This window comes from Olleya sp. 1-3, from assembly GCF_002836085.1.
Classification (GTDB): domain Bacteria; phylum Bacteroidota; class Bacteroidia; order Flavobacteriales; family Flavobacteriaceae; genus Olleya; species Olleya namhaensis.
This window is the reverse complement of sequence record NZ_PJBW01000008.1, coordinates 57,672-115,342: the sequence shown is the minus strand read 5'-3', so window position 1 is coordinate 115,342 and position 57,671 is coordinate 57,672. Positions and strand designations below refer to the sequence as shown.

Genomic DNA, 57,671 nt, shown 5'->3' with positions numbered 1-57,671 from the left:
AGCAATCCTTTTTATTCATTTGTAGTACCTCTTATTAAATGGTATGGATACGTACTTTTCTCTTTTTTAAACGCGAGTTATTGGTTTTGTCAATAATACTTTCAGCTTTAGCTTTAGGAACCGCAACAAAAGCGCAATCCTGTTTTAACTCTATAATACCAATTTCTGATTTTTCAAGATTACATTGTTTAAACAACATACCTGCAACATCTCCTTTAGAGATTTTATCTTTTCGACCACCAGAAATAAATAGCGTTACCCACTCTGTTCCTAACGTCTTAACGGTTCCTTTTGGAGTCACAGTGTCATCAAACTTAATAAAGTCCGGTAGACGCTCTCCTTCCCATTGTATAACGTAAGAAGTCCCTTCTGCATTCATACGCGCAGTACGACCATTACGGTGTGTAAACTCTTCTGCCTTTAACGGAAGTTGGTAATGGATAATGTAATTTAACTCCGGAATATCTAAACCACGCGCAGCTAAATCTGTCGCGATAATAATTTGATGCGTTCCGTTTCTAAACTTTATTAAAGCACGCTCTCTATCTATTTGCTCCATGCCTCCTTGGAAACACCCATGCGGAATGTCGTTTTTATCTAAAAAGTCGCTAACAAACTGAATCGTGTCTTTATAATTACAAAAGATAATCCCTGGTTTGTTACCAATATCATGTAATAAATCGACTAAGGTCTGTAGTTTGTTTTTATCTGGAGATATTACTTGCTTGATTTCTAGATTAGAAACTTCCGTATCTGAATAGTCAATAATTAACTCGTTTTCTAAACCTACAAAACGCGGAATCTCCATGTCTTGCGTTGCTGAGGTCAAAATACGTTTTTTAATGTGTGGTAGATTATTAATAATCTCGCTCATTTCCTTTTCAAAACCAACTTCTAGAGATTTATCAAATTCGTCTAAAACTAAGGTCTTAATATCATCTACTAAAAACGTTTCGCGTCTTAAGTGATCTGCCACACGACCTGGTGTCCCTACTAGGATGGCTGGCGTATGTGCTAACTCTATTTTATCTTTACTAAAATGGCGTCCACCATATACCGCATTGGCTTTAAAACCAGTACCCATAGTACGGATGACTTGTTCTATTTGTATAGCCAACTCTCGAGATGGTACTAAAATTAGTAATTGTACATTTTTGCAATTGGTGTCTAATGCTGCAATAGTTGGTAATAAAAAGGCCAACGTCTTTCCTGTTCCCGTTGGAGACAATAATACCGTGTTTTCTGCATTGGTAATAGACAACAACGCTTCCTCCTGCATTGGATTAAGCGTTTTGATATTTAGTTTGTCTAAAATATCCTGCTGTACTTTTATATAACTACTCATTATTTATTTCTTCTTTTTTTTCTTTACAACCTCTTGCTTCTCAATAATAGTATTGTTTTCGGCAATGTAATTGGATAAGATTTTATCTACTAATTCTTCTTTTGTTAAATGATGAAAAATTGTTTTTACTTTCGCTTTAAAATCTTCTGGAATCGCTTTGTTTGGCTTTGTTTTAAAAATCTTTCTTGCCCAAAGTAATCCGTTGTTTTCCTCAATACTTTTAGCATCTGCTTTTTGGTATTGTTTAAACGTAATCCCTAATTCATCTTCAAATTCTGGAATTTCTTGTACTTCGTCCTCCTGAATTACACTTAATGCTAATCCATTGGCTCCTGCTCTAGCCGTACGTCCACTTCTATGCACATACGCATCATACGTATCTGGTAAATGGTAGTTAACTACAAACGCTAAGTCTTTAACATCAATACCACGAGCAGCTAAATCTGTAGCCACTAATATATTAATATGACCCTCTCTAAACTGTCCCATAATACGATCACGAATCCCTTGAGATAAGCTACCGTGAATGGCACCGGAAGAAAATTTGTTTATCGCTAAGTTTTTTGCCAACTTATTAACTGCTGCTTTAGTCTTACAAAAGATAATACCACGTTGCCCTTCATGCGTGTTTAAAAAATGCATTAATACATTTAATTTCTCGATAGGCTCCACTACGACATATTGGTGATCAATCCCTTGGTGACCAATTGTTTCCATATCAGCTTCAATAGTCACGACTTTTTTAGCCAAACTATTTTGTACCAATTGCTTGATTGTACCAGGCATGGTTGCTGTAAACAATAATGTTCTTCTTGTTTTTGGTAATGCTTTTATAATAGCATCTACACCTTCTTTGTGTGCACTAACCATCTCATCCGCTTCATCTAAGACAAAATACGTGATATCCTTAACGTTTATCGCGTTACGCTCTATCAAATCTGCTAAACGTCCTGGTGTAGCTACAACTATATGTGTGGTGTTTTTTAATGTTTCAATTTGAGGTTTTATTGGAATACCTCCAAATACACCTGCAATAGTTACCCCTAAACTGGCCGCATTAAATGCTTCTAGGTTTTTAAATATTTGTTGCCCTAACTCTCTTGTTGGCGCTAATATAACCGCTTGGATATTGCTTTTAGTAACGTCTATTAATTGTATTAAAGGCAATCCAAAAGCAGCTGTTTTTCCGGTTCCCGTTTTTGCGATAGCAACAACATCGTCCGTATTATTAAGTATTACAGGGATGGCTTTAGATTGTATATCTGTTGGCGTTGTGATTTGTAAATCTGCCAAAGCACTCTGCAATGCTGTATTAATACCTAAACTAGAAAACTGTTGTGACATAAATTATAATTTTATGCAAAGATAGTAGAGTTTTATTGGTTTAACAGATTTATAGATGAAGTATTACTGCATAAAAAAAAGCCTATTAAAATAATTAATAGGCTTTTATAAAACTTTGTGTCTTGTTTTACTTAATACGTTTTACGTTTACTGCATTTAATCCTTTATCACCTGCTTGTAAATCAAAAGAAACTTTATTACCCTCGCGAATCTTGTCAACTAAACCAGTAACATGAACAAAGTGCTCCTTATCTGTATCATTTTCTGCTATAAAACCAAACCCTTTAGAGTTATTAAAAAACTTTACAGTTCCTTGTTTTCCAGTCTCGCTTTTTTTTGAACCAAATAATTTACTTATTAATTGTTTTAACATTGTTTGTGTACTTTAAATTTGTGTTTTTGTTATAATAACAGACGTAACTTCGAGTTTATGATTATTAAAACGAAGCATTTTAGCTTGATTACCAATACCATGCACTAAAAATTTCTTTACATGATATAACAACCTATACGCTGTTGTATTTTTTTTCAGTTACAATATTAGTCATTTTTTTGTAATGTACACGACTAACTACGGGAAGAACATGCTGTAAATATTGAGAATTCACCTAATAAGCTACCCTAATTATCATTTTACTCCCTAATAAAGAATAAACAGCGTTATTACCATTTTATGAAGAAAAACAAAAAACCCATTAAGATTTACTCTTAATGGGTTTTAATCTATATGATATTGTTAGATTATATTTTCTTCACTTTTACAGCGTTCATACCTTTCATCCCTCTTTCAAGTTCAAAAGATACTTTGTCGTTTTCTGCAATTTGGTCTATTAAACCACTTACGTGACAGAAGTATTTCTCGTTGTTTTCTGTATCAATAATAAATCCGAAACCTTTAGAAGTATCAAAAAATGATACTTTTCCGTTTCTTACTGGATCTTCTTCTTCTCCTTCAACTTTTTTAGGTACTCCTAAAACAATCTCCTCTGCATCAATCTTCTCTTTCAACTCTGGATCTGGCGGAGTATCCACCAAGTTACCGTTGTAGTCTACATATGCAAACTGTATACCATCAGAACCTCCGTTAGCTTCTTTATCAAGCTTACGAGCTTCCATCTTCTTACGCTTATCTTCTCTTTTCTTTAAGCGTTTTTTTTCTTTTTCACTTTTATTAAATGTTTGTTGCGACTTAGCCATTAGCGTTATTAAATGTGTGTTTTAAATGAATTCATTTAAAAGAAAGTAATTAAAAGCTATCTTCTGCTTAACGATTCAAAACTACTTAAAAGTTAGATTAAGGAAAGGTTTACTTGCTAAAATGAGCTACAAAGATAGTGAATTTTTAAATAATTGTATATAAGGTCTTTATCCTAATTATAATTAATTTTTGATTTTTTGCACTTTATTGCGTTTAAACCTAGAAAAAACAACAATTTTTTTCTTAGAATTTATAAAATAAACTCCCATTAATAGCACAAAAGCAGCAACTAAAGACTGCGTACTTATCTGCTCGTCCAGAACATACCATCCCAAAAACATCGCTATAACTGGATTTACATAGGCTGAGGTTGATACTTTTTCTGTACTAACTTCTTTTAATAAGTAGTTAAACGCTGTAAAAGCAACAATCCCACCAAATACAATTAATAATAACATGGACCATTGTGCTTTGCTACTCCATGTTGTTGGTAGCTTCCAAGTTTCGCCAAAAAACAAACTTAAAGAGACTAAAAACAAGCTAGCAAATAACATTTGATAGCCGGTAGCGACAAAAAAACTTGTTGGCAAATCTGCTTTAGACACAAAAATACTACCGTAACTCCAACTTAAAACACAGGTAAAAATCATAGCAATACCTATAATACTTTCACTATTTAACTCTAAACTATCCTGACTAACTAATAAGTACATTCCAATAATCCCTAAAACGACACCTATAATAGATTTCGATTTTATCTTTGATCCTTGTAAGATTCGCATTAAAAAAATAACAAACAATGGTTGTGTGGCTGCAATTAATGCCGCAAATCCGCTATCTACATACTTTAAAGCCCATACAAAGACACCATTACCGTAAACTAAAAACAGAAATCCTGCTAAAGCTGAGTTGCGTAATTGTTTTGGTGTTGCTTTTAAAGATAGTTTTAAACCTTTAGCAATAATAAAAATTAATAATCCAGCACAAAAAAAACGGATTGAAGCTAAATAAAAAGGGGCCACTTCTGACACAACAATCTTATTTAATAAATAGGTTGATCCCCAAATGCAGTATATAGAAAAAAAAGAAAGGACAATTAGTATAGATTTTCTAGTGCTATCCATGAAATAAATTTTAAACGAAATTAAGGATTAATCAATTATAAATCATAATTAAAAAAACAATATTTATCTTTGTAAAAAAGTTATTTATTATGCTGAAAACTTTCCGAATTGTTGCTTTGTTAGAAGGGGTTTCTTACCTATTATTAATGGGCGCTTCTGTCTATAAAAGACTCCCAGGAGGTGATGATTTTTTTGTCAAACTTTTAGGATATCCTCATGGCTTACTGTTTGTTGGCTATATCATCTTAGCATTTTTAATTAAACCAGATCAAAAGTGGTCTTTAAAAGTATTTGGAATTGTATTATTGGCGTCTATTTTACCGTTTGGAACCTTCTATGTGGATAAAAAGTATTTAAAGTCTTAACATTTACACATAAATATGTTAATATTGAATTATTAATACATTTAATATGAACATTTTTTATAAGTCCTCACTGCTTTTAGCAACCCTTTTATTGGTTGCTTGTAATACGTCTGATAATAAAAAAGGAGATGGATTATCAAATACAAATGATGGTAATGTTAAAGAAATTGCAGCCTTAACAGATCAAGAATTTTTGATTAATGGACACAGTTTTAGTGACGATTTAAAAACCGTGTATTTACATAAGCTTGATAACAAAGTACCCGTTATAATTGACTCTGTTACTGTTAGTAATAAACAGTTTAAGTTTAAGGGTACTATTGCAAACCCTGATTATTATAGTTTATCTAGTAACTTAAGCAATAAACGCTTTAAACTACTAGTAGACGCATCTGTTATAGATGTGTTTTTAAATGAAACTATAGAAAATTCTTCAAGCTACTCTTCCACTCCAATTCAAAAGGAATATGCTACTTACGCAAAAAAAATGTATGGTTTTAGAAATAAAGGCGTGGATTTATATTACAATTTAAAAGGTGATTTTTCTTCAGCAAATATTTCAAAATTAAAAAAAGACCGTTCTAAGTTATTTACGGAAAGTGGGCAATATACAGCGGAGCATATTACCGCTAATCCACAAACATATTTTTCAGCATTATTAATTAGAGATAATATTGAAACTTATGACAAGACCAAAATGCGCGGGTTTTATAATAACCTAACGCCTGAACTAAAAAACTTAGCATTTGTAAAGGCTATTGATGCTGTTTTAATTGAAAAAGAAACCGTTATTAGCAAACCTACACCTGTAAAAGCAACCACAACGGTAGTTGCCAAAACAGCACCAAGTGGAGAGTACAGACCAAAAGCATATAGTGTAAAAGGCAAGAATCAATATGGCGAAACCATGTCTTTAAACTCTATTCCTCGCGGAAAAGTAGTTTTATTAGATTTCTGGGCTAGCTGGTGTGGACCATGTCGTGCGACTAATCCTGACTTAGTTCAACTTTATAATAAATATAATGAAGACGGCTTAGAAATAATGAGCGTTAGTATGGACAAAGGAATTCCGGAATGGATGAATGCCATAAACACTGATAATTTAACATGGCAATACCACGTTTTAGACAAAAATAAAACCATAGCTTTTAGGTATGGTGTGGAAAGTATCCCTTATAAAATATTAATTGACAAAAAAGGAAATATAGCTAGCGACAAAATATCTGGTCGCAAGTTAGAAGCACGCATTAAGCAGTTGTTAGCAGAATAATTATTCTGCTAACCTGTCTTTAATAAATTCTGTTTTAATCTTACCATGTGCTTTAGGTAGCCCGTTATCGTCTAAGTTTACCATAATAATATTTTCTACGGTAATAATAGTTTCTCTAGTACGCATGTTTCTAACTTCGCAATTTAAAGTAATAGAACTACGTCCAAATTTTTGAACTTCCATACCTATTTCAACAATATCACCTTCTACAGCTTTGGCCATAAAGTTAATTTCGCTCATGTATTTTGTAACTACTCTATTGTTTTCTAACTGAATAATAGTATATAATGCAGCTTCTTCATCAATCCATGCTAATAGCTGTCCTCCAAATAGTGTTCCGTTTGGATTTAAATCTTCGGGTTTAACCCATTTTCTTGTGTGAAATCTCATAGTTTTTCTTTACTTCAAAGATAAATAATCTTGATTGTTAATAACACCGTTAAAAAGTATATTTTACTATACTACTATTGGCGTTATTTATCAATATTTTTAATAAAACTTAATAATTATGACTACTAGAGAAGAACAATTATTGGCTATTAGACCTGTTATATCAAGTATAAAAATCAGTGACGATATGAGCCCTGAAGAGCGCTTTCAAAATATAACGCTACGCCCTATAATTAAATTTCAGAATGATTTATTTATTACCGTTTTTAGACATTATATAGCAAAACATAAAAACGTATTCTATGAGCTAACTGTTGAAAAACGACTGCATTATATAGAAAATGCGATACAGAAGGATATCAAGTTTAGAAATAACTTAAAAGGACTAATAATTGGTCAATTTAGTGTGTCAGAATATGAAAATTATATGCTACATTCGTCCGCTTTAAACAAACGTATGATGACCATTGTCAAACAGCGTTTACAAAGCAATATTCAATTATTTGAAAACCCTAAAATACTAAAGGCTGTATAGGCTAAAAAATGACAATAAAACAACAACTTTTGCAAGTTTGTAATCAACATGTTGCGCAACGCATAACAGATTACACCAATGAAATTGATCTTATAAAAGAATCAATTGAAAGTAATGACAAAGGAAGTTCTGAAGGCGATGACTCAGGAAATGGTAAACTTTTAAATGATCTTGAGAAAAACATGGACTTTCTTTACGAAGCCCGTAAAACCCAAGACTATTTAAAACAAGTAAAAGCAAATCTATTAACCACCACTGCTGCCTTAGGAAGCTTGGTAAAAACAGATAGTTTACACTTTTTTATATCCATTAGTGTGGGTAAAATAGTTTTAGAAAACACAGACTATTACGCCATATCCTTACAATCACCAATTGGATTGTTGTTAAAACAAAAAACTATAGGAGATACCTTTGAGTTTAATGGCACAAAGTATACAATTACAGATGTGGTTTAGTCTTTAATTAAAGACACTCCATTTAAATCTGTAGTTAATACATCACTCATATAATCAAAAAACGGTCGGATGGTTTTAAAATCATCACTTACTTTTTGAGCAAATCCTTCTGCAATAACCTCTGCATCCGTAAACTGTTTGCTAAAAATAAATTGTTTCTTTTTAATTAGGTCTATTGCAGGATGTGTTTTGTCAAAGTCACGAGGCGCTGTTTTAAGTTCTTCGCCTTGCAATTCTCCCCAAACAGATTGTAATTTTGGATTACTTATAATATCTCTAACCTCTTGGTCGTCCATTTCAAACTCTTTCCTAATCCTAAATAAATCTTCTTTTTCAGGACTCCAAAACCCTGTAGCTATAAAACTATTACCTGGTTGTATTTGTAAATAATAACCTCCTCTAAGTCTAGGCTTAACCCTATGAAAAGCTGCTCCAAAATTTGTTTTATAAGGTTGTTTGTTTTTAGAAAATCTAACATCTCTGTATATTCTAAACACCTTCATTTTTTCAAATTCGTCATGCACTTGCATACCACTGTATACTTTATTATATAAGCCCTTAACCTCTTTTAAAGCTTTTTCATATTCTGGTTTATTATCGGCAAACCATTCACGATTATTATTCTTTTCTAACTTTTTTAGAAAATTTAAAGCGACTGTAATGTTCATATATTATTGTTATGCTATAAAAATACAAAAGTCCTAAATTTAATTAGGACTTTTGCTGCTATTAATCTTCTATATCCTTAAAATATATAAAATTAAATTTTCTTATTATAGCTATTTTTTTCTTCAGTTAATCTACTGCATCTTCTACATCATCTGCAACATTCTCTACAGCATCTTCAACTTTTTCTCCTGTAGACTTTTCTTCTCTACAACCTGTTAACATCAGAGATAGTGAGAATAATACAATACATGTTTTTGCTACTTTTTTCATGGTTTTTAAATTTTAATTTTTGTTGATTCGTTTTAATTTTAAGAGTTACACTACTTACCAATCACTTATTTTTGCTTAATAAAATGAATTGTAAAATTGGTAAGTCGTGCATTCTTAATTTATGATTTTACTCCTTTTTTTAATAGAGATAGTACAAACAGTACTATAAATACAAAGAATAAAATTTTAGCAATTCCAGCAGAAGCTCCTGCTATTCCGCCAAATCCTAAGACTCCAGCGATTAATGCGATTATAATAAATGTGATTGTCCAACGTAACATAATTTTTGGTTTTTAATGATTAATATGATAAACTAAAAGCACTTTACTTTTAATTATTTGAGAATTGCTTCTCTACTCCCTTTGGAGAATCAACAGATAATTTATTATCAAATTGAAGCGTCCTGATTGGGAATGGTATATTTATATTTTCTTTATCGTAAGCTTTCTTAATCTCAATGATTGCTTTACTTTTTGATCTCATTTTCTCTAAGGCATTGTCTGCATCAATCCAAAATCTACATAGATAATTAATCGAGCTTCCGCCATACTCAGTATAATAAAACTCCACATCCTCAGGTTTTTCTATCTGATCAAACGTATTACAAATGGTTTCCTTAGTTAATTGTTGTACATGATCTAAATCTGACTCATATCCTACTCCACATTCTAAAAAGACTCTCATCTTAGTGGTTAATGTGTAATTTTTCATAGGATTATCTAAAATCATTTTATTAGGGATAATCACCATATTGTTATCGGCTTCCTTAATAGTAAAGTCTTTCAAATTTATGTCAATTACCTCTCCAGAATACCCGTTAGTTTCTACCCAATGTCCAATTTGTATTTTCTTTCTAAATGACAATACGATACCAGCAAACGTATTTGATAACGTGCCTTGTAAAGCTAACCCAATAGCTAAACCAGCAACACCGGCACCTGCTAATAAAGAGGTTAATGTTTTACTTAAATTTAGAATACCTAAAGCAAGAAATAGTCCTGCTAGAACAACAACTACAGAGGATAACGTTCCTATCATGTTTGTAATTGAGTTTTGTTGTACTTTTTTTGCCACAAATTTTGTGACATACTTTTTAACATATTTAGCTATAAAATATGCTGCAATTAATACAACAATTGCTAAAATTAAGTTGGGTATGTTTGATACAATGGCGTTAAACCAAGCTTCTAATTTTGTAACAAGCAAATTATAGGCTTCTGATAATTGTGATTTCATAATGGATGTGTTTTAAATTAATCTGATTTTTTTAGTTGTTTACTAAAAATGGGATTAACTTTCGCTAGCTACTTTTAATAAATGGTCTGAAGTACTTTTAGACCAAGCATTAAGCATCCAACTAGATTTTTCTAACTCTCTGATATAAGCACCAATTAAATCTATAGTACCTTCATCTCCTGCATCTTCAGCTTTGCTTAAAACCTGTCTCATTTGAGATAACATAGTTTTATGGTCATTTAACAACTCGTCTATCATTTCATCATCAGTAGTCATAACTGATCCTTCAGATAATGATGAGATTTTTAAATAGTCGCTAAATTTACTTACTGGATGATGTCTTAATGTTAAGATGCGTTCTGCTATTTCGTCAACTTTTAGCTTAGCTTCATTATACATATTTTCAAACTTTTCGTGTAAATCAAAAAAGTTTTTTCCTAAAATATTCCAATGAAATGTTCTTAGTTTTTGATAGTATAAATTATAATCTGATAATAGTGTGTTTAACTCTACAACTACAGGTAGTACTTTTTCGTCTTGCATATTCAAATAATTCATGTCTTCTGTTTTTTAGTGTTAATAAATATCTTCGATACAAAGATGCAACACTAATCAAGCTGTCATGTTATATGATTTTTTAAGAATGTTATAGAATTTCAATAAACACCTTAAAAAACGGTCTTTTCTTATTAAAATGCTGTTAAAACGATAAAAAAGAGTCAAAAATAAAGAAAAACGAACAAAGTCTATTCGAATTCAATAGCCTTTAAAATCAATCCTGAAGCTGGCGCAACGTAATAAACCTCTCCTGTAAAATCTGGTTTTAGACTTGCTTCAATATCTTCTAAAGTACGTTTTCCTTGTCCTAAATGGATTAAGGCACCCATCATTAATCTGATTTGATTACGCATAAAACCTTTTCCTTTTACACGCAAGATGTAACTTTTCTCAGGAAAAAAACTGGCAGTATAAATCGTATTTTCTACTATTTCGCATTTTAAAATAGTACGATTGTAAATTCCGTTGTCTGTAGGTTTATAGCAATACTTTTTTAAATAATGCTCGCCTTCAAACAATTTAGCACCTTTTTTCATCAACTCGACATCTAAAGGATCTAGAATAGTTGTTAGAATTGGCGCACAAAACGGATGAAATTTATCTCCAAAAGCAAAAACATATAGATATTCTTTAACTTTTGAATGTTGTATAATATTAAACTTATTATCTACCTCCCTAATAGTTAATGCTCTAAGGTCTTGAGGTAAATTAGTATTAAACAAAGCCATAAATGCATCAAAATCGTCAATAGGTTCTTCTAAAAACAACTCGAAAGCAGCACTCTCCGCACTTACCATAGCATCTGTACGACCAGAGGTCAATGTTTTAAATTTCTTTTTTTCTAAGATGAAATTTAAAGTTCTGTCAATCATTAAATGCAAGGTTTTTAAGTTAGGTTGCTTTTGCCAACCATGAAACCTATAGCCTAAATATTGAATTGTTATGACGTAGAAATACTTTTTTTGCATGATAAATTATGAATGCCGAAAATACTGCTTTAGTTACCGTCTCGCAAAATTTTTATACATTGAAACTCTTTAACTAACTAAAATAAAATTTCATGACAAATGTAACTACCCAAAAACCGCCAATGTGGTTTTTAGTGATTAGCATTATTGCCTTAGTTTGGAATGCTTTAGGCGTTTTTGCTTATTTAGGACAATCTTTAATGACAGACGAGATGTTAGCACAATTACCGGAAGCGGATCAACAAATGTATGCCAACCTACCTTCATGGTATATTGGTGCATTTGCAGTCGCTGTTTTTGCTGGTACCATTGGTAGCCTAGGCTTAGTTATTAAAAAAAAGTGGGCTTTTTATGTGTTAATTATATCTTTAGTAGCAGCTATTGTACAAATGTACTACTTAGCTTTTGTCCTAAAAATGGCAAATACAATGACACCTTTAATTATTATAGTAGGTATGGCTTTAGCTTGGCTAGCAGATTATGCAACAAAAAAAGGATGGTTGTCTTAAACCATCCCTTTGTCACAATACAATTAAAAACCATCAGCTTGAAGCTTATGGTTTTTTTTTATTTCTTCTCTCTTCCTTTTAAAACATCCACAACATCATTAAGCTTAAACCCTTTTGCTTGCAATAACATTAAATAATGAAACAGTAAATCTGCACTTTCACTTAAAAATAAATCGTCTTTGTTATCCATTGCTTCAATAACAACTTCTACCGCTTCTTCACCAACTTTTTGTGCTACTTTATTAATTCCTGAAGCAAATAACGACGCCACATAAGATTTCTCTGTGTTACCCGCTGCTACTCTACTTTCAATCGTATTTTCTAATTTTGAAATAAAACCGAAATTTTCAGAATTAGACTCATCCCAACACGTATCAGATCCTTTATGACATGTTGGTCCGTTTGTATTAACTTGTATTAATAAGGTGTCGTTGTCACAATCTAGCTTTATATCAACTAAGTTTAATACGTTACCACTTTCTTCTCCTTTAGTCCACAAACGGTTTTTTGTGCGACTAAAAAAAGTAACTAATTTAGTGTCGTTAGTTTTATTGAATGCTTCCTCGTTCATGTAACCCAACATCAATACGTTTTTTGTTGTGGCATCTTGAATTATTGCTGGTACTAAACCGTCATTGTTTTTGTTGAAATCTATAGTCATCTTGTTATATATTGGCATTGCTAAATACATTGTGTTTTTTTTAGCAATATTTTCTTAATTATGCGATACTGAAACAAGTTCAGTATGACGTTGCGATTATTTCTGCGTCGTCAGTTCGAGTGAAATTGCTTGTTCTGCAATTTTGTATCGAGAACTTATTTTATTGTGCTTCTCGATACAATTTGCTCATGCTTTACAAATCACTCGAAGTGACGTTATGTTTTGTTTGCTCTGTTTAATTTAGCGCAAACTACTCTTTTATGCTTTACTTTATGTGATACTGAAACAAGTTCAGTATGACGTTGTATTATTTCTATGTCGTCAGTTCGAGTGACATTGCTTTTTTTGCTATTTTGTATCGAAAACTTATTTTGTTGTGCTTCTCGATACAATTTGCTCATGCTTCACAAATCACTCGAAGTGACGTTATGTTTTGTTTGCTCTGTTTAATTTAGCGTAAACTACTCTTTTATGCTTTACTTTATGTGATACTGAAACATGTTCAGTATGACGTTGCGATTATTATTGCGTCGTCAGTTCGAGTGAAATTGCTTGTTCTGCAATTTTGTATCGAGAACTTATTTTATTGTGCTTCTCGATACAATTTGCTCATGCTTTACAAATCACTCGAAGTGACGTTATGTTTTCTTTGCTCTGTTTAATTTAGCGCAAACTACTCTTTTATGCTTTACTTTATGCGATACTGAAATAAGTTCAGTATGACGTTGCGTTTATTATCGTGTCGTCAGTTCGAGTGTAATTGCTTTTTCTGCAATTTTGTATCGAAAACTTATTTTGTTGTGCTTCTCGATACAATTTGCTCATGCTTCACAAATCACTCGAAGTGACGTTATGTTTTCTTTACTCTGTTTAATTTAGCGCAAACTACTCTTTTATGCTTTACTTTATGTGATACTGAAACAAGTTCAGTATGACGTTGCGATTATTTCTATGTCCGTCAGTTCGAGTGTAATTGCTTTTTCTGCAATTTTGTTTCGAGAACTTATTTTGTTGTGCTTCTCGATACAATTTTCTTATGCTTCACAAATCACTCGAAGTGACGTTATGTTTTCTTTGCTCTGTTTAATTTAGCGCAAACTACTCTTTTATGCTTTACTTTATGTGATACTGAAACAAGTTCAGTATGACGTTGCTATAATTAGTGTGCCGTCAGTTCGAGTGAATTAATATGACGTGTTACAATCTAACTTCTATATTATTTTCTCGTAATGCTTCTTTTAAATCTTGTATTGCTATTTCACCAAAATGAAATACACTTGCAGCCAAAGCTGCGTCAGACTTACCATCTTTAAAAGTATCTACAAAATGTTGCACTGTTCCAGCACCTCCTGAAGCTATTATCGGAATATTTAATGTTTCCGATAACTTTGCTAATGCTTCATTTGCAAAACCAGCTTTTGTTCCATCGTTATTCATAGATGTAAACAAAATCTCTCCTGCACCTCTACTTTCAACTTCTTTTGCCCAATCAAATAAATTTAATTCTGTTGGAATACTTCCGCCAGCCAAATGTACAATCCATTCGTCATCAATTTGTTTAGCATCAATAGCAACCACAACACATTGACTACCAAACTTATTAGCCAATTCGTTAACTAATTCTGGTCTTTTTACTGCTGAAGAATTGATAGATACTTTATCAGCACCAGATTTTAATAACACATCAACATCTGCGATTGAAGAAATACCACCTCCAACCGTAAACGGAATATTTACATGTTCAGCCACTTTTAAAACCATATCAATCATGGTTTTTCTGCCTTCTAGTGTCGCTGAAATATCCAAAAACACTAATTCGTCTGCACCTTTTAATGCGTATTGCTTCGCTAATTCCACAGGATCTCCTGCATCACGTAGGTTTACAAAATTGACACCTTTAACGGTTCTTCCGTCTTTTATGTCTAAGCATGGTATGATTCGTTTTGTAAGCATATTTAGGTCCTCGAAATCAAGGTTTATTATTAATTATTATACTACTATATTTCATTTTAGAGACACTTCGACTGTGCTCAGTGTGACGTTAAAATTGCAATTTTAAATGCTACAATAGCACTCTAATCACTTTTATAAAAAGCGTTCCAATTCTTTTAAAGTAATTCTGTTTTCATACAATGCTTTTCCTATAATTACACCTTCACATCCAATCTCTGCAAGCTTTTCTAAGTCTGCTATAGTTGTTACTCCTCCTGAAGCAATTAATTTAACTGACTGACCAGAGCTGTCATTACTGCATTGTTCAATAATATTTTTATACAATTCTATAGAAGGTCCTTCCAACATGCCATCTTTAGAAATATCCGTACAAACCACATATTGTATGCCTTGTTTTTGGTAATCTTTTATAAACGGAATAACTTCCAAGCTACTCTCTTCTAACCAACCACTAATTGCTATTTTCTCATTATTACAATCTGCACCAAGAATTATTTTTTGAGAACCATACTTACGTATCCAACCTTCAAATGCATCTCTGTTTTTAACAGCTATACTTCCTCCTGTAATTTGTTTTGCTCCAGAGTTAAATGCTGTAATAATATCGTTATCAGACTTTAAACCACCTCCAAAATCGATTTTAAGATTGGTTTTAGATGCGACTTGCTCTAAGACTTTATAATTAACTACGTGTGCAGCTTTTGCACCTTCTAAGTCAACCATGTGCAAGTACTCAATTCCTGCATCTTCAAATTGCTTAGCGATTTCTAATGGGTTTTCACTATAGATTTTAGTTGTACTATAATCTCCTTTTGTCAAACGTACACACTTCCCTTCTATAATGTCTATTGCTGGTATTATTCTCATATCTCTAGCCCACAAAGTGGGAATTTATTTTTTGATTACTATTAGTTTAAATTGAATCCTTTTGACTGCGTTCAAGGTGACACCATTGTGGTTTACAATTCAATAAAATTCTTTAATATCTGTTCTCCTTCAGTACTACTCTTTTCAGGGTGAAATTGTACACCATAAAAATTATTGTGTTGCAAAGCTGAAGCAAAGTCTATACTATAAGTAGTAGTTGCGATACTTTCTTTACAGTTTTCGGCATAAAAACTATGTACAGAATACATAAACGCTTCATTTTTGACATCCTTAAATAAATCAGACTTTAGATTTACAATAGTATTCCATCCCATTTGCGGTACTTTAACTGAGTTGTCAAAACGCTTAACAGCCACATCAAAAATACCTAAACCTTCTGTATTTCCTTCTTCAGAAGATTTACACATTAATTGCATACCTAAGCAAATTCCTAAAACAGGTTGTTTTAATGTTGGAATTAAAGTGTCTAAACCACTTGCTTTAAGCATTTTCATTGCAGAACTTGCCTCTCCAACACCAGGAAAAATTACTTTATCTGCTGCTTTGATTTCTTCTGGATTATTAGATAATATAGCATCATACCCTAAGCGTTTAAATGCAAATTGAATACTTTTTATATTACCTGCTCCGTAGTCTATAATTACTAGTTTCATATTTAGGTTTTTCGTTTTTCGCTATCAGCAAATGGCTAACAGCTAATAGCTGATTTACAACATCCCTTTTGTTGATGGTAAAAACATTTTGTTGGAATCACGTTTTACTGCCATTTTCATAGCTTTAGCAAATGCTTTAAAGATCCCTTCTATTTTATGATGCTCATTAATACCTTCTGCTTTTATATTTAAATTACATTTTGCACCATCTGTAAACGATTTAAATAAGTGGAAAAACATTTCAGTTGGCATATCACCAATTTTTTCACGCTTAAAATCAGCTTCCCATTCTAACCAGTTTCTACCACCAAAATCAACTGCTACTTGCGCTAAACAATCATCCATTGGTAAACAAAAACCATAACGCTCGATGCCTAATTTATTACCTAGAGCTTTATTAAAGAGTTCCCCTAAAGCAATCATCGTGTCTTCTATCGTGTGGTGCTCGTCTACTTCTAAATCGCCTTCTACTTTAATAGTTAAATCCATTGCGCCATGACGACCAATTTGGTCTAACATGTGGTCAAAAAAGGATAAACCAGTATCAATATCATTTTTTCCAGAACCGTCTAAATTTAATTTGATATAAATCTTAGTCTCGTTAGTGTTTCTAGTAATTTCTTGAACACGATCTTCTAATTTCAAAAACTCATAGATCGCTTCCCAATCCGTACTAGTCAATGCTATACAATCTAAAATAGCTTGTTTAGACGTTTCAATTTCGTTAGCTCCTAATTCTGGATCTTCAGACAAAAAGATACCTTTAGCGCCTAAATTCTTAGCCAATTCCATGTCCGTAATGCGGTCTCCTAAAACAAAACTATTTGCTAAATCATACTTTTCTTGATCAAAATACTTGGTCAATAAGCCTGTTCTAGGCTTACGTGTCTCTGCATTTTCATGCGGAAATGTTTTATCAATAAAAACATCACTAAAAACAACGCCTTCCTTTTCAAAAGCAGTCATCACTTTATTTTGTGCAGGCCAAAAGGTATCTTCAGGAAATGAATCTGTTCCTAAACCATCCTGATTAGTAACCATTACCAGTTCATAATCCAATTCTGAAGCTATTTTAGCCATATATTGAAACACTTTTGGGTAATACTCTAACTTCTCTAAACTATCCAATTGATAATCTACAGGTGGCTCTAATACCAATGTTCCGTCTCTGTCTATGAATAATACTTTTTTCATGTGCTATTTTTTGTAGTGAGATTCTGAAACCAGTTCAGAATGACACGTTATACTAATTTTAATGATTCGATTAATGTATTGTTTTCTTCCGGAGTCCCAACAGTTATTCGAATGCAATTTTTAACTTGTGTATTTCTATTTCTAATAATGACCTTCTGCTCAATTAAATATTGATACGTTTTATTGGCATCTTCCACTTCTGCTAATAAAAAATTAGCATCTGTAGGATATATTTTTTTTACTATCGCTAATTTACTTAAAGCCTCTTTTAACTTCGTTCTTTCTTCAAGAATAGTCTCAATGTTTTGAGTCACTTCTTCCAAATTATTCAAACTTTTCAAAACCGCTTCTTGGTTTAAAGTGCTAACATTATAAGGTGGTTTTACACGGTTATAAAGTGTAATTATAGCCTGACTAGCATAAGCAACTCCTACTCTAACACCTGCCAAACCCCACGCTTTACTAAAAGTTTGACTAACAATTAAATTATCGTATTTATCAATGTTTTTAATAAATGACGCTTGTGCGCTAAAATCAATATAAGCTTCGTCCACAATCACGATACCATTAAAATTCTCCAAAATATATTCAATATCATCTGGATTTAAACTGTTTCCTGTTGGATTATTAGGCGAACATATAAATATGATTTTAACATCTTCAAAATCTAAATACGGTTGTAATTGATTTAAATTAATTTGAAAATCATTAATTAACGGTTGTTCTATAACTTCAATATTATTGATGTTTGCAGACACATTATACATTCCGTAAGTTGGCGTAAAGGTTAAGACCTTATCTTTTCCTGGCTCGCAAAAAATACGAAACGCTAGATCAATAACTTCGTCACTACCATTTCCAATAAAAATTTGGTCTGTTGCAACCTTTTTAATGGCAGATAATTTATCCTTAATCTCTTTTTGCTGTGGATCAGGATATCTGTTTAAATCTCCAAATGGATTCTCATTTGCATCTAGAAAAACATCTGCAGTCCCTTTAAATTCATCTCTTGCAGAAGAATACGGTTTTAACGCTTTTATGTTAGCTCTAACCAGATTGTTTATGTTTATTTTTTGGTTCATTTTCTCTTATTACTAAATGTATTGGCAGTATTCTGTTGTATTATTCTTGTGTGATACTGAAACCAGTTCAGCATGACGTTGCGATAGTGTTTAAACCTTAAATTATGATTCATAATTCATGATTCTTGTTTCTTAACTCTTATTTCTTAACTCTTTTTTCAAACATCACGTCACACTGAATTTATTTCAGTGTCCCATTATTTATACTTGTGTGATACTGAAACGAGTTCAGTATGACGTTGCGTTATTTTAAATCCTTTAAACGAATAGTTACAGCGTTTTTGTGTGCTTGTAATCCTTCGGCTTCAGCCATTAACTCAATAGTGTTTCCAATATTTAGCAACCCTTGTTTTGTAATATTCTGAAAGGTAATCGCTTTTGTAAAACTATCTAAATTCACGCCCGAATAGGCTTTACTAAATCCATTAGTTGGTAAAGTGTGATTAGTTCCAGATGCATAATCTCCAGCACTTTCTGGTGTGTAATTACCTATAAATACCGATCCTGCATTCTCGATACCGTCCACATAAAAATCGTTATTATTTGTACAAACAATAAAGTGTTCTGGTCCGTATTGATTAATTAAATCTAATGCTATGGCATCAGTTTCAACTAAAATAGATTTAGAATTATCTATAGCTTGTTGTGCAATGTCTTGTCTTGGAAGTGCTTTTAGCTGAAGCTGAATCTCTTCCGCGACAGCGTCAATTAGCTTTTGAGAGGTTGACACCAAAATGACTTGGCTATCTGCACCATGTTCTGCTTGACTTAATAAATCCGAAGCCACATAACTAGCATTTGCAGTATCATCTGCCACGACTAATAACTCACTGGGACCTGCAGGCATGTCAATAGCAACACCATACTTAGTTGATAATTGCTTAGCAACAGTTACAAATTGATTTCCTGGTCCAAATATTTTATAAACCTGAGGAATACTTGCTGTACCAAACGTTAAACCAGCAATAGCTTGGATTCCGCCAACTTTTATAATTTTAGTCACTCCGCAAAGTTGTGCTGCATATAAAATTTCGTTAGCAATTTTACCTTCTTTATTTGGTGGCGAACATAATACAATCTCTTTACAGCCTGCAATTTGCGCAGGCACTGCTAGCATTAAAACTGTAGAAAACAAAGGCGCTGTACCAGAAGGTATGTAAATTCCTACTTTCTGAATCGCTCTTTTTTCTTGCCAACAGTTAACACCTTCTGTTGTTTGTACGCTAACTTTTTCGGTTTTTTGCGCGGTATGAAACGCTTCAATATTGCTTTTTGCTTGCTGAATGGCTTCTTTTAAGGGCTTTGAAACTTTGGCTCTTGCTGTTTCAATTTCTTCAACTGTAACGATATTTGTTTTTAATTCTGCACCATCAAATAATTGCGTGTACTTAGCGACTGCTTGATCACCGTTACGTTGTACGTCTTCAAATATTTGAGTTACCGTAGCTTCTATATCATTAACGGTTTGTGTTGGACGTTGCAAAATGTCTGACCACGTTACTTTTTCTGGGTTGTTTAAAGTTTTCATTATAATACCATGTTATCGATTGGACAAACTAGGATACCTTCTGCTCCGTTTAGTTTTAGTTCGTCAATAATTTCCCAAAAATCGTTTTTATTAATTACAGAGTGGATTGAGCTCCAACCCTCTTGCGCCAATGGTAAAACCGTTGGACTTTTCATTCCTGGTAAAATATTTATAATATCCTCCACCTTGTTATTTGGTGCATTTAATAATACATAACGTGATTGTCTAGCTTTTAAAACAGATTGTAATCTGAATTGTAATTTATCAAGTATAGCTTGATTATCATCAGAAATCTGAGGAGAAACCGCTAGTATAGCTTCTGACTTTAAAATAACCTCTGCTTCTTTTAAACCGTTTTTGAATAAAGTACTTCCGCTAGAGACAATATCTACAATAGCATCTGCTAATCCAATATTTGGAGCAATCTCTACAGAACCATTAATAATGTGTAAGTTGGCTGTTACTCCGTTTTTCTCTAAAAACTGATTAACAGTATTTGGGTAAGACGTTGCAATACGTTTTCCTTCTAAGTCTTTTACTGAATTGTACTTTACTCCTTTTGGTACTGCCACAGAAACTTTACAAGTAGAAAATCCAAGTTTTTCAGAAATTGTAATCCCATTCCCTTTTTCTATTAATACGTTTTCTCCAATAATAGCAACATCTACCACACCATCTTTAAGGTATTGTGGAATATCCCCATTACGTAGATAAAAAATTTCTAGTGGAAAGTTTTTTGCAGACGCTTTTAATTGGTCTTTACCATTATCTATGGAAATACCAACCTCTTTTAGAATTCGCATAGAATCCTCGTTTAATCTTCCTGATTTTTGAACTGCAATTTTTAATTTACTCATTTTCTTTTCTTTTTAATTTTTTAGATTCTTTTGAAAATTTGAGTAAATCTTTCGGAAAGTATATAAATACAAAAAACCGCTTGATTTACTCAAACGGTTTTAAAATATATTTTGATTTTATTCAATACATTTCTAACTGGCTTGAGTGCTAGTATGGAAATGATGATGATGTAATTGAATAAAGTTCATGTCTTATTTTCTTCTTTACAAATATTGTTAAATTTTATTTTAAAAACCAAACCAAAATGTAATTAGTTTTAATTTTTATGAAAATATTAATATTTGTACAATAAATTATTGATTTCCTAAGATAATTGGCATACCACTATCTCCAGATCCAATAACAATAATTTTACTATTAGGTGATTCAGACAACTTTACTGTAGCCTCAATACCTTTATCTTGTAAAATTTTATCTGTTAATGATGCACTTAAAATACGGTTAGATTCTGCTTTACCTTTTGCATCAATAATAACTTTCTCAGCTTCTTTTCTTGCACTTTCAAGTCTAAACTCATATTCTAATGATGCTTGCTCTTGCTTTAATTTACGTTCAATAGCTTCTTTAATTGTTGGAGGCAACGTTACATCTCTAACTAACACCTCATTTAATTGAACATATTGTTTATCAAGTATTTTCTTAGTTTCTTGAAAAATTTCAACTTGAATAGCATCACGTTTAGTAGAATACAAATCGTCTGGTGTATAACGACCAATAACACTTCTTGCAGCACTACGAATAGCAGGTTGTATTACACGTTGCAAATAATCTTGACCTAAAGATTGGTGAAGATTTCCTAATTGATCATACACTGGCTCATACCAAGCTGAAGCATCAATTTGAATTTCTAAACCGTTTGAAGATAACACCTTCATTTTTTCAAAAAGTTCTTGCTGACGTACTTCGTAAACATATACTTTATTCCAAGGTGCTACAATATGAAACCCCTCTCCCATTGGTGGCTCATCAATAACAACTCCTTCACCAAAAGTCTCAAAAAGGACACCTGCCTCTCCTGAATCTATTGTAACCGCTGATTTAGCAATTAAAACTATTACTATTACAGCCGCAATTAAAAACGGAAATGCAATTTTTGGTAATTTTTCCATAACTTCTTTTTATATTTTTAAATTAATCCTTTATATTTTCTTAAAAACCACTCTATAGCCAAACTTAAGGCTATAATAAATAGCAAATAATACCAATCTATCAAAGGTACGACACTTTTATTACTTTTTTGAATGGCTTGATAACGTTTATCGTTTAATAAATTATCTGCTAATGCTTTATAATTACTAACAAAATAAGCTTCTCCTTGACTATTAGTAGCCAGTTGCTGTAGTTTTGTTACATCTGCATTTAAAAATTGTTGCTCGACGTTGTATTCTATTATTTTAAAATGACCACCAACCGAAATATTATCAGGTGATGCTTTAACCGTAAAGTCATAATCCTCAGAAGCTAATCCATTTAAATTGACTTGATAATTATTCCCTTTTAAAACCAAAGGTCTTGTTATAGTCTCACCTGTTTTTTTATTTTTTAATGTGATGAGTAATGAGGCATTAGCTTCAAACTCGTAATTTTTATTAAAAAACTGAGCGCTAATAATCATATCATCACTTCCGTTATAAAACGAATTATAATCGACTTCTAATCGGTTTTTACGTTTACTAGAAGCTAAGTATTGTACTAATTTGCCAATAAAATTGTCAAATTCTATAAAACTAGAAGCATTTAAATAACTCTGTGCACGCCATTTCCATAAATCCTCTCCAAATAAAACAGCCTCCCTTCTTCCGCTAATCTCTAAAGTTGCTAATAATGGTTGTTCGGTTTTTATACCAGATACTGTTTTAAATAAAATGGTCTCAAAAGGCTGATTAAATTCTGCATCTCCAAACGTAGCGTTTAAAGGCGGAAAGCTTTCAAAGTTTAAATCATCAACAATAAAAGGTGTGTAATTAGTATTTAAATTTGGTTGATAATCTTCGGTCTGAGACGTGACCTCAAAACTATAATCTGATATAGCATTATTTAAAAACAACCAATCCGTTTTAGGACCTGAAATAATCCATTTGTTTTTATTCTGTTTTTCTAATGCCTTAATTAATTCCTTAAATAGATTGTTTGGCTGATACAATATAACTAATTGAAAATCATTTAATTGTTTTACTATCTCTTTTGGAGAAACAAATTCAACGACACGTTGTTCGTTACTTTCAATACTCTTTTTTAAAGCCCCTAAATCAGGATGTAGAACACTGCTAACAATAGCAATTTTCGATTTTTGATCAATAACTTCTACTGCAAAATTCTTGTAATTATTAACCTTATTTTTCTCTGTTTCTAACGGAATTATTTGCGCTTTATAACTTTGTACACCAACACTATTTGCTGGCAACGTAACGTTTAAAATTTGACTATTATTAGTCTGATCTAATCGTACAACTTTAGAAAACACAGTAGTATTACCTTTTGTTACTATAAACTTACTAGTAATAGCTTGCTTACCGCTGTACACAACTATAGCTTCTAATGGAAACTTATTTTTTAAATAAGCATATTTGTTGACATTTAGCTTACTTATCTGTAAATCTGAATATACTATTGTATCTCCCAATATAATTGGATAGATGGGTTGGTTATATTTTTTAGCAGAAAACTGATAATCACTACCAATGGTTTGATTACCATCAGTGACTAGTATGGTAGGCGAAATTGTGTTTTTATAAACTTGAGTTAGTTGTCTAAAAACCTTATCTAAATTTGTTTGACTTTCTGAAAATGATAAGCTATCACTACTATTTAATGTATTTCCGAAAGAAAGCACTTCAATATTAAATTTGTCTTTTAATGCTGAATTATTAGTAATTGTATTTAAAGCTATTTTTGCATTATCATCTTGTTTTAAATGCTTTAAAGATGAAGAATTATCAACTGCAACAACTAAGTTGGGTTTTTCCGTATAATACTTTACTTGATCAAATTTTGGATTGATTAGCAATAACAATACTGAAAACAAGGTAATAAAACGCAAAAAAGCAAAAAGCGCATTAGATTTAGCTGCGCCTTTTGCTTTATAATTATACTGGAATAACGCTAATAATAGTGCGACTACTCCTGCTAATATGATATATAATAGTGTTTCTGTTGACATTAATTAGATTATGTTAACATTCCTCCATCAACATTTAACGTCTGACCTGTTACATAAGCAGACATGTCTGATGCTAAAAACACACAAACATTTGCGATATCTTCTGGAGTACCACCACGTTTTAATGGAATTGCATTACGCCATCCTTTTACTGTCTCTTCGTCTAGTTTTGCTGTCATTTCTGTTTCAATAAAACCAGGAGCAATCACATTACTTCTAATATTTCTTGATCCTAACTCTAACGCTACTGATTTAGAAAAACCAATAATACCAGCTTTTGAAGCTGCATAGTTAGTTTGTCCTGCATTACCTTTAACTCCTACTACAGAACTCATGTTAATAATAGACCCTTTACGTTGCTTAAGCATTGTGCGTTGCACTGCTTTAGTCATATTAAAAACAGACTTAAGGTTAACTTCAATGACTTTATCAAAATCGTCCTCACCCATTCTCATTAATAAATTGTCCTTAGTAATTCCTGCATTATTAATTAATACGTCAATACTTCCAAACTCTGCAAGTACGTCCTCACCTAATTGTTGAGCTTCCTCAAAACTAGCTGCGTTACTTTTATATCCTTTTGCTTTAACACCTAAAGCTATTAATTCTTTTTCTAACTCGTTAGCAGCTTCTACAGACGAACTGTATGTAAATGCAACATTTGCACCATGCTGAGCAAATACTTGAGCAATACCTTTACCAATACCTCTTGAAGCACCTGTTATGATTGCTGTTTTTCCTTCTAAAAGTTTCATTAAAATTATATTTAATTTGTTTTCGTTATAACGAAAACCTGTTGTTAGTTTTCTATTTCAAATATAGTAATTACAAATTGTTATGTATAAAAAAACCTCATAATTTATACTAATTATGAGGTTTTAATAGGTCTTTAAGATGCCGTTTGACTACTTATGTCATACTACATTTTAACATCTTCAGATTTTTCGTAATTAAATATATGGTCAATATCCATCTCTTGAACTTTACCTAATTTATTTAATGCTGTTAAATCTACATCTTTCTTATTTCCGATTACCATAACGTTGTAATCTTCGCCTTTTATGTTACTATTGAAAAACTCGCGTAAATCTGCTAAAGTCATATCCTTAATAGCATTGTACATGGCCTCTCTGTTATCTTCAGACATTCCTAATTTTTGAAGTCTCTCATAACTCCAAAAGATACTTGACTTATTAATACGTTGTGCCGCTATCTTCTTTAATGTAGACTCTTTAGCAGCATTAAATTGCGCTTCAGATTCTGGCATATCATTCATTAACTCCATCATAGCATCTACAGCCTGAGGCATTTTGTTTGCTTGTGTCCCAATATAAGCCATAACATAGTTAGACTCATCTTTCTCTCTTGCAGTACTGTAATTAGACCAAGCAGAATACGCTAATGACTTAGATTCTCTTATTTCTTGAAAAACGATAGATGATAATCCACCACCAAAATACGTATTAAATAATGTTGATGCCGCCATGTTTTCTGCTTTAAAAGGCTCTCCTTTAGCTAAAAACATCATTTCTGACTGTACCATATCAAAATCTACGAAAAACACATTTCCACCTGTCTCCTTTTCTTCAAAAGTCATCGCTTCTGGATAGTCTTTTAAATCTGCACTTACTTTATGAGATGTATTTAAAGCAGAAACTGCATTGTCTACATCTTTACCATAGTAAAACATACGTTGCTTGTAGTTTTTTAAATCCTTAGTTAAATCTACCAATTCTTGTGGATTAACTTTTTCTAGATCACTAACTGAGATAATATTACGTAAACTAGAATTTTCTCCATATTTAGCATAATTTAACAATCCACGTCTTAAGATACTTCCTTTATTGGTTTTGTTATTTTGTCTTCCTTTAGCGATAGATTGCACATATTTGTTATACGCTTCTTGATTAGGCACTGCATTATCAAGTAACTCTTCTAACAATTCTAATCCTTTAGGTAAGTTTTCTTTTAAACCACTTAAACCAATATAAGTTTTCTCGTTACCAGTGTTTACATAATAATCGACACCTAACTTATAAAACTCTTTTTTCAAATCTTCGTTTGAATATTTTTCAGTACCTAAGTATTCTAAGTAACCAACAGCTAAATCTAATTTTTTATCATTATCACTACCCATGTCAAAAATGATGTTCATATCAAACAAATCATTCGTTTCATTTTCTATGTATGATACTTTGATTCCGCTTTCCGTTTTAGTTTCTTTAATGGCTGAAGCATAATCTACATACACAGGTTTTAAAGCCTCAGATTCCATTTTATTAAATTCTTCGATATACTTAGAATTTGTACCCCTGTTTAAGTTAACTGGTGTTATTCCTGGGTTTGATACTTTAACAATTTTATCGTCTGCACCTTTACGTTTATACGTAACAACGTAATTGTCCTTATAAAATGAATTGGCAAAATCTACTAATTCTTGTTTTGTAATTTTCTTTAAGTCATCTATAAACTTAACTTTATCTTCCCATTTTTCGTCATGAATAAAAGCATTCACATATGCATCAGCAACAGCTGTACTGTTTTCGTATTGACTTAATTGAGATTTTTTTAAGTCGTTAACCACTGCATCAATCATCCAGTCTTCAAACTCACCTTTTTTAAGCTTTTCAATTTGCTCTAAGATTAAACCTTTTAAGGATTCTAAAGACTGACCTTCTTTTGGCGAACCACTAAAAGAATGATAACCATAGTCATTTAAAAATGTAGTCGAACATCCTGCGTATTGCACTAATTGTTTTTGATTTAAGTTTAAATCTAATAAACCAGCACTACCATTAGCTAAAATCATATCTGCTAATGTTACAAATTTTTCTTGTTCTGTATTTACGCCACTTGTTCTAAATGCAATAGAAAGACTTTCTGCTGTTGGTCCAAAGACTTCATTTTCTACAATTGTAGTTAATGGTGCTTCTGTAGGTAATACTGGATGAGCTACTTCTTTTCTTTCAAATTTCCCGAACGTTGTATTTACCTTTTTAATAGTTGCTTCAAAATCAAAATCTCCAACTAACACTACAGCCATATTGTTTGGTACATAATATTTATCAAAATAATTATGAATATCAATCATAGAAGGGTTTTTTAAATGTTCCGCAGTACCAATAGTAGTCTGTTGCCCATAAGGATGCTTTGGGAATAAACCTTCTAACATTGCAGCATAACGCTTACGTCCATCACTATCCTGACCTCTATTAAATTCTTCAAAAACTGCTTCTAATTCTGTATGAAACAAACGCAAAACCACTTGACTAAAACGCTCACTTTCTAAAGCTAAAAACTTATCCAGCTCATTAGCAGGAATCTTATTTGTATATACTGTTTGCTCAAACCAAGTGTAAGCATTTGTACCTGTAGCCCCTAAAGAACTTGACATTTTATCATATTCATTAGCTACGGAATAGTTTGAAGCCTCTAAAGATACTCTATCAATTTCTTTATAAATTTCTAATTTCTCTCCACCATCTCTGGTAGCTCTATGCTTTTCGTACAAATTAGAAATAGTATCTAAGTACTTTTTTTCAGTTTCCCAATCTACAGTACCTACTTTATCAGTTCCTTTAAAAACCATGTGCTCTAAGTAGTGCGCTAATCCTGTAGACTCTTTAGGATCATAATTTGACCCAGCTCTTACAGCAATATAAGTTTGGATTTTAGGCTCTTCTGTGTTTTTACTTAAATACACTTGTAGACCATTGTCTAAAGTATATAAGCGTAGACCCGTTGGATCGTTAGTTACACTCTCGTAACTAAAACCATTGGCATCTTTTTGTGTTTCTGTCTTAACAGCTAATTGATCCGAATTACTTTTTTTGCAACTGGCAACAAAAGTAATCATAGCTAAAGCCAAGACTAATTTTAAGTGTTTCATGTTTTTTGGTTGGTTATATTAATAAAAAAAAAGTTCGTTAGCTAAATTAAGCCAACGAACTTTAAACGTTTATTTATTTGGAATATTTTAACACATTAGCGTTAAATTGATTATGCCATAACTTCGGCAACCTTTTTTCCAATTTCTGCTGGAGAATCTACAACGTGAATTCCACATTCTCTCATAATTGCTTTTTTAGCTTGAGCTGTATCATCAGATCCACCTACAATTGCTCCTGCATGACCCATTGTACGTCCTGCTGGTGCAGTTTCTCCTGCGATAAAACCAACGATAGGTTTTTTACTACCTGAAGCTTTGTACCAGTTAGCAGCATCTGCTTCTAATTGACCTCCAATTTCACCAATCATTACAACACATTCAGTCTCTGGATCGTTAATTAATAACTCAACAGCTTCTTTAGTAGTTGTTCCGATAATTGGATCTCCACCAATACCAATAGCAGTAGTGATTCCTAATCCTTGTTTTACAACTTGATCAGCAGCCTCATAAGTTAAAGTACCAGATTTAGACACGATACCTACTTTTCCTTTTTTGAAAACAAAACCTGGCATAATACCAACTTTAGCTTCTCCTGGAGTAATAACTCCTGGACAGTTAGGGCCAATTAATCTACAGTCTCTATCTTTGATATATGCTGCAGCTTTAATCATATCTGCTACAGGAATACCTTCTGTAATACAAATGATTACTTTTATTCCTGCATTAGCAGCTTCCATAATTGCGTCTGCTGCAAAAGCTGGTGGTACAAAAATAATAGTTGTGTCTGCTCCTGCTTTATCTACAGCTTCTTGAACTGTGTTAAAAACTGGTCTGTCTAAATGTGTTTGACCACCTTTACCTGGTGTTACACCACCTACTACATTTGTTCCGTATTCAATCATTTGTCCGGCGTGAAAAGTACCTTCACTACCTGTAAATCCTTGAACTATTATTTTTGAATCTTTGTTTACTAAAACGCTCATGTTTTGTATTGATTAAGAAGTTTTGTATTGAATTGTTATTTGCAATGCAAAAGTAAGATTTTGATTGCTATTACTAAAAGTATTTTAAATTTTTATTTTTAAGAATATGAAGATAAGCTAGATGGATTTTCGTCAAACAATTGACTTATTTCATGTCCTTTGTATAAAAGTCCGTCCTTGACTTCCCAAATAGAAATAAAATGCGCTATTGGCTCTACTTTATCCGGTCTTTCAATAGTTGCCGCATACGCCGTATATCTTGCAGTTATTGTATCATTTTCTTTTAACAAATGACTTAATTTATAAGTAAACGTTACAAAAGACTGTCTTACTTCTGCTAATTTTTTACTTATGCCATCATAATCTAAAGCTGTGTAACCATTGCTACTATTCCAATGTAACTGACAATCTTTGTCAAACATTTTAATAGCATCTTCTGCTTTTGCTAAATCTAAATTATAAAAGGCTTTTACAACTGCTCTGGCTGACATCTACTTATTTTTTAATTGTTTAATTATTTCAGGAATTCGCTTAATATAAGCTAGCTCTTTTAATTTTACTCTTGACTCTTCTATTGGTGTTCCAAAATACGACTTTCCTCCTGCAATTGATTTTGTAACACCTGTTTGTCCTAAAACATTTGCTTTTTTACCAATAGTAATACCGCTAGTTGTACCTACTTGTCCCCAAAGTGTTACTTCGTCTTCAATAATACAACATCCCGCAATACCCGTTTGAGAAGCTATTAAACATTTTTTACCAATCACGGTATCATGTCCAACTTGTATTTGATTGTCCAATTTAGAACCTTCACCAATAATAGTATCTCCTGTTACACCTTTATCTATAGTACAAAGTGCTCCAATATCTACATTATCTTTTATAACGACTCTACCTCCAGATTTTAACTGATCAAATCCTTCTGGTCTGTTTTTATAATAAAAAGCGCTAGCACCTAAAATGGTTCCTGCATGGATGGTAACGTTATTACCAATAACAGCATCATCATAAATACTAACGTTAGAATGGATCACACAATTATCTCCTATCACAACATTGTTTCCAATAAAGCAATTAGGCTGTATTACTGTGTTTTTTCCAATTTTGGCTGAAGCCGAAATAGCAGAGTTTGAACTAGTAAAAGGCTTAAAATGTGACGTTAATTTATTAAAATCTCTAAACGGATCATCACTAATCAACAATGCTTTACCCTCAGGACAATCTACCTCTTTATTAATTAAAACAATGGTAGCTGCACTAAGTAATGCCTTATCGTAATATTTAGGATGATCTACAAAGACAATATCTCCGGGTTGTACAACATGAATCTCATTCATGCCTAACACCTCAAAATTTGCATCTCCAATAAATTTACAATCTATTAGATTAGCAATAGTCTCTAAAGTATATGGTTTAGGGAATCTCATTGTGCTACTTGACTATTCTTTAACACGTTCTTTATACGTCCCTTTATCTGTTTCTACTTTAATCTTGTCTCCTTCATTAATAAATAAAGGCACGTTTACAGTAGCTCCAGTTTCAACAGTTGCAGGCTTAGTTGCGTTAGTTGCAGTATTTCCTTTAACTCCAGGCTCCGTAGCTGTTACTTCCAATATAACCGTTGCAGGCATATCTACAGAAAGTGGCATGTTGTCTTCTGAGTTAATTTGAATAGTAACTACCTCACCTTCTTTCATTAAACCTGGCGTATCTAAAGCAGATTCTAATAATCTAATTTGAGAGTAATCTGCTTCATTCATAAAATGATAAAATTCACCATCATTATATAAATATTGAAACTTGTGTGTCTCTACTCTAACATCTTCCAATTTATGACCTGCAGAAAATGTATTATCCAACACTTTTCCGTTAGTAACACTTTTCATTTTTGTTCTAACAAACGCTGGTCCTTTTCCTGGTTTTACATGTAAAAACTCGATTATTTTATATATGTCATTATTATATTTAATACAAAGTCCGTTTCTAATATCTGAAGTAGTTGCCATTTTTATTTTTTAATTTTTAATTTCTTAATTTGATTTAAAATACCCTTTCATGATTCCACGATGAGAATTCTTTATAAACTGAAGAATTTCGTCTCGTTCTGTAGTCGCTTCCATTTCTGCTTCAATGATTCCTGCAGCTTGGGTATTATTATAATTTTTTTGATATAAAATTCTGAATATATCCTGAATTTCTCTTATTTTCTCTGTAGTATAGCCTCTTCTACGTAAACCAACAGAATTAATACCAACGTAAGATAATGGCTCACGCCCCGCTTTTACAAACGGTGGTACATCCTTACGTACTAAAGACCCTCCTGTTACAAATGCGTGACTACCTACTGAACAAAACTGATGTACAGCCGTCATCCCAGCCAATACAACATAGTCCCCTATATTAATATGTCCTGCTAATGTAGAATTATTAGAAAAAATACAGTTATTACCAACAATACAATCATGTGCAATGTGGCAATAGGCCATAATCAGACAATTGTCACCAATTACGGTTTTCATTCTATCTGTAGTTCCTCTATTTATAGTAACACATTCTCTAATAGTAACATTATCTCCTATTATAGTTAATGTGTCTTCGTCGTTATATTTTAAATCTTGTGGTACAGCCGAAATTACAGAACCTGGAAAAATATTACAATTTTTCCCTATTCTCGCGCCCTCCATTATAGTTACATTACTACCTATCCAAGTACCTTCTCCTATTGTTACATTATTGTATATAGTCGTAAATGGTTCAATAACAACATTTTTGGCAATTTTTGCTCCTGGATGTACGTATGCTAAGGGTTGGTTCATCTTTATTGTTTTGTTCTAATAAATTTGTAAAAACATTTTAGTAATTAAATTACAATAACGTTTTTGTATTATTTTACTTTTGAAATTTGTGCCATCAATTCTGCTTCAGCACATAATTTACCGTTAGCATAGGCGTAACCTTGCATATGACAGATACCACGTCTAATTGGTGTTATTAACGAACACTTAAAAATTAACGTATCTCCTGGTACTACTTTTTGTTTAAATTTAACTTTATCCATTTTCATGAAAAAGGTTAAATAATTCTCCGGATCCGGTACAGTACTTAATACTAGTATACCTCCTGTTTGCGCCATAGCTTCAATAATTAAAACCCCTGGCATTACTGGAGCTCCTGGAAAATGACCTTTGAAGAACTCTTCGTTCATGGTCACATTTTTAAGTCCTATAACATGGCTATCTGATAATTCAAAAACCTTATCTAGTAATAAAAATGGTTGTCTATGTGGTAACATATCCATGATTTGCATCACATCCATAACTGGTGTTTGACTCAAATCTATTTTTGGTACGTTATTACGTCTTTCGTTTTTAATTAATTTAGACATCTTTTTTGCAAACTGAGTGTTTACAAAATGTCCTGGTTTATTAGCTATTATTTTACCTCTAATACGTGTTCCGATTAAAGCTAAATCTCCAATAACATCTAATAACTTATGTCTTGCTGCTTCATTTGGGTAATGCAATGTTAAATTGTCTAATATCCCGTTTGGTTTAACCGCAATAGAGTCTTTATTAAATGCTTTTTTTAGTTTTTCCATTGTAGATTCTGATAACTCTTTATCTACATAAACAATAGCATTATTTAAGTCTCCTCCTTTTATTAATCCGTGTTCTAAAAGCGCTTCTAATTCATGTAAAAAACTAAAAGTCCTTGAGTCTGAAATATCTTTTTTAAAGTCTGCTAACTTTGTTAAAGTTGCATTTTGAGTCCCTAATACTTTAGTTCCAAAATCTACCATAGTTGTTACTTGATAGTTTTTAGCTGGCATTACTAAAATCTCGCTTCCAGTTTCTTCGTCCATATAAGATATAACGTCAGAAACCTCATACTCTTCGCGAAAAGCATCTTGCTCCTCTATCCCTGCAGCTTCAATTGCTTCGACAAAAAACTTAGAAGACCCATCCATAATTGGTGGTTCAGAATTATCCATTTCTAAAATGGCATTATCAATATCCAAACCTACTAAAGCTGCTAAAACATGCTCGCAAGTCTGAATAGTAACTCCGTTTTTTTCTAAACAAGTACCACGCTGCGTGTTTGTAACATAGTTGGCATCTGCCTCAATCACGGGGCTTCCTTCTAAATCAATTCTTTTAAAAGCAAATCCAGCATTTACTGGAGCAGGTTTAAAAGTTAATGTTACCTCTTTTCCTGTATGTAAGCCTACACCTTTAAGGGATATTTCCTTTTGGATGGTTTTTTGCTTTATGTCAGTACTAATTATTCCCATTGCCTTTTTTTTCTAATTCGTTTATAGTTTTTACCAGTTTTGGAAGATTTTTAAAGTAAACATACGATTTATTCCAATCTCCATAACCAAATGCTGGAGATCCTTGTAAAATTTCGTTATCCTTTATGTTTTTTCCAATACCGGATTGGGCTTGTATCTTTACGTTATTACCAATAGTTAAATGCCCAGCAAAACCTACTTGACCTCCTATTTGGCAATTTTCGCCAATTTTGGTAGAACCCGCAATACCCGTTTGGGCTGCAATTACAGTGTTTTTACCAATCTCAACATTATGTGCAATCTGTATTTGATTGTCTAACTTAACACCTCGCCTGATTATAGTCGACCCTAAGGTTGCTCTATCAATTGTAGTTGCTGCTCCAACATCCACAAAATCTTCTAAAATAACATTACCAATTTGTGGTACTTTTGTGTATTCTCCTGCCTCATTAGGTGCAAAACCAAAGCCATCAGCTCCAATTATTACTCCAGAATTAATAACACAGTTTTTTCCAATAACACATTCAGAATATATTTTAGCTCCAGAAAACAACACTGTATTATCATCAATACTAACATTATCTCCTACATAGCAATTAGGAAAAATCTTTACATTGTCTCCAATGGTAACATTCTCTCCTATTACAGAAAACGCACCAATATAAATATCCTTACCAATTTTAGAGGTTTCAGAGATTGATGTTGGTTGTTCTATTCCAAACTTATTAAGTTTAACTTGATTATAATATTCTAATAATTTTGAAAACGATTTATAAGCATCTTCTACTTTTATTAATGTACACGCTATATCATGCTCCGGTACAAAGTCATTACCAACAATAGCAATGGTTGCTTTTGTTGTGTATATATAAGGAGTGTATTTAGGGTTTGCCAAAAAGGTCAAAGCGCCTTCCACTCCTTCTTCAATTTTGGATAGTTTAGAGACCTCTGCTTGAGGATTCCCCTCTACAGTACCATCTAAAATACCAGCTATTTGTTCTGCAGTAAATTTCATTGTCAACAAAAATAGAAAAAATGTGCTAAAGTTGGGCTTTTGGATAACATATATAATATTTAGTCACAGGTTTTGAGAGCGCTTTAAGACTTATTTGGTCTGAAGCCTTAACTATATCCTCTACTTTACCACTTTTGTGCAAAATATTTATGTTTTGTTTTTTTTGTGAATACGCCTGATTACTAATCTGACCTGTAAACACAAAATAACTCGCTTCATGCTCCGATATATCACATCTACCTAATAAGGATGTCATATGATCTGCTAAAACTTGTTTTTTGATTGGTTTCTTTTTGATTTTAATTTTTAACAAATGTCTGTTAATAATCATGTCGCAAAGGTTTTTCAAAACAAAATCATCATGGTATTGCCAATTTTTCATTGAAGCAACAATATCGTAATCATCTAACTTTGCAAATGTCTCCAAACATGTCGAGTCAAATTCCTTTAAAGTAATTTCATTCTCTAAAAAGAATTTTAATGGTTTACTAGCTTCTAGACTTACACCATTTTTAACTAACTCTTTAGCGCGTTTTAAAACTCTTATTAATAACTGTTCTGCTACCAAACTTGTTTTATGTAAATATACTTGCCAATACATTAAACGCCGTGCTACTAAAAACTTTTCGACACTATAAATACCTTTATCCTCTACAACCAGCTCATCTTTTTTAACGTTAAGCATGGTGATTAAACGCTCACTATTAATATTACCTTCTGACACACCTGTGTAAAAACTATCACGTTTTAAATAATCTGCGCGGTCCATATCTATTTGACTAGAAATTAGCTGCAACATAAACTTACGGTGATACTCACCTTTAAAAATCTGAATAGCAAGTGTTAAATCGTCGTTAAATTCTTTATTCAATTCTTGCATGAATAAGGACGAAATCTCTTCATGAGATATCCCACTTACAATACTATGTTCCATAGCATGACTAAAAGGACCATGACCAATATCATGTAATAAAATAGCTACATATAACGCTTTTTCTTCGTCTTCAGAAATGGCAACACCCTTAAAACGTAGCACTTGAACTGCTTTTTGCATTAAATGCATGCAGCCAATAGCATGATGAAATCTAGTGTGATGTGCTCCTGGATATACTAAGTAAGACAAACCCATTTGCGAGATACGTCGCAAACGCTGAAAGTATTTATGTTCTATCAAATCAAAAATTATCGAATTTGGAATAGTAATAAATCCGTAAATTGGGTCGTTTAGTATTTTAAGTTTGTTACTTGCTTTCAAGCTTAAGCCTTTATTTAATTAATATACACAAATATACATGAACAATATAAATATTCTTTGGGTTGATGACGAAATAGATTTATTAAAGCCTCACATCTTGTTTTTAGAGAAAAAAAACTACAATGTAACCACTTGTAATTCTGGAACAGAAGCTTTAGAAATCTTAGACGAACAGAAGTTTGATATTGTTTTTTTAGATGAAAACATGCCTGGTTTAACAGGTTTAGAGACTTTAAACGAAATTAAAGAAAAGCAAGACACCCTTCCCGTAGTAATGATTACTAAAAGTGAAGAAGAATATATCATGGAAGAAGCTATTGGTAATAAAATTGCCGATTACTTAATAAAACCTGTTAATCCCAATCAAATATTACTAAGCTTAAAGAAAAACTTAGACCACTCTAGATTGGTGTCGGAAAAAACAACTTCTAACTACCAGCAAGAATTTAGAAAGATAGCTATGGATATGGCTATGGTTAATAGTTATGAAGAATGGGTGGATTTATACAAAAAGCTTATCTATTGGGAAATTCAGTTAGAAGATATCGAAGATCCGAGTATGTTTGAGATTTTAGAATCTCAAAAAAACGAGGCCAACACACAATTTGGTAAATTTATAGATAAAAATTACCCATCTTGGTTTGAGCCAAATACGGATGCACCTATATTATCACATACGTTGTTTAGAGAACGTATTGCGCCTGAACTTAGCAAAGAACAACCAACACTGTTGGTTGTAGTAGATAATTTACGTTATGACCAATGGAAAGCGTTTGAACCTTTTGTTAATAATCATTACAAAAAACAAAAAGAAGAAGCATTTTATAGCATCTTACCTACAGCAACGCAATATGCCAGAAATGCTATATTCTCAGGGTTAATGCCTAGTGACATGGAAAAACTACACCCTGAGTATTGGAAAAATGATACAGATGAAGGTGGTAAAAATTTACATGAAGACGATTTTCTAAAAGCACAAATGAAACGCTTAGGTCTAAGCAACCTAAAACACGAATATTACAAAATCACGAATTTAGCTTCAGGAAAAAAATTAGCAAGCAATTTTAGAGGACTAAAAGATAACGACTTAACTGTTGTTGTTTATAATTTTGTAGACATGCTATCACACTCTAAAACGGAAATGGATGTAGTAAAAGAACTAGCCTCTAATGACAAAGCTTACCGTAGTTTAACGCAGAGTTGGTTTAAAAACTCACCGCTACTAGAAATGATACAGCAAGCACAACAAATGGGCTTTAAGCTAATTATTACTACAGATCACGGAACCATAAATGTAAAAAACCCATCTAAAGTTATTGGAGATAGAGATACTAGTTTAAACTTACGTTATAAAACAGGACGTAGTTTAAGCTACGAAAACAAAGATGTCCTTGCTGCTAAAGATCCAAAAACAATACACTTACCTTCTATTAATATGAATAGCTCATTTATATTCGCTAAAAGCGATTTATTCTTTGCTTACCCAAATAACTACAACCATTATGTTAGTTATTATCGTAATACATACCAACATGGAGGTGTCTCTTTAGAAGAAATGATTATTCCGTTTGTAGTTTTAAGTCCTAAATAATTTATTTTTGCTTAAAAAAACAGATACAGTGGTAATACATTATACATTAAATGACGTGGAAGCAGTCGCTAAAACACTTCTTGAGACTGTAGATTCTAAAATTATATTATTTGAAGGCGAAATGGGTGTTGGTAAAACAACGCTCATTAAGACTTTAATTAAACTTTTAGGGAGTAATGATGTTGTAAGCAGTCCGACCTTCTCCATAGTTAACGAATACTTAGCAAAAAACCAATCTATCTATCACTTTGATTTGTATCGTATAGAAGATGAAGACGAGCTATATGACTTTGGTATAGATACTTACATTTATAATCACAATTTTGTTTTTGTAGAATGGCCAGAACTATTGAAACCATTGATACAAGACAAATATTCTGTTGTAAAAATAACTTTGTCAGAAAACACATCAAGAACTATATCGATTGAAAATATCAAGTAAAATTTCGCTTTTTTCTTTCAATAAAAAGTGTATTTTTGACCAAGTGCGGTTTTAACCACATCAAAAAAATAAAAAAAAACGTTTTTTAACATAAATTTAACATTTAGTCGGTTTTTGTAAGGATAATTTATATAGTTTAGACGTATAATTAATTAAATCCCTAACAAATGAAAACTAAAAAGTATGTAATAGCTATGGCTATTTTCGGAGGTGTATTATTTACAGCTCAAGCAACAAATCTTATTGATTTAAATGGACAACAAACTACACAAGTACAAAAATCAAAAATTAAAAAACCAAGCAACGAATAACCAATCTTATGTATTCGGAATAGGTGTTGCAATATTCATTGCTGTAACACCTTACTTATACTCGTTGTATGAAAGTGTGCCCGAAACAAAAGTTTGGCACACTTTTTTATTTATTTACAATAGCGCACATTATGAAGATGCAAATCTAGCTATGTGGGTGTTAACAGGGAAGTTATTACCTCTCATTTTAATTTTGTTATGGTTTTTTACATGCAGGCACTGGTGGTATCACGCCTTATTAGTTCCAATAGTTATGTACTCTTACCAAATTATTGTCTTTTTTAATGATGAATACACGTATATAGATGAGTTTCAATTGTTTTATCTAGTTCCATTTATGGCTGTAATAATACCTTCCATATACCTAGTTAGAGCTAGAATATTTAATAGACTAAATACGGTAGACAAAACCATACAAGATTTAGAAGACGAATTAACCTTTAGACCTAAAACATTTTGGGGAAAAGTCAAGCAATACTTCTAAACTAACGTACTTCCAGTAACTAGTTTTCAAACAAAAAGACTATCATTACTTTAGACTAAAATAAGACTACATTTTTAATGCTTTTAATTATAATAATTTTGTAATTTGTTTCAGTTTTAAAAATCACTCTAATTATGTCTAAACCGCTCTCTCCTTTTTCCAAAGAACAATTACTTCCTCAAGAGGAAACTTTAGAAATCTACAAACATAAAAGCGAGCTTTTTATTGGAATACCTAAGGAAACAGCTTTTCAAGAAAAGCGTGTTTGCCTAACTCCCGATGCTGTTTCTGCAATTGTAAGTAATGGACATCGCGTTCTAATAGAATCAGAAGCAGGAGAAGGTGCTAATTTTAGTGACAAAGATTATAGCGAAGCTGGAGCGGAAGTCACAAAAGATACCGCAAAAGTATATTCTTGTCCAATGATTTTAAAGGTAGAACCTCCTACTCTAGACGAATTAGAATTAATAAACCCGCAGACTACATTAATATCTGCGCTTCAAATAAAAACACAAACCAAAAAATATTTTGAAAAACTTGCTGCTAAACGCATTACCGCTTTGGCTTTTGAGTTTATTCGTGACGAAGATGGGGCTTTTCCTGCTGTTAGAGCATTAAGTGAAATTGCGGGTACTGCTTCCGTTTTGATTGCATCAGAATTATTAAGCAACTCTAGCAACGGTAACGGTTTAATGTTTGGTAATATTAGCGGTGTACCACCTGTAGAAGTTGTTATTTTAGGCGCTGGTACAGTGGGCGAATTTGCAGCAAGAAGCGCTATTGGTCTTGGAGCAAACGTAAAAGTGTTTGATAACTCTATTACTAAACTACGCTGCTTACAAGCTAATTTAGGTCGTACAATATACACATCAACTATTCAACCAAAATACTTAAGCAAAGCCTTAAAACGTTGTGACGTTGTTATTGGTGCGGTAAGAGGAAAAGACAGGTCTCCAATTTTAGTATCCGAAACCATGGTTGAAAACATGAAAAAAGGCTCTGTAATTATTGATGTTAGTATTGATATGGGAGGTTGTTTTGAAACTAGCGAAATCACAACACATGATAACCCTACTTATCGTAAAAACGGCGTTATTCATTATTGCGTACCAAATATTCCAGCACGTTATTCTAGAACAGCTTCGGCCTCTATAAGCAACATATTTACGCCTTATCTGCTTAAAATTGCGGATGATGGTGGATTAGAACACGCTATTCGTTTTGATAAAGGACTTAAAAATGGGCTGTATTTTTATCATGGTATTTTAACTAGTCGTGCAGTTGGAGAATGGTTTGACCTAAAACATAGTGATATTAACCTATTAATATTCTAAATTTGCAATTCAAAACTTTAGAATGAAAATATTACACAGATTTGGTTATTACTTTGGTGGATTTGCAATTGGACTTGTAATTTTAGCTTTTTTCTTAAACGGAAGAGGTGTGTCTTGCGAGTATAGTTATGGCCCAGAAGCTAGAGTCCTTAAAAACATTAGAACAAAAACACTACATTTTTCTTCAGAAAGCGAAGCATTAATAGCATCAAAAACTATCGATACAGCTTCAATAAGCTATATTCTTAAAGAAGGAGATATTGATTTCTCTAAAAGTGAAGCTAGAAAAAAACCTTGTGGCGTCTATTATATATACGGCGAAACTAAAGACAATAAAAATTTAGAGTTTTATATAGAGAACTGCGACAGTATTGCAACTTTAAAAAACATAACGTTTTTAGACTAAAGACTATTCTATTTTAAATACAAAAAAGAGCGATTTGTTATAACAAATCGCTCTTTTTTTATTTTACCACATAACAACTAACGTGTTATTTTTGTTTTCTTCTCTTACGCTCTGCTTTTAATAATGTTAATTCGCGACCTGTTTGCCCTGCAACCGAAGTGTTTTCTTCTGCACGTCTAATTAAATAAGGCATCACATCTTTAACAGGTCCAAATGGCAAATACTTTGCAACATTATAACCTTGAGCTGCTAAATTAAAACTAATATGATCACTCATACCATATAATTGACCAAACCAAACGCGGTTATCTTTTTTATCAACACCTAATTTTTCCATCAATTGTAATGCTAAATAAGAACTCTCTTCATTATGCGTTCCAATAAAGATGGAAATAGTCTCTAAATTATCTAATATATACAACAGACAATCATTAAAGTTTTTATCTGTAGTGATTTTGTCTTTACAAATTGGAGATGCATACCCTTTATCTTTAGCGCGTTCACGCTCTTTTTCCATGTATGCGCCACGAACTATCTTATAACCTAAAGTATAGCCTCCAGATTTAGCACGCGCATGAGAAGCCTTTAAAAACGCTAGGCGATCATGTCTATAAGTTTGTAACGTATTATACACAATGGGCTTATCCGTGTTATAAATTTTCATCATATCCTCCGCCAATTGATCTGCAGCATCTTGCATCCAACTCTCTTCTCCATCAATCAAAACTTCAACATCACGGGCTTTAGCCAATTTACAAATAGAATGATATCTATCTACAATTCTATTCCACTCCTGCTCTTCTTCCTGAGTAAATACTTTGCCTTCTCCTTTTTTCTGAAACAAGAAAATACGCCCTAAACCTGTTGGTTTAAACACAACAATAGGCATAGCTTCTTTCTCATCACTAAACTCAACCAACTTCATTATTTTTTCTTTAGCAGAATCAAACTGGTTTTCAATAGCTTTTCCTTCTACCGAGTAATCTAAAACAGAACACACACCAGCAGTATACATCTTATCAATAACAGACAAACAGTCGTCCTCATTAACACCACCACAAAAATGATCAAACACGGTAGCACGTATTAAACCTTCTACCGGTAGATGTGCTTTTAAAGCAAAATTAGTAGCTGCCGTACCTATCCTAACCAACGGTTGGTTAGATATCATTTTAAATAAAAAATAAGCGCGTTCTAATTCAGAATCGCTTTTAAGCTTAAATGCAACTTCTGTGTTTTCAAAAAAAGTAACCTTTGCCATATTATAATTTCGTTTTAGTCAAAACAAATATACCATCTATTACCATTATTTTTTAAAAAAACTATTAATTTTACGTTCTAACGTTTTAAAGTATTTATGACTCCTATTCAAACTCAAGATTACAGCATACAATTCAATGATGATTGTTACACAGCGCTTAATAAATACATTAACCAGCATTCGTTTTCAAACATCTTTATTTTAGTGGATAGCAACACTTCAGAGCACTGCTTACCAATCTTTTTAAGACAATTAGAAACTGATTTAACTATTGAAATAATAGAAATTGAAGCAGGAGAACAAAATAAAACTATAGAAACTTGTTCCGGCGTATGGCAAACTTTATCTGAGTTAAGAGCAGACAGAAAAACACTAATGCTAAATTTAGGCGGTGGAGTTGTGACTGATCTAGGTGGTTTTGTTGCATGCACCTACCAAAGAGGAATTAAATTTATAAATATCCCGACGACACTTTTATCTATGGTAGATGCTTCTATTGGTGGTAAAAATGGTGTGGATTTAGGAAACATAAAAAACCAGGTAGGAATTATAAAAACACCTAACATGGTTTTAATTGATACTAACTATTTAGAAACGTTATCTAGTCGAGAAATGCGTTCTGGCTTGGCCGAAATGCTAAAGCACGGATTAATACGTGACGAATTGTATTACAACAAGTTATCCGCTTTATCTAATCTAACACTTGAAGACTTAGATCAGCTTATATACGACTCTGTCTTAATTAAAAAAGATATTGTAGAACAAGATCCAACGGAGCAAAATTTAAGAAAATCGCTTAATTTTGGTCATACTTTAGGACATGCAATTGAGTCTTATTATCTAAATCATGAGACCAAATCTTTACTACATGGAGAGGCTATTGCAATAGGAATGATTTTAGAAACCTACTTATCTAGTCAATTACTAAATTTTCCAACTGAGAAAACAAAATCAATCAAAGAGAATACGCTAAAAGTGTATGGAAAAATAGACATTCCGGAAAAAGACTACGCACCTATTATTGAATTGATGAAGTTTGATAAAAAGAACGAAAAAGGCACCATTAACTTTGTATTACTAAACACTATTGGTAATCCTGAAATTAATTGCGTCATCCCTAACGACTTATTAATCAAATCTTTAAATTTTTATAACGAATAATTTCATTGTATTAAAAAATTGCTTAATTTTAAGTAATTGCAGCAATGCAAGACTATCCTAACCAGTTAATTTAAAACATATTGGTATGCGAAAAGTTATTGTAGATTATAAAAAGTTAACACCAGAAGTACTAACACTGTTAACTCAAAAGTTTCCCGATGGTTATGGAGACAAGGATATTATTACCTTTGACAACCACCACAACCAAACCATTGAAGCTATTGAGGTTACAAGCCAAGACACCATCTTTTTAGTAAAGGTTAGCAGCAAGCTACATTACACCATGACCAATGTTGATACTATTGATGATGCTACAGTAAACAGTGACGGTCATATAGTAATTGATTTTAAAGACAACCCAGAAAACAGGCCAAAAGATAGCAACTACATTATTTCTAACGAAGAAGAATAACTACTTCAAGTAACGCTCCTTAATCACATTTACGTGATGCTTCTCATGTCCGATAACTAAAAACCCTAAAGCCCTAACAGAAACTGCTCCACTACCAGCTACACCTTTACTCTTAAGCGCGTTATCAGAAAAGCTTTTAAACAAAGCTACTGTTGCTTTCCTAACTAAAGTGTACTCCTCTAACAAATCTGCAATAGAACGCTCTGAAGCACCAGAAGCTAATACGTACTCATTCTCATCAAATCCTGAAAGTGCGGTTTTATCCTGCCTAGCAAAGCACAAAGCTCTGTAACAAAATATGCGCTCAGTATCTATCAAATGACTAATAATCTCTTTTATGGTCCACTTACCCTCATCATATCTATACTCTAATTTTGCAGGAGCAATTGTAAGATAGAAGTCATATATCGTTTTAAAGCTAGACTCTAAGCCCGATAATAACGTTACACCCTCTGCTTGATCGATATAACCTTTAAAATAAGGTAAATACTCGTCTTGTTGTAAATCTGAAATAGTCATTAAAATATTTTTTAATAAAATTAAACAAAAAACGCCTCATAAAAATGAAGCGCTTTATAATTGTGTACTGCAAAAATCTATAAATCGTTAAAAATGCTATGCATTAAACGTTTTTTATCATTTATACTCTCCTCTAAAGATATCATAGTTTCTGTTCTATAAACACTTTCAATGTCATCTAACATAAAAATAACATCCTTTGCATGCTCTGTATTTCGAGCTCTAATTTTACAGAAAATATTGAATTTACCTGTAGTAACATGTGCAACCGTAACATAAGGAATCTCAGCAATACGCTCTAACACGAATGATGTTTTTGAAGTGTTTTGAAGAAAAACACCAACGTAAGCTATAAATGAATACCCTAATTTTTTGTAATCTAATGTTAAAGAAGACCCTTTAATAATCCCTGCATCTTCCATTTTCTTCACCCTAACATGAACAGTACCAGCAGAAATTAATAATTTTTTTGCTATATCTGTAAAAGGAACTCTTGTGTTTTCGATTAACATATCAAGAATCTGGTGATCAATTTCGTCTAGTTTAAACTTTGCCATTTTGTAATTTTATTAAATAAAACACAAAAATAAAACATTTTTCATAAATTATCTACATCAAAATTGAAGAAAATTAAAGATTTAATGATAATTTCACATTATCTATATTTACGAAATCGTTTTCGTAACCTTCAAACACTACCTGATTACTTGCAGTAAAAATCCTACTATTATTCGCATTCAGCACTTTATGTCCGTAAAAATCGGATAAATCACCAATAAAAACAATTTGCGGCACAAACATTAGTTCCTTAACCACCAATCTTTCTTGATAATTAACACCTACATCTTTAATACCATCATCAAATTGAGCATTTTTAATAATTATATCATAAAATAACTTCCCGTTTTCTGGAATAGAAAAATAATCTACATAATCATCACCACTAACAACCGTGTTTGCAATACAATCTAAACCCACCAATAAAGACTTATAAATAAAACGCCTCACCTCTTCTCTATTGTAATCATCCTTATAATGTCCAGCCTCAAAAAGCACCGTAGGCGTTTCTAAAAACTGAAAAGCATCACCAACACAGTTAATATTAAAACCGTCATCATAACGCCCTATTTGATCAGGTAAGTCCGATTGCAACGTTGTATTTATAGCATTAATAATAGACATCGCCTTTTTTCTAGCTGCAGTTAAGCTTCTATCACTATCTGCTGAGGGGGATAAAAACGACAAGGTTGCCACATTATTAGTTTCGCCAGCACTAAATAATGTACGTTGCCCATGCAAATTAAAGCAGAAATCAGGTTTAAAAGCATTATAACAATCTAAAAGCACACGACTTTCTGGCTGTGTCAACTCTTGAGCATCTCTATTTAAATCCACTTGATTAGCATTTAATCTAGTATAGACTTCTGATCCGTCTGGATTAAGCATTGGTATCAATTTAATGGTACAAGTTTCTAAAATAGAACTTAAATCATCTTCAATAAAGCTGTTTAACATATCAAAAGCAGCCTTCGTTGTCGTGGATTCGTTGCCATGCATTTGCGACCAAAGCAATACTTTTTTTGGTCCTGTACCAAATGTAATAGTATAGATATCTTTTCCTAGAACTGACTGTCCAATGATTTCTGATTTAAACCTAGAGGGCAATTTAGTTATTAAGGGAGTAAGATTATCTAGGGTAATATATCGCCCATAAAGTGATGACTCTTTATAGGTCTTAAATAAGTTGTTTAATAATGTATGATTCATGCGTGCTTGTTTCGTTTACAAATGTAACCAAATACTTATTTACAAATGTAAACACTATAATTTACATTTGTAATTTACGGTTGTAAACAAAAGTGATTAGAAAGCGTGCAAATTTAACTTACTAAAGTTCTGAATATTACTAAATAACCATTTACAAGTACAACTAATTTGTTTTCAGCTACTTATATTAATCTATTTAAAGTTATTATTTAATGTATTAACACTTACTTACCTCTAAAAAATCATAATACTTAGTTAAGTTTTACATTTGTAACACTGTTTGTATCATGTAAATGTTTACATTTGTACCACCATGTTAAACAACGCAGATTTTTCAAAAAGACTACAAAAAGTCATCGAATACTATAGTGAAAGCGCCTCTTCTTTTGCCGAAAAAATAGGCGTTCAACGCTCTAGCATATCGCACATTTTATCAGGTAGAAACAAGCCAAGTTTGGAGTTTGTTTTAAAAGTACTCTCCTCTTTTCCGGAAGTAGAATTATATTGGTTGATGAATGGAAAGGGTGAATTTCCAAAAATTGAATCTCAAAATAGACAAGAACCAATTGCACCAGTTTCAAAAAAAGATGACCAAAATTTATTCACGGATTCAAAAAATGAAAATCCAGTAGAACCAAAAAATTCTGATTTATTAAAAAATTTAAATCATAAATCTTCCAATGGAAAAATTATTGAACGCATCGTAATTTTTTATTCGGATGGAAGTTTTTCAAATTTTGAAAATTAGTAATTCTACCTCCACTATTTTATTTTTCAAATTGAAAATATTTTTTTCAAGAAATTTTCTATTTGGTGAAAATTTAAAAAATTGACATAATTTGGAAATTCAACAAAAAACTATAAAATTTTAGAATTATTGATTTTACTCCCTTTTTTCTTTAATTTTCAAATTTCACGAATTTGTAGTTAGGTACATAAAATTTTCAAATACGTGATTTATAGAAAGGTTGGATTTTTGATATTATAATCAAACATTTCATTAATTTTGTTTAAACTCTTTTTAGATGAAATTAAAATTTTTATACCTAATAGTATTGACCTCTTTTTTGAGCTGCTATAATGTGGAACGTAATTGTACCGATTTTAAAACTGGTCAATTTTATAGCGAAGTCAAAGTTGCTGACAAAATATATAAATCTACATTTACTAGAACTGAAAATTTACAAATAGAATCCTACGATGGTAAAATTGATAGCTCAAGCGTAAGATGGGTAAACAACTGTGAAGTTATTTACAAAACCATTAATCCCAAAAACATGGCCGAACGTAAAGATGTTCATTTAAAAATACTAACCACGACAGATTCGTCTTATACTTTTGAATATTCTTATGTTGGCGAGACTAACAAGCAAAAAGGTATTGCCTATATTAAAAAATAAATTATGTTAGAATTTTTCACTTCCAGCGATGCTATTTTTGCATTAATTACTTTAACATTTTTAGAGATAATTCTAGGAATAGATAATATTGTATTTATATCTATTGCAGCCAATAAACTACCCGAAGAGCAGCGCGCTAAAGTCACCAACATTGGATTGCTTTTAGCTATGGTGCAACGTATTATATTGCTATTTTTTGTGTCGTTTTTAGTTGGTCTTTCTGAACCGTTTTATAAACTAGATTTAAATTGGATGCATTTGGAAATTAGCTGGCAAGCACTAATTCTGTTTTTTGGAGGTTTATTTCTAATATATAAATCTACATCAGAAATAAGAGAGAAAGTAGAAACACCAAAACATGATGAAGACGAAGTTAAAGGAAAAGTGATTAAATCCTTTCAACAAGCTATTATTCAGATATTGATTTTAGATTTTATATTCTCCATAGATTCTATATTAACAGCAGTAGGAATGACCAATGGATTATCAGATAATCACAACTACAATCTGATTTTGATGATTATCGCTGTTGTTATCTCGATAGGTATTATGATTGCATTTGCTAACAAAATAAGACTGTTTATAGACAAAAATCCTAGTGTACAAATCTTAGGTTTATCTTTCTTGATCTTAATAGGGTTTATGCTTATTACTGAAGCTGGTCACCTATCGCATACCACCTTTTTCGGGAATACAGTAGGTGCAATCCCTAAAGGGTATTTGTATTTTGCAATTGCTTTTTCTTTATTTATTGAATTTCTGAATCAAAAAATTAGCAAGAAGAATTAATAAAAACCCCCTACGAAACATTAGTAAAAAAAAAAAGCCCAACTAAATAGTTGGGCTTTTTTTTATAGTTAAAAGAATAATAGATTTATCAAAATAACGTCACCTGACCTTTATCATCCAACCCATAACCTGTGTCCGTATCATCATCATCCTTTTTCTCTGATTTCGGCTTTTCTTCCTTAACATCAGGTTTAGGTGTTTGTTTTACTATAGGTTCTGCAGTTTTTTGTTCTGGAGATTTTGACTCTGCTTTAGGAGTTTCTTTTTCTACCTTTACAACTTCCTCCTCAACAACTTCCACTTCTTGCGCAAGCACTTCTTCTGGAGCTTCATATGGAATAGATTCTAATAAATTAATAGCATTCACCTTATCCTTAGTTAACTGATTTCCTAAAGCTGTAATTCCCTTTATAGATATAAACTCTTCTAAATTGACTGTTTCGTTTTCTTTCCTATCCTTACCTCTTTCTTTAGCAAAAACTATTTCTGCTACTGGTTTCCAATCAGTAGATACAATTTCTAGCTGTGATTTCTCGTGTTCTGTGATAAATACTTCTTCTTTATTTTCATTTTCAATTACAAAACGTTTGACATAATAACGTTCTTTTTCGCCATCAAAATAAATTGCAGAAATTGGCTTTTTCGGCACCCATTTTTCCATCACAATCATATCGTCATCAAAATGCAATGTCACTTCTGGTGTAACTGTTTTTACAATACCTTTTTGGTTTATAATTAACAACTTGTCCTCACCTCTAAATTCACCTACCAATTCTCCTCTAGAATCTACATTTAGTCTTTGAACAGTATCATCAAACCATATTTTACGCGGTTTTAATGTGGAAATTCCTTTTTCTTTAAGCTCAACCGTTTTTATAGCGTGCTTAGTCACAACATTTCCTTTAGACGCACGCCCTTTAATTAAAATGTCTGCAAAATCTAAATCCCACTTTAACTTTTTAACACTTCCAACTTGTCTTAAACTAATAGCAACAACTTCTGCTTCTCCATTTGGGTTTGCTGAGAAATACCACGTTTTAGATCCTTTATTACCATTAGTTAAATCGTACTCTTTATCTCTAGTAATAGATGTTACTGCAAAGCGCTTGACATACGACGCACCTTTAGTACCGTCGCGATAAATCATATTATAAATAGTACGTTTATCCTTTTTCTTAAAAACAGCAACATGAATAATATTTTTACCTATAAATGTTTTACTATCTACTTTAGTCACCATCATTTTACCTTCCGCAGTAAACGCAATAATATCATCAATATCACTACAATCACCAACATATTCGTCACGTTTTAACGATGTCCCGATAAACCCTTCTTCACGGTTTACATAAAGTTTAGTATTTCTAATAACAACCTTAGTAGCATCTACATCTTCAAACGCACGTAATTCTGTTTTACGCTCGCGTCCTTCTCCGTATTCTTTTTTAAGCCTAACAAAATAAGCTATAGCATATTCAATTAAATTAGCTAAATGATGTTTTACTTCTGCGATACTAGCATCAAGTGCATCAATTTTTTGCTGTGCTTTATCTATATCAAATTTAGAAATACGCTTAATTCTAATTTCTGTTAAACGTGTAATATCTTCTTCTGTAACTGCACGTTTTAAATGCTTAATATGTGGCTGAAGTCCTTTATCTATAGCTTTAATTACACCTTCCCAAGTTTCCTCTTCTTCTATATCGCGATAGATACGATTTTCAATAAAAATACGTTCTAAACTAGCAAAGTGCCATTGCTCTTCAAATTCACTTAGCTTTATTTCAAGTTCTTGCTTTAATAAATCGACCGTATTATCTGTACTACGACGTAACATTTCGGTTACTCCGACAAATAATGGTTTATTATCCTCAATAACACAGCCTAATGGCGAAATTGACGATTCGCACGCAGTAAAAGCATACAAGGCATCAATAGTTTTATCTGGAGACAAACCTGCAGGTAAATGAATCAAAATTTCTACTGTAGCAGCAGTATTATCTTCAATTTTCTTTATTTTAATTTTCCCTTTGTCATTTGCCTTTAAAATAGAATCTATTAATGACGATGTTGTTGTTCCAAAAGGTAACTCATTAACTACTAACGTATTTTTATCAAATTGACTAATTTTTGCACGACAACGGACTTTTCCACCACGTAAACCATCATTATAATCACTACAATCTGCAATACCACCTGTCGGAAAATCTGGAAATATAGTAAACCGTTTTCCTTGTAAATGTTTTACAGAAGCGTCAATAAGCTCGATAAAATTATGAGGCAATATTTTTGTAGATAATCCTACCGCAATCCCCTCTCCTCCTTGCGCTAGCAATAAAGGAAACATAACGGGTAAATTTGTAGGCTCTTTACGACGACCATCATAAGAAGATTGCCATTGTGTTATTTTGGGATTAAAAACAACATCCAAACCAAATTTAGAAATCCTAGCTTCAATATACCTTGAGGCTGCTGCACGATCACCGGTAAGAATGTTACCCCAGTTACCTTGCGTATCTATTAATAAATCTTTTTGTCCAATTTGTACCATAGCATCTGCAATACTTGCATCTCCGTGCGGGTGATACTGCATAGTATGTCCAACAATATTGGCTACCTTATTATATCTACCATCATCCAAATCCTTCATGGAATGCATGATACGTCGTTGCACAGGTTTAAAACCATCTTCAATAGCTGGTACTGCACGTTCTAATATTACATATGAGGCGTAATCTAAAAACCACTCTTTATACATACCAGTGATTCTGGTAATTGTTTCTTGAGGTTCTTGAGGTTCTTGATGCTCTAAATTGTCTTGGTTATTGTTAACTAAGTCGTCGTTGGTTAGGTCGTCGTTTTCTTCTATCATCTATTTATCCTCTTCGATTAAATCAAGTTCAACTTTTAGGTTATCAATAATAAACTCTTGTCGTGTTGGTGTGTTTTTACCCATATAAAAGGACAATAATTCTTCAATGGACATATTATCATCCAGCATAATTGGATCTAATCTTATGTCTTCTCCAATAAAATGAACAAATTCATCTGGACTAATCTCCCCTAAACCCTTAAATCTAGTGATCTCTGGTTTTGGCTTCAGTTTTTCAATTGCATTTCGTCTTTCTTCATCACTATAACAATAAATAGTCTCCTTTTTATTTCGAACCCTAAACAATGGTGTTTGTAATATATATAAATGTCCTTCTTTTATAACTTCTGGAAAAAATTGTAAAAAGAAAGTAATTAACAACAATCTAATGTGCATTCCATCAACATCGGCATCCGTTGCTATTACAACATTGTTATATCTTAAATCTTCTAAGGACTCCTCTATATTTAAGGCTGCTTGAAGAAGATTAAACTCTTCGTTTTCGTAGACAATTTTTTTAGTTAATCCGTAACAATTTAGGGGTTTTCCTTTTAAACTAAAAACAGCTTGTGTGTTAACATCACGAGATTTAGTAATGCTACCAGATGCAGAGTCTCCCTCTGTTATAAACAATGTGCTTTCTAGGTTACGTTCGTTTTTAGTATCTCCAAAATGCACACGACAATCACGTAATTTTTTATTGTGTAAACTCGCTTTTTTAGCGCGGTCTTTTGCTAGTTTTCTAATTCCTGACAACTCTTTACGCTCACGTTCTGCTTGTAAAATTTTACGTTGAATTTTATCAGCAGTTTCCGGATTTTTATGTAAATAATTATCTAAGTATGTTTTTAAAAAGTCAGTAATATAAGTACGTACCGTTGGAAGCTCTCCCCCCATATCTGTAGACCCTAACTTTGTTTTAGTCTGACTTTCAAAAACGGGTTCCATAACCTTAATAGCTACAGCACTAACAACAGATTTACGTATGTCTGAAGCATCATATTGTTTTCCAAAAAAGTCACGAATAGTTTTTACTATTCCTTCTCTAAAGGCATTTAAGTGTGTTCCTCCTTGCGTGGTGTTTTGTCCGTTTACAAAACTATTATACTCCTCACTATACTGCGTTTTACTATGTGTAAGCGCCACTTCAATATCATCTCCACGAAGATGAATGATTGGATATAGCAAATCCGTTTCGGCTATTTTTTCAGCTAATAAATCTTTTAAACCATTTTCACTGTAGTACTTTTCCCCGTTAAAAACAATGGTTAAACCTGGGTTTAAGTACACATAGTTTTTAAGCATTTTTACAATGTACTCTGCTCTATATTTGTAGTTTTTAAATATAATTTCATCCGGAACAAAAGAGACTTTAGTCCCTTTGCGACGCGTTGTTTCTTCTAAAAACTCTTCGTCCATTAAATTACCCTGAGCAAAATCTGCAGAAGCACTTTTTCCGTCTCTAGAAGATTCTACTCTAAAATAAGAAGATAATGCATTTACTGCTTTTGTACCAACACCGTTTAATCCTACCGATTTTTTAAAGGCTTTAGAATCGTATTTACCACCGGTGTTCATTTTAGACACAACATCTACCACTTTTCCTAATGGAATACCACGACCGTAATCACGCACTATAACTTTACTACCTTGTATAGAAATCTCAATAGTTTTACCGGCACCCATTACAAACTCATCAATCGAGTTATCTAACACCTCTTTAAGCAGAATATATATACCATCATCTGGAGACGATCCGTCACCAAGCTTACCAATATACATCCCTGGACGCATACGGATATGTTCTTTCCAGTCTAGTGATCGTATATTGTCTTCGGTATATTTAGTTTGTTCTGACATAAAATTTAGGTGCAATTTGAGATACGTTGCTAATATAATATAACCCTTTAAAAAATGAAACCTTGAGGCGATAAAGTAATTAACAATAAATAGATATTATTGTTCAGAACGTTGATTTTTAACAATTTTCGGCTTTATCTTTTAAATATTGGTTTCTAGTTTTTAAAAGTGTTGTCATGTATTTTTTTAAAAACAGATTATTTGCCAATCGGCCCAACACACCAAAAGGTGATTTAAACCAAAATTTATCCGTCATAATTGTTTTACCGCCTTCAAAAACAAAAATATGCTCGTGCTTAAAACTTTTAAAGGCTCCGGAGACCATTTCATCTACAAAATAGTGAGGCGAATCAAACGCTGTTACCTTAGACGTTAACTTCTGTTTTACGCCAAAATGAAACGCTTCCCAAGTCACCCATTCATTTAAACCAATTAAACCAGAAGTCTTTCCTGCTATAGCTTTTTCGTTAGAATGCGCCATAGAATCCTTATGAAAATCTATATTTCTGGACAAATCAAAACAAGTTTGAATATCTGAATGTATTATTGTTTTTATTTCGATTAAAGGCATAACACAAAGGTAGTGAAATAAAAAAAACGAGATGAAAATTCATCTCGTTTTAGTGATTTATATCTGATTAGAATCAAATTGATAAATTTAACTCCAATAGTGATATTCTTTATACATTAAATAAGAAATGCATTACATCCCCATCTTTAACGACATATGCCTTTCCTTCTACTCTCATTTTTCCAGCTTCTTTTACTTTAGATTCACTTCCGTATTCAACATAATCCTCATAACCAATAACTTCAGCACGAATAAACCCTTTTTCAAAATCAGTATGAATAACACCCGCAGCTTGTGGCGCTGTAGAACCCACATTTATAGTCCAAGCTCTTACCTCTTTTACACCTGCAGTAAAATACGTTTGTTGATTTAATAATTTGTAAGCCGAACGGATTAATTTAGCAGATCCTGGCTCTTCCAAACCTATATCTGATAAAAACATTTGACGTTCTTCATAATCATCCAACTCATTAATATCTGCTTCAGTACCAACAGCTAAAACAATTACTTCAGCGTTTTCGTCCTTAACAGCATCTTTTACAAGATCCACGTAAGCATTTCCAGAGACAGCACTTTCTTCATCTACATTACATACATATAATACAGGTTTTCCTGTAATTAATTGCGCTGGATTAACAAACTCCTCTAAATCTTCATCAGAAAACTCTAATGCTCTTACAGATATACCTGCTTCTAAACCTGCTTTTAATTTTAATAAAACAGCTTCCTCTTTTTGAGCCTCTTTATTTCCTGTTTTTGCAGCACGTTTAACTTTATCTAATTTTTTATCTACAGTCTCTAGATCTTTAAGTTGTAGCTCCATGTCGATAGTTTCCTTATCTCTAATAGGATTTACATTACCATCAACATGTATAATATTATCATTATCAAAACAACGTAATACATGTAAAATAGCATCAGTTTCTCTAATGTTTCCTAAAAATTGATTCCCTAAACCTTCTCCCTTACTTGCACCTTTAACTAAACCTGCAATATCAACAATCTCTACAGTTGCTGGTAAAACACGTTCTGGGTTTACTAAGCTTTCTAATTTTTCTAATCTTGGATCCGGCACATTTACCACACCTATATTAGGCTCAATAGTACAAAACGGAAAGTTGGCACTTTGCGCTTTTGCGTTAGATAAACAATTAAATAACGTTGACTTCCCAACGTTTGGCAATCCTACTATACCTGCTTTCATGTACAAAAAATTTATGATAATTTAAGGCTGCAAATATAGTACTATCTGAACAACAATTAACGACTTGATAAATTTTTAATTTTTTTAGAATTACACTGAAAAAAAATCATTTTTATGATGTTAATTTTATGTTCTAACCAATTAAATAGCTAAATTTTTAAGCATACGTAATTGTATTGTGAAAATTTTAACATAATTTAGCAATCAATTAATTAAAACCTATCAAAAATGAAAAAACTTAAATTATTGTTTCTGCTACTTCTTTCAGTAGCTTTTGCAAATGCCCAAACCAATGTGTCCGGAACGGTATCCGGAGATGATGGCTTTGGTATCCCAACCGTAAATGTTATCGAAAAAGGTACAAGTAACGGAACAACTACTGACTTTGACGGAAAATACTCGTTAAGTGTTTCTAGTGGAGCAACATTAGTATTTAGCTATGTTGGTTACGACACTAAAGAAGTAGCTGTTAATGGTAAAACAAGTATTAATATTACTATGGCTAGCGGAGAAACGTTAGACGAGGTTGTACTAGTTGGATCTAGAACTGCACCAAGAAGTAATGTTAATAGTGCGTTACCAATTGACGTTGTAGGAATTAAAGAATTAACGTCTACAGGTCAAGCAACTTTTGACAAAGCGCTACAATACAGAATACCATCTTTTAACACGGTACAAACACCTGTTAATGATGCGACTTCTTTATTAGATCCTTATGAAATTAGAAACATGGGACCAAGTAGAACATTAATTTTAATTAATGGTAAACGTAAAAATTTAAGTGCGTTACTATATACACAAACGTCTCCAGGTCGTGGAGAAACAGGTGCAGATATCTCTGCAATACCTACAGATGCAATAAAGCGTGTAGAAATTTTACGTGATGGTGCTTCTGCACAATACGGTTCTGATGCAATTGCTGGTGTAATGAACATTATATTAAAAGACGAAGTAAACAAAGGTTCTGCAACATTAAGAACAGGTATTACTAGCGAAGGTGATGGAGAAATGATTGGAATTGCTGTAAATAATGGTTCTACAATTGGTGACGATAAAGGATTTATCAATTATACAATTGATTTTTCTAAAACTAATTTAGCAAATAGACCAGGTACTGTAGATGCTGAAGGTGAAGCTGGAGATTTTGGTGCAGACCTTGCGGATGTGCAAGAGTTTTTATCTCGTAACCCAGATGCAAATAATGTGAATGGATCTCCTGAAAATGCATCTTCTAAGTTTTTAATTAACTCTGGATTAGATTTATCTGATAACACAGAATTATATTTTAACGCAGCATATGTTTACAAAAAAGTAAATAGTTTTGCTAACTACAGAACACCATATTGGAGAACTGTTGATGACTACCCTTATTTAGCTGATTTTTTCCCAGGAAGCAATCCTAATACAGCTGGTGGATATGATGGTTATGTACCTACTTTTGAAGGTTTATTGAATGATTATCATGGAACTGTAGGTGTAAAAACTAAAATAAACGACTGGAATGTTGATTTAAGTTACACTACAGGTGGAAACACACAAACATATACTGTTAGCCAATCTCATAACAGAAATGAAGTTTATGGCGTTAGTTATAACCCAGTAACTGATGAATTTGAAGCAACGCCTTTATACGGTGCTAATAGTCAACAATCTTTTAACCCAGGAGGAACAAAATTTACACATAACGTAGGTAATATTGATATTTCAAGAGTATTATCTGATAAAGTGAGCGTTGGTTTTGGTGCTGAGTTTAGAAATGAAACGTTTGAAGTAATTGAAGGTGAATTATCTTCTTATGATGGTGGTGGTGCAGATTCTTTTGCAGGAAATAGTCCTGAAAATTCTGGTAAATTTAACCGTTATAATATTGGGGCTTATTTCTCTTTAGATTATGATGTATCTGATGCTTTCTTATTAAGTGGTACTGTTAGAACAGAAAACTATTCTGATTTTGGTAACACATTTGTTTACAAGTTTAGTACACGTTACAAAATAACTGACAACTTAACTGCTAGAGCTTCTATCTCTTCTGGATTTAGAGCACCAACCTTACACCAAATCTATACTCAAAAAGCACAATATAGCTTTATACCTGGACAAGGGATTCAAGTTGGAGGTTTAATAAACAACGTCTCTACACAAGCTAAATTATTAGGTATTCCAGAATTAGATGCAGAAACGTCTAACAACTTTACTATTGGTTTTGGTGGAAAACTAGCTAATAACTTAACATTTACTGTAGACTACTACAATATCTCTGTTGAAGACAGAATTGTTTTAGGATCTGAAATTGGAGCTACAGGAGATGCAACAAACCCTTTAGATATATTATTAAATAATAACAACTTAAGCGATGTTAGTTTCTTTTCTAATGCTATTGACACACGTACTTCAGGTATAGATGTTGTATTAAGTAAGAAAAATATCGAAATTGGTGAAGGTGATTTAGACCTTAATTTATCAGGTAACTATACTATCCAAAACGAAAGAGATGGTGCTGTAAAAGATATTGCTTTGGTTGCTAATGCAGGACAATCTGTAGTTAATGCTACTCAAGAAGCTTTATTCTTTACTTCTAGACCAGAAACTAAGTGGATTTTAGGTGCAAACTACGATATTAACAAGTTTGGTTTCTCTTTAAATAACACTTATTTTGGTAAAACAACTTTTAAGCAACAAGGTTTAAGTAATGATTTACGTACTGAGTTTACTCCAAAAATTGTTACAGATTTAGGTATCAACTTTAATGCTACGGATAAATTAACGTTATCATTAAACGTAAACAACTTATTAAATGTATTACCTGAATGGAGCTTTAAAGCCGAAAATGCTTCTGGTGATGCTATATTAGCAGATGCTGCTGCAACTAAAAACCAATCTAACTTAATTACATTTAACCAACGTTATTCTCAAATGACTTATGATGGATATCATTTTAGTCAATTAGGAACAATGTTTAACTTTTCTGTAAACTACAAGTTCTAATTTAACTTAGTTTAAAAAGTATATTTTAAAATGCTGCTCAAATTGAGCAGCATTTTTTTTTATATTTAAGTATTACAAGTAAACCCTGTAAGCTAACCTATCAATTACAATTATTATGCAAAGTTTATATTCCAATGGTTTCGAAAAAATATATGATAACATGTATCAAAGCTTTATTGATTATAAGCAAGAATATCTGTTTTACAATACCATTTTAAAAGACCATAATAAAGACAGTGTTTTAGAAATAGGATCTGGCACAGGTCATTTGGCAAAATATTTTATTGACAACCAGTGCAACTATCAAGGATTAGATTATAGTCAAGCTATGATTGATTTAGCCATACAAAACAATCCAAAGGGATTATTTACTCAAGGAGACATGAGAAATTTTAAACTAAGTACTCCCGTTAAAAGTGTCATAATTACCGGACGCACCTCAAGCTATCTATTAACTAATCAAGACATTAATAACGCATTACAATCTATTTATACTAATTTAGAACCTAATGGTCTTTTGTGTTTTGATTTTATTGACGCTAATCGTTTTTTTAAACAAATAAAAGGAGGTACAACTCTAATGCACAAGGCTTCGTTTAACAATAACCATTACTCCAGAGATAGCAAACTAAACACTAATACGTCTAACAATTTTA

At 32.3% G+C, this 57,671-nt stretch carries 58 protein-coding genes (1 of these 58 only partly in view); 18 read left to right on the top strand and 40 right to left on the bottom strand.

The genetic code is table 11. The features are described from left to right. Nucleotides 1-34: 34 nt before the first annotated feature. The 5 genes from CXF54_RS10530 to CXF54_RS10510 all read right to left on the bottom strand — a co-directional run bounded on the left by CXF54_RS10530 (nt 35) and on the right by CXF54_RS10510 (nt 5,011). On the bottom strand, nt 35-1,345 hold the full coding sequence (locus CXF54_RS10530) for a DEAD/DEAH box helicase (protein ID WP_101203495.1): 1,311 nt from the start codon (nt 1,343-1,345) through the stop codon (nt 35-37). 3 nt (nt 1,346-1,348) lie between these two features. Then, nucleotides 1,349-2,689, bottom strand: coding sequence for a DEAD/DEAH box helicase (locus CXF54_RS10525; protein WP_101203494.1), 1,341 nt, complete (start codon nt 2,687-2,689; stop codon nt 1,349-1,351). Between the two features lie 127 nt (nt 2,690-2,816). Next, nucleotides 2,817-3,062: a cold-shock protein gene (locus CXF54_RS10520; RefSeq protein ID WP_090841005.1), complete on the bottom strand. Its 246-nt coding sequence runs from the start codon at nt 3,060-3,062 to the stop codon at nt 2,817-2,819. Between the two features lie 368 nt (nt 3,063-3,430). Beyond that, on the bottom strand, nt 3,431-3,886 hold the full coding sequence (locus CXF54_RS10515) for a cold-shock protein (protein ID WP_090841006.1): 456 nt from the start codon (nt 3,884-3,886) through the stop codon (nt 3,431-3,433). 183 nt (nt 3,887-4,069) lie between these two features. Next, nucleotides 4,070-5,011, bottom strand: coding sequence for an EamA family transporter (locus CXF54_RS10510; RefSeq protein WP_090841008.1), 942 nt, complete (start codon nt 5,009-5,011; stop codon nt 4,070-4,072). 89 nt (nt 5,012-5,100) lie between these two features. Between CXF54_RS10510 and CXF54_RS10505 the strand changes: the two genes are divergently transcribed. After that, nucleotides 5,101-5,376: a DUF3817 domain-containing protein gene (locus CXF54_RS10505; protein ID WP_090841010.1), complete on the top strand. Its 276-nt coding sequence runs from the start codon at nt 5,101-5,103 to the stop codon at nt 5,374-5,376. 46 nt (nt 5,377-5,422) lie between these two features. After that, nucleotides 5,423-6,646: a TlpA disulfide reductase family protein gene (locus CXF54_RS10500; RefSeq protein WP_101203493.1), complete on the top strand. Its 1,224-nt coding sequence runs from the start codon at nt 5,423-5,425 to the stop codon at nt 6,644-6,646. On the opposite strand, the gene CXF54_RS10495 is transcribed toward CXF54_RS10500, so the two are convergent. Then, the gene (locus CXF54_RS10495; protein ID WP_101203492.1) at nt 6,647-7,036 is read right to left on the bottom strand and encodes an acyl-CoA thioesterase; all 390 of its coding nucleotides are present in this window, start codon (nt 7,034-7,036) and stop codon (nt 6,647-6,649) included. It abuts the gene before it with no gap. 118 nt (nt 7,037-7,154) lie between these two features. On the opposite strand from CXF54_RS10495, the gene CXF54_RS10490 reads away from it, so the two are divergent. After that, a complete protein-coding gene (locus CXF54_RS10490; RefSeq protein ID WP_101203491.1) occupies nt 7,155-7,571 on the top strand; it encodes a glyoxalase in 417 nt (138 codons plus the stop codon). 8 nt (nt 7,572-7,579) lie between these two features. After that, the gene (locus CXF54_RS10485; protein ID WP_101203490.1) at nt 7,580-8,026 is read left to right on the top strand and encodes a hypothetical protein; all 447 of its coding nucleotides are present in this window, start codon (nt 7,580-7,582) and stop codon (nt 8,024-8,026) included. On the opposite strand, the gene CXF54_RS10480 is transcribed toward CXF54_RS10485, so the two are convergent. From CXF54_RS10480 to CXF54_RS10460, 6 genes are all read right to left on the bottom strand, one after another. Beyond that, a complete protein-coding gene (locus tag CXF54_RS10480; protein ID WP_101203489.1) occupies nt 8,023-8,694 on the bottom strand; it encodes a DUF2461 domain-containing protein in 672 nt (223 codons plus the stop codon). The two genes, CXF54_RS10485 and CXF54_RS10480, sit on opposite strands and share 4 nt — an antisense overlap. Nucleotides 8,695-8,821: 127 nt before the next feature. Beyond that, on the bottom strand, nt 8,822-8,965 hold the full coding sequence (locus tag CXF54_RS15810; RefSeq protein ID WP_198551057.1) for a hypothetical protein: 144 nt from the start codon (nt 8,963-8,965) through the stop codon (nt 8,822-8,824). A 119-nt stretch (nt 8,966-9,084) separates the two neighbouring features. Beyond that, nucleotides 9,085-9,246 carry a DUF1328 domain-containing protein gene (locus tag CXF54_RS10475; protein ID WP_090841024.1) on the bottom strand — a complete coding sequence of 54 codons (162 nt, stop codon included), beginning with the start codon at nt 9,244-9,246 and terminating at the stop codon, nt 9,085-9,087. A gap of 49 nt (nt 9,247-9,295) precedes the next feature. Then, a complete protein-coding gene (locus CXF54_RS10470; RefSeq protein ID WP_101203488.1) occupies nt 9,296-10,201 on the bottom strand; it encodes a mechanosensitive ion channel family protein in 906 nt (301 codons plus the stop codon). A 54-nt stretch (nt 10,202-10,255) separates the two neighbouring features. Further along, complete coding sequence (locus CXF54_RS10465) at nt 10,256-10,759, bottom strand: Dps family protein (RefSeq protein WP_101203487.1); 504 nt, start codon at nt 10,757-10,759, stop codon at nt 10,256-10,258. 188 nt (nt 10,760-10,947) lie between these two features. Next, on the bottom strand, nt 10,948-11,727 hold the full coding sequence (locus CXF54_RS10460; protein WP_090841030.1) for a tRNA pseudouridine synthase A: 780 nt from the start codon (nt 11,725-11,727) through the stop codon (nt 10,948-10,950). 92 nt (nt 11,728-11,819) lie between these two features. Here CXF54_RS10460 and CXF54_RS10455 point away from each other — a divergent pair, with 92 nt between their 5' ends. Next, the gene (locus CXF54_RS10455; RefSeq protein ID WP_101203486.1) at nt 11,820-12,236 is read left to right on the top strand and encodes a hypothetical protein; all 417 of its coding nucleotides are present in this window, start codon (nt 11,820-11,822) and stop codon (nt 12,234-12,236) included. A 58-nt stretch (nt 12,237-12,294) separates the two neighbouring features. Here the strand turns inward: CXF54_RS10455 and hisIE are convergent, their stop codons facing one another. From hisIE to CXF54_RS10350, 20 genes are all read right to left on the bottom strand, one after another. Further along, nucleotides 12,295-12,897, bottom strand: a complete 603-nt coding sequence (gene hisIE, locus CXF54_RS10450) for a bifunctional phosphoribosyl-AMP cyclohydrolase/phosphoribosyl-ATP diphosphatase HisIE (RefSeq protein WP_101203485.1) — start codon at nt 12,895-12,897, stop codon at nt 12,295-12,297. A 1,197-nt stretch (nt 12,898-14,094) separates the two neighbouring features. Next, entirely contained in the window at nt 14,095-14,850 is a 756-nt protein-coding gene (gene hisF, locus CXF54_RS10440) for an imidazole glycerol phosphate synthase subunit HisF (RefSeq protein ID WP_101203483.1), read from the bottom strand. A 132-nt stretch (nt 14,851-14,982) separates the two neighbouring features. Next, entirely contained in the window at nt 14,983-15,717 is a 735-nt protein-coding gene (hisA, locus tag CXF54_RS10435; protein ID WP_090841043.1) for a 1-(5-phosphoribosyl)-5-[(5-phosphoribosylamino)methylideneamino]imidazole-4-carboxamide isomerase, read from the bottom strand. Between the two features lie 92 nt (nt 15,718-15,809). Further along, nucleotides 15,810-16,391: an imidazole glycerol phosphate synthase subunit HisH gene (hisH, locus tag CXF54_RS10430; protein WP_101203482.1), complete on the bottom strand. Its 582-nt coding sequence runs from the start codon at nt 16,389-16,391 to the stop codon at nt 15,810-15,812. Nucleotides 16,392-16,445: 54 nt separating this feature from the next. Continuing rightward, the gene (gene hisB, locus CXF54_RS10425; RefSeq protein WP_101203481.1) at nt 16,446-17,585 is read right to left on the bottom strand and encodes a bifunctional histidinol-phosphatase/imidazoleglycerol-phosphate dehydratase HisB; all 1,140 of its coding nucleotides are present in this window, start codon (nt 17,583-17,585) and stop codon (nt 16,446-16,448) included. A 47-nt stretch (nt 17,586-17,632) separates the two neighbouring features. Beyond that, on the bottom strand, nt 17,633-18,667 hold the full coding sequence (gene hisC / locus CXF54_RS10420; RefSeq protein WP_101203480.1) for a histidinol-phosphate transaminase: 1,035 nt from the start codon (nt 18,665-18,667) through the stop codon (nt 17,633-17,635). Between the two features lie 244 nt (nt 18,668-18,911). After that, the gene (hisD, locus tag CXF54_RS10415) at nt 18,912-20,195 is read right to left on the bottom strand and encodes a histidinol dehydrogenase (RefSeq protein WP_101203479.1); all 1,284 of its coding nucleotides are present in this window, start codon (nt 20,193-20,195) and stop codon (nt 18,912-18,914) included. Further along, nucleotides 20,195-21,052, bottom strand: coding sequence for an ATP phosphoribosyltransferase (hisG, locus tag CXF54_RS10410; protein ID WP_101203478.1), 858 nt, complete (start codon nt 21,050-21,052; stop codon nt 20,195-20,197). Before hisG ends, hisD begins: the two co-directional genes overlap by 1 nt. 294 nt (nt 21,053-21,346) lie before the next feature. After that, on the bottom strand, nt 21,347-22,162 hold the full coding sequence (locus CXF54_RS10405) for a prohibitin family protein (RefSeq protein ID WP_101203477.1): 816 nt from the start codon (nt 22,160-22,162) through the stop codon (nt 21,347-21,349). A 17-nt stretch (nt 22,163-22,179) separates the two neighbouring features. Next, nucleotides 22,180-24,213, bottom strand: a complete 2,034-nt coding sequence (locus tag CXF54_RS10400) for a hypothetical protein (RefSeq protein ID WP_101203476.1) — start codon at nt 24,211-24,213, stop codon at nt 22,180-22,182. Between the two features lie 8 nt (nt 24,214-24,221). After that, entirely contained in the window at nt 24,222-24,968 is a 747-nt protein-coding gene (fabG, locus tag CXF54_RS10395; protein ID WP_090841061.1) for a 3-oxoacyl-[acyl-carrier-protein] reductase, read from the bottom strand. A gap of 164 nt (nt 24,969-25,132) precedes the next feature. Further along, entirely contained in the window at nt 25,133-28,102 is a 2,970-nt protein-coding gene (locus tag CXF54_RS10390; RefSeq protein WP_101203475.1) for a M16 family metallopeptidase, read from the bottom strand. Between the two features lie 110 nt (nt 28,103-28,212). Then, nucleotides 28,213-29,085 carry a succinate--CoA ligase subunit alpha gene (gene sucD / locus CXF54_RS10385; protein WP_101203474.1) on the bottom strand — a complete coding sequence of 291 codons (873 nt, stop codon included), beginning with the start codon at nt 29,083-29,085 and terminating at the stop codon, nt 28,213-28,215. A gap of 98 nt (nt 29,086-29,183) precedes the next feature. Further along, nucleotides 29,184-29,576, bottom strand: a complete 393-nt coding sequence (locus CXF54_RS10380; protein WP_101203473.1) for a nuclear transport factor 2 family protein — start codon at nt 29,574-29,576, stop codon at nt 29,184-29,186. After that, entirely contained in the window at nt 29,577-30,512 is a 936-nt protein-coding gene (locus CXF54_RS10375) for a UDP-3-O-(3-hydroxymyristoyl)glucosamine N-acyltransferase (protein WP_101203472.1), read from the bottom strand. 12 nt (nt 30,513-30,524) lie between these two features. Then, on the bottom strand, nt 30,525-31,091 hold the full coding sequence (gene efp / locus CXF54_RS10370; RefSeq protein ID WP_101203471.1) for an elongation factor P: 567 nt from the start codon (nt 31,089-31,091) through the stop codon (nt 30,525-30,527). Between the two features lie 24 nt (nt 31,092-31,115). Continuing rightward, nucleotides 31,116-31,901 carry an acyl-ACP--UDP-N-acetylglucosamine O-acyltransferase gene (gene lpxA / locus CXF54_RS10365; protein WP_090841073.1) on the bottom strand — a complete coding sequence of 262 codons (786 nt, stop codon included), beginning with the start codon at nt 31,899-31,901 and terminating at the stop codon, nt 31,116-31,118. Between the two features lie 68 nt (nt 31,902-31,969). Beyond that, nucleotides 31,970-33,376, bottom strand: a complete 1,407-nt coding sequence (locus CXF54_RS10360; RefSeq protein WP_101203470.1) for a bifunctional UDP-3-O-[3-hydroxymyristoyl] N-acetylglucosamine deacetylase/3-hydroxyacyl-ACP dehydratase — start codon at nt 33,374-33,376, stop codon at nt 31,970-31,972. Continuing rightward, nucleotides 33,363-34,391 carry a UDP-3-O-(3-hydroxymyristoyl)glucosamine N-acyltransferase gene (gene lpxD / locus CXF54_RS10355; RefSeq protein ID WP_090841077.1) on the bottom strand — a complete coding sequence of 343 codons (1,029 nt, stop codon included), beginning with the start codon at nt 34,389-34,391 and terminating at the stop codon, nt 33,363-33,365. Before lpxD ends, CXF54_RS10360 begins: the two co-directional genes overlap by 14 nt. A gap of 25 nt (nt 34,392-34,416) precedes the next feature. Beyond that, the gene (locus CXF54_RS10350; RefSeq protein WP_101203469.1) at nt 34,417-35,646 is read right to left on the bottom strand and encodes an HD domain-containing protein; all 1,230 of its coding nucleotides are present in this window, start codon (nt 35,644-35,646) and stop codon (nt 34,417-34,419) included. Between the two features lie 37 nt (nt 35,647-35,683). Between CXF54_RS10350 and CXF54_RS10345 the strand changes: the two genes are divergently transcribed. The 6 genes from CXF54_RS10345 to CXF54_RS10325 all read left to right on the top strand — a co-directional run bounded on the left by CXF54_RS10345 (nt 35,684) and on the right by CXF54_RS10325 (nt 40,214). Continuing rightward, entirely contained in the window at nt 35,684-37,237 is a 1,554-nt protein-coding gene (locus CXF54_RS10345; protein WP_090841083.1) for a response regulator, read from the top strand. A gap of 7 nt (nt 37,238-37,244) precedes the next feature. Beyond that, a complete protein-coding gene (gene tsaE, locus CXF54_RS10340) occupies nt 37,245-37,679 on the top strand; it encodes a tRNA (adenosine(37)-N6)-threonylcarbamoyltransferase complex ATPase subunit type 1 TsaE (RefSeq protein ID WP_232782608.1) in 435 nt (144 codons plus the stop codon). Between the two features lie 167 nt (nt 37,680-37,846). Continuing rightward, nucleotides 37,847-37,990: a hypothetical protein gene (locus CXF54_RS15805; RefSeq protein WP_198551056.1), complete on the top strand. Its 144-nt coding sequence runs from the start codon at nt 37,847-37,849 to the stop codon at nt 37,988-37,990. After that, a complete protein-coding gene (locus CXF54_RS10335; protein ID WP_232782607.1) occupies nt 37,932-38,474 on the top strand; it encodes a hypothetical protein in 543 nt (180 codons plus the stop codon). The genes CXF54_RS15805 and CXF54_RS10335 overlap by 59 nt, the downstream gene beginning before the upstream one ends. Before the next feature lie 134 nt (nt 38,475-38,608). Beyond that, nucleotides 38,609-39,808, top strand: a complete 1,200-nt coding sequence (locus tag CXF54_RS10330) for an alanine dehydrogenase (RefSeq protein ID WP_101203468.1) — start codon at nt 38,609-38,611, stop codon at nt 39,806-39,808. Nucleotides 39,809-39,830: 22 nt separating this feature from the next. After that, nucleotides 39,831-40,214 carry a DUF4258 domain-containing protein gene (locus CXF54_RS10325; protein WP_101203467.1) on the top strand — a complete coding sequence of 128 codons (384 nt, stop codon included), beginning with the start codon at nt 39,831-39,833 and terminating at the stop codon, nt 40,212-40,214. An 85-nt stretch (nt 40,215-40,299) separates the two neighbouring features. Here CXF54_RS10325 and CXF54_RS10320 read toward each other — a convergent pair whose 3' ends face one another. Next, nucleotides 40,300-41,475: a proline dehydrogenase family protein gene (locus CXF54_RS10320; RefSeq protein WP_101203466.1), complete on the bottom strand. Its 1,176-nt coding sequence runs from the start codon at nt 41,473-41,475 to the stop codon at nt 40,300-40,302. Nucleotides 41,476-41,571: 96 nt separating this feature from the next. Between CXF54_RS10320 and aroB the strand changes: the two genes are divergently transcribed. Together aroB and CXF54_RS10310 are read left to right on the top strand one after the other, a co-directional pair. Continuing rightward, entirely contained in the window at nt 41,572-42,636 is a 1,065-nt protein-coding gene (gene aroB / locus CXF54_RS10315) for a 3-dehydroquinate synthase (RefSeq protein ID WP_101203465.1), read from the top strand. An 85-nt stretch (nt 42,637-42,721) separates the two neighbouring features. Beyond that, entirely contained in the window at nt 42,722-43,048 is a 327-nt protein-coding gene (locus CXF54_RS10310; protein ID WP_101203464.1) for a hypothetical protein, read from the top strand. Here the strand turns inward: CXF54_RS10310 and CXF54_RS10305 are convergent, their stop codons facing one another. The 3 genes from CXF54_RS10305 to CXF54_RS10295 all read right to left on the bottom strand — a co-directional run bounded on the left by CXF54_RS10305 (nt 43,049) and on the right by CXF54_RS10295 (nt 45,334). Then, the gene (locus CXF54_RS10305) at nt 43,049-43,567 is read right to left on the bottom strand and encodes a DinB family protein (RefSeq protein WP_101203463.1); all 519 of its coding nucleotides are present in this window, start codon (nt 43,565-43,567) and stop codon (nt 43,049-43,051) included. It abuts the gene before it with no gap. Between the two features lie 77 nt (nt 43,568-43,644). Beyond that, nucleotides 43,645-44,124, bottom strand: coding sequence for an Lrp/AsnC family transcriptional regulator (locus tag CXF54_RS10300; protein ID WP_101203462.1), 480 nt, complete (start codon nt 44,122-44,124; stop codon nt 43,645-43,647). Nucleotides 44,125-44,197: 73 nt separating this feature from the next. Further along, entirely contained in the window at nt 44,198-45,334 is a 1,137-nt protein-coding gene (locus CXF54_RS10295) for a M14 family zinc carboxypeptidase (RefSeq protein ID WP_101203461.1), read from the bottom strand. A 313-nt stretch (nt 45,335-45,647) separates the two neighbouring features. On the opposite strand from CXF54_RS10295, the gene CXF54_RS10290 reads away from it, so the two are divergent. The 3 genes from CXF54_RS10290 to CXF54_RS10280 all read left to right on the top strand — a co-directional run bounded on the left by CXF54_RS10290 (nt 45,648) and on the right by CXF54_RS10280 (nt 47,523). Beyond that, nucleotides 45,648-46,082 carry a helix-turn-helix domain-containing protein gene (locus CXF54_RS10290; RefSeq protein WP_101203460.1) on the top strand — a complete coding sequence of 145 codons (435 nt, stop codon included), beginning with the start codon at nt 45,648-45,650 and terminating at the stop codon, nt 46,080-46,082. A 277-nt stretch (nt 46,083-46,359) separates the two neighbouring features. Beyond that, nucleotides 46,360-46,734, top strand: a complete 375-nt coding sequence (locus CXF54_RS10285) for a DNA topoisomerase IV (protein WP_101203459.1) — start codon at nt 46,360-46,362, stop codon at nt 46,732-46,734. Between the two features lie 3 nt (nt 46,735-46,737). Further along, nucleotides 46,738-47,523, top strand: a complete 786-nt coding sequence (locus CXF54_RS10280) for a TerC family protein (RefSeq protein ID WP_090841106.1) — start codon at nt 46,738-46,740, stop codon at nt 47,521-47,523. An 88-nt stretch (nt 47,524-47,611) separates the two neighbouring features. Here CXF54_RS10280 and CXF54_RS10275 read toward each other — a convergent pair whose 3' ends face one another. From CXF54_RS10275 to ychF, 4 genes are all read right to left on the bottom strand, one after another. Continuing rightward, complete coding sequence (locus CXF54_RS10275) at nt 47,612-50,395, bottom strand: DNA gyrase/topoisomerase IV subunit A (RefSeq protein ID WP_101203458.1); 2,784 nt, start codon at nt 50,393-50,395, stop codon at nt 47,612-47,614. Continuing rightward, nucleotides 50,396-52,255 (bottom strand): DNA topoisomerase IV subunit B, encoded by a 1,860-nt coding sequence (locus CXF54_RS10270; RefSeq protein ID WP_101203457.1) that lies wholly within the window; start codon nt 52,253-52,255, stop codon nt 50,396-50,398. A gap of 118 nt (nt 52,256-52,373) precedes the next feature. Continuing rightward, the gene (locus CXF54_RS10265; RefSeq protein ID WP_317044440.1) at nt 52,374-52,769 is read right to left on the bottom strand and encodes an SRPBCC family protein; all 396 of its coding nucleotides are present in this window, start codon (nt 52,767-52,769) and stop codon (nt 52,374-52,376) included. 166 nt (nt 52,770-52,935) lie between these two features. After that, the gene (gene ychF / locus CXF54_RS10260) at nt 52,936-54,030 is read right to left on the bottom strand and encodes a redox-regulated ATPase YchF (RefSeq protein WP_090841111.1); all 1,095 of its coding nucleotides are present in this window, start codon (nt 54,028-54,030) and stop codon (nt 52,936-52,938) included. A 228-nt stretch (nt 54,031-54,258) separates the two neighbouring features. Here ychF and CXF54_RS10255 point away from each other — a divergent pair, with 228 nt between their 5' ends. Beyond that, nucleotides 54,259-57,015 carry a TonB-dependent receptor gene (locus tag CXF54_RS10255; RefSeq protein ID WP_101203455.1) on the top strand — a complete coding sequence of 919 codons (2,757 nt, stop codon included), beginning with the start codon at nt 54,259-54,261 and terminating at the stop codon, nt 57,013-57,015. Between the two features lie 115 nt (nt 57,016-57,130). Next, nucleotides 57,131-57,671, top strand: partial view of a class I SAM-dependent DNA methyltransferase gene (locus CXF54_RS10250; RefSeq protein WP_101203454.1) — the 5' portion only. The gene runs 200 nt beyond the window's last position; the window shows 541 of its 741 coding nt (coding positions 1-541); its start codon is at nt 57,131-57,133; the stop codon falls past the right edge of the window.

Excerpts from the sequence above, each read along its gene's own strand:
- CXF54_RS10375 (WP_101203472.1), bottom strand. The coding sequence starts at position 30,512 with ATGAGATTCCCTAAACCATATACTTTAGAGACTATTGCTAATCTAATA.
- lpxD (WP_090841077.1), bottom strand. The coding sequence starts at position 34,391 with ATGAAATTTACTGCAGAACAAATAGCTGGTATTTTAGATGGTACTGTA.
- CXF54_RS10335 (WP_232782607.1), top strand. The coding sequence starts at position 37,932 with ATGGACAACAAACTACACAAGTACAAAAATCAAAAATTAAAAAACCAA.
- CXF54_RS10270 (WP_101203457.1), bottom strand. The coding sequence starts at position 52,255 with ATGTCAGAACAAACTAAATATACCGAAGACAATATACGATCACTAGAC.
- hisIE (WP_101203485.1), bottom strand. The coding sequence starts at position 12,897 with ATGACTATAGATTTCAACAAAAACAATGACGGTTTAGTACCAGCAATA.
- hisA (WP_090841043.1), bottom strand. The coding sequence starts at position 15,717 with ATGAGAATAATACCAGCAATAGACATTATAGAAGGGAAGTGTGTACGT.
- CXF54_RS10465 (WP_101203487.1), bottom strand. The coding sequence starts at position 10,759 with ATGAATTATTTGAATATGCAAGACGAAAAAGTACTACCTGTAGTTGTA.
- efp (WP_101203471.1), bottom strand. The coding sequence starts at position 31,091 with ATGGCAACTACTTCAGATATTAGAAACGGACTTTGTATTAAATATAAT.
- CXF54_RS10275 (WP_101203458.1), bottom strand. The coding sequence starts at position 50,395 with ATGATAGAAGAAAACGACGACCTAACCAACGACGACTTAGTTAACAAT.
- hisD (WP_101203479.1), bottom strand. The coding sequence starts at position 20,195 with ATGAAAACTTTAAACAACCCAGAAAAAGTAACGTGGTCAGACATTTTG.
- CXF54_RS10405 (WP_101203477.1), bottom strand. The coding sequence starts at position 22,162 with ATGGAAAAATTACCAAAAATTGCATTTCCGTTTTTAATTGCGGCTGTA.
- hisH (WP_101203482.1), bottom strand. The coding sequence starts at position 16,391 with ATGAAACTAGTAATTATAGACTACGGAGCAGGTAATATAAAAAGTATT.
- CXF54_RS10515 (WP_090841006.1), bottom strand. The coding sequence starts at position 3,886 with ATGGCTAAGTCGCAACAAACATTTAATAAAAGTGAAAAAGAAAAAAAA.
- hisB (WP_101203481.1), bottom strand. The coding sequence starts at position 17,585 with ATGAAAAAAGTATTATTCATAGACAGAGACGGAACATTGGTATTAGAG.
- CXF54_RS10400 (WP_101203476.1), bottom strand. The coding sequence starts at position 24,213 with ATGTCAACAGAAACACTATTATATATCATATTAGCAGGAGTAGTCGCA.
- CXF54_RS15805 (WP_198551056.1), top strand. The coding sequence starts at position 37,847 with ATGAAAACTAAAAAGTATGTAATAGCTATGGCTATTTTCGGAGGTGTA.
- CXF54_RS10325 (WP_101203467.1), top strand. The coding sequence starts at position 39,831 with ATGAAAATATTACACAGATTTGGTTATTACTTTGGTGGATTTGCAATT.
- CXF54_RS10500 (WP_101203493.1), top strand. The coding sequence starts at position 5,423 with ATGAACATTTTTTATAAGTCCTCACTGCTTTTAGCAACCCTTTTATTG.
- CXF54_RS10255 (WP_101203455.1), top strand. The coding sequence starts at position 54,259 with ATGAAAAAACTTAAATTATTGTTTCTGCTACTTCTTTCAGTAGCTTTT.
- CXF54_RS10460 (WP_090841030.1), bottom strand. The coding sequence starts at position 11,727 with ATGCAAAAAAAGTATTTCTACGTCATAACAATTCAATATTTAGGCTAT.
- CXF54_RS10505 (WP_090841010.1), top strand. The coding sequence starts at position 5,101 with ATGCTGAAAACTTTCCGAATTGTTGCTTTGTTAGAAGGGGTTTCTTAC.
- hisG (WP_101203478.1), bottom strand. The coding sequence starts at position 21,052 with ATGAGTAAATTAAAAATTGCAGTTCAAAAATCAGGAAGATTAAACGAG.
- CXF54_RS10455 (WP_101203486.1), top strand. The coding sequence starts at position 11,820 with ATGACAAATGTAACTACCCAAAAACCGCCAATGTGGTTTTTAGTGATT.
- CXF54_RS10310 (WP_101203464.1), top strand. The coding sequence starts at position 42,722 with ATGCGAAAAGTTATTGTAGATTATAAAAAGTTAACACCAGAAGTACTA.
- CXF54_RS10530 (WP_101203495.1), bottom strand. The coding sequence starts at position 1,345 with ATGAGTAGTTATATAAAAGTACAGCAGGATATTTTAGACAAACTAAAT.
- CXF54_RS10390 (WP_101203475.1), bottom strand. The coding sequence starts at position 28,102 with ATGAAACACTTAAAATTAGTCTTGGCTTTAGCTATGATTACTTTTGTT.
- CXF54_RS10305 (WP_101203463.1), bottom strand. The coding sequence starts at position 43,567 with ATGACTATTTCAGATTTACAACAAGACGAGTATTTACCTTATTTTAAA.
- hisF (WP_101203483.1), bottom strand. The coding sequence starts at position 14,850 with ATGCTTACAAAACGAATCATACCATGCTTAGACATAAAAGACGGAAGA.
- CXF54_RS10380 (WP_101203473.1), bottom strand. The coding sequence starts at position 29,576 with ATGTCAGCCAGAGCAGTTGTAAAAGCCTTTTATAATTTAGATTTAGCA.
- CXF54_RS10290 (WP_101203460.1), top strand. The coding sequence starts at position 45,648 with ATGTTAAACAACGCAGATTTTTCAAAAAGACTACAAAAAGTCATCGAA.
- CXF54_RS10485 (WP_101203490.1), top strand. The coding sequence starts at position 7,580 with ATGACAATAAAACAACAACTTTTGCAAGTTTGTAATCAACATGTTGCG.
- CXF54_RS10345 (WP_090841083.1), top strand. The coding sequence starts at position 35,684 with ATGAACAATATAAATATTCTTTGGGTTGATGACGAAATAGATTTATTA.
- CXF54_RS10520 (WP_090841005.1), bottom strand. The coding sequence starts at position 3,062 with ATGTTAAAACAATTAATAAGTAAATTATTTGGTTCAAAAAAAAGCGAG.
- ychF (WP_090841111.1), bottom strand. The coding sequence starts at position 54,030 with ATGAAAGCAGGTATAGTAGGATTGCCAAACGTTGGGAAGTCAACGTTA.
- CXF54_RS15810 (WP_198551057.1), bottom strand. The coding sequence starts at position 8,965 with ATGAAAAAAGTAGCAAAAACATGTATTGTATTATTCTCACTATCTCTG.
- CXF54_RS10360 (WP_101203470.1), bottom strand. The coding sequence starts at position 33,376 with ATGGGAATAATTAGTACTGACATAAAGCAAAAAACCATCCAAAAGGAA.
- CXF54_RS10525 (WP_101203494.1), bottom strand. The coding sequence starts at position 2,689 with ATGTCACAACAGTTTTCTAGTTTAGGTATTAATACAGCATTGCAGAGT.
- CXF54_RS10320 (WP_101203466.1), bottom strand. The coding sequence starts at position 41,475 with ATGGCAAAGGTTACTTTTTTTGAAAACACAGAAGTTGCATTTAAGCTT.
- CXF54_RS10475 (WP_090841024.1), bottom strand. The coding sequence starts at position 9,246 with ATGTTACGTTGGACAATCACATTTATTATAATCGCATTAATCGCTGGA.
- hisC (WP_101203480.1), bottom strand. The coding sequence starts at position 18,667 with ATGAACCAAAAAATAAACATAAACAATCTGGTTAGAGCTAACATAAAA.
- CXF54_RS10300 (WP_101203462.1), bottom strand. The coding sequence starts at position 44,124 with ATGGCAAAGTTTAAACTAGACGAAATTGATCACCAGATTCTTGATATG.
- lpxA (WP_090841073.1), bottom strand. The coding sequence starts at position 31,901 with ATGAACCAACCCTTAGCATACGTACATCCAGGAGCAAAAATTGCCAAA.
- CXF54_RS10510 (WP_090841008.1), bottom strand. The coding sequence starts at position 5,011 with ATGGATAGCACTAGAAAATCTATACTAATTGTCCTTTCTTTTTTTTCT.
- CXF54_RS10480 (WP_101203489.1), bottom strand. The coding sequence starts at position 8,694 with ATGAACATTACAGTCGCTTTAAATTTTCTAAAAAAGTTAGAAAAGAAT.
- CXF54_RS10295 (WP_101203461.1), bottom strand. The coding sequence starts at position 45,334 with ATGAATCATACATTATTAAACAACTTATTTAAGACCTATAAAGAGTCA.
- aroB (WP_101203465.1), top strand. The coding sequence starts at position 41,572 with ATGACTCCTATTCAAACTCAAGATTACAGCATACAATTCAATGATGAT.
- CXF54_RS10285 (WP_101203459.1), top strand. The coding sequence starts at position 46,360 with ATGAAATTAAAATTTTTATACCTAATAGTATTGACCTCTTTTTTGAGC.
- CXF54_RS10470 (WP_101203488.1), bottom strand. The coding sequence starts at position 10,201 with ATGAAATCACAATTATCAGAAGCCTATAATTTGCTTGTTACAAAATTA.
- fabG (WP_090841061.1), bottom strand. The coding sequence starts at position 24,968 with ATGAAACTTTTAGAAGGAAAAACAGCAATCATAACAGGTGCTTCAAGA.
- CXF54_RS10490 (WP_101203491.1), top strand. The coding sequence starts at position 7,155 with ATGACTACTAGAGAAGAACAATTATTGGCTATTAGACCTGTTATATCA.
- sucD (WP_101203474.1), bottom strand. The coding sequence starts at position 29,085 with ATGAGCGTTTTAGTAAACAAAGATTCAAAAATAATAGTTCAAGGATTT.
- CXF54_RS10280 (WP_090841106.1), top strand. The coding sequence starts at position 46,738 with ATGTTAGAATTTTTCACTTCCAGCGATGCTATTTTTGCATTAATTACT.
- CXF54_RS10330 (WP_101203468.1), top strand. The coding sequence starts at position 38,609 with ATGTCTAAACCGCTCTCTCCTTTTTCCAAAGAACAATTACTTCCTCAA.
- CXF54_RS10495 (WP_101203492.1), bottom strand. The coding sequence starts at position 7,036 with ATGAGATTTCACACAAGAAAATGGGTTAAACCCGAAGATTTAAATCCA.